This window comes from Phycicoccus sp. Soil803 (assembly GCF_001429685.1).
Lineage (GTDB): Bacteria > Actinomycetota > Actinomycetes > Actinomycetales > Dermatophilaceae > Pedococcus.
Genome location: NZ_LMST01000001.1, coordinates 2,184,811 through 2,242,311, shown reverse-complemented (window position 1 = coordinate 2,242,311; position 57,501 = coordinate 2,184,811). Strand labels below are relative to the sequence as shown.

Annotated in this window: 51 protein-coding genes and 1 pseudogene (1 of these 52 only partly in view); 29 read left to right on the top strand and 23 right to left on the bottom strand. The window is 69.5% G+C overall.

Annotated features, from left to right (window positions below; genetic code table 11):
• The 4 genes from ASG95_RS10220 to ASG95_RS10205 form a co-directional block, all read right to left on the bottom strand.
• Positions 1-1,793, bottom strand: partial view of a hypothetical protein gene (locus tag ASG95_RS10220; protein WP_057377391.1) — the 5' portion only. 334 nt of this gene lie to the left of the window's left edge; the window shows 1,793 of its 2,127 coding nt (coding positions 1-1,793); the start codon lies at positions 1,791-1,793; its stop codon lies off the left edge, out of view.
• Between the two features lie 352 nt (positions 1,794-2,145).
• Complete coding sequence (locus ASG95_RS10215) at positions 2,146-2,694, bottom strand: GerMN domain-containing protein (RefSeq protein WP_056921132.1); 549 nt, start codon at positions 2,692-2,694, stop codon at positions 2,146-2,148.
• Between the two features lie 13 nt (positions 2,695-2,707).
• Positions 2,708-4,030: a HAMP domain-containing sensor histidine kinase gene (locus ASG95_RS10210; protein ID WP_057377390.1), complete on the bottom strand. Its 1,323-nt coding sequence runs from the start codon at positions 4,028-4,030 to the stop codon at positions 2,708-2,710.
• A gap of 80 nt (positions 4,031-4,110) precedes the next feature.
• Positions 4,111-4,794 (bottom strand): response regulator transcription factor, encoded by a 684-nt coding sequence (locus ASG95_RS10205; RefSeq protein WP_057377389.1) that lies wholly within the window; start codon positions 4,792-4,794, stop codon positions 4,111-4,113.
• A gap of 239 nt (positions 4,795-5,033) precedes the next feature.
• Here ASG95_RS10205 and ASG95_RS10200 point away from each other — a divergent pair, with 239 nt between their 5' ends.
• Genes ASG95_RS10200 through ASG95_RS10180 form a run of 5 tightly spaced genes read left to right on the top strand, consistent with a single transcriptional unit; the run spans position 5,034 to position 10,922 of the window.
• A complete protein-coding gene (locus tag ASG95_RS10200; protein ID WP_162259394.1) occupies positions 5,034-6,833 on the top strand; it encodes an ABC transporter substrate-binding protein in 1,800 nt (599 codons plus the stop codon).
• A gap of 10 nt (positions 6,834-6,843) precedes the next feature.
• Positions 6,844-7,902 carry an ABC transporter ATP-binding protein gene (locus ASG95_RS10195; protein ID WP_057377387.1) on the top strand — a complete coding sequence of 353 codons (1,059 nt, stop codon included), beginning with the start codon at positions 6,844-6,846 and terminating at the stop codon, positions 7,900-7,902.
• Positions 7,899-8,978 (top strand): ABC transporter ATP-binding protein, encoded by a 1,080-nt coding sequence (locus tag ASG95_RS10190; RefSeq protein ID WP_057377386.1) that lies wholly within the window; start codon positions 7,899-7,901, stop codon positions 8,976-8,978. The genes ASG95_RS10195 and ASG95_RS10190 overlap by 4 nt, the downstream gene beginning before the upstream one ends.
• On the top strand, positions 8,975-9,955 hold the full coding sequence (locus ASG95_RS10185) for an ABC transporter permease (RefSeq protein WP_200961901.1): 981 nt from the start codon (positions 8,975-8,977) through the stop codon (positions 9,953-9,955). Before ASG95_RS10190 ends, ASG95_RS10185 begins: the two co-directional genes overlap by 4 nt.
• 7 nt (positions 9,956-9,962) lie before the next feature.
• Complete coding sequence (locus tag ASG95_RS10180) at positions 9,963-10,922, top strand: ABC transporter permease (protein ID WP_056921137.1); 960 nt, start codon at positions 9,963-9,965, stop codon at positions 10,920-10,922.
• A gap of 100 nt (positions 10,923-11,022) precedes the next feature.
• Here ASG95_RS10180 and rpsA read toward each other — a convergent pair whose 3' ends face one another.
• Positions 11,023-12,537 carry a 30S ribosomal protein S1 gene (gene rpsA, locus ASG95_RS10175; RefSeq protein WP_057377385.1) on the bottom strand — a complete coding sequence of 505 codons (1,515 nt, stop codon included), beginning with the start codon at positions 12,535-12,537 and terminating at the stop codon, positions 11,023-11,025.
• A 152-nt stretch (positions 12,538-12,689) separates the two neighbouring features.
• Between rpsA and ASG95_RS10170 the strand changes: the two genes are divergently transcribed.
• Entirely contained in the window at positions 12,690-13,505 is an 816-nt protein-coding gene (locus ASG95_RS10170) for a class I SAM-dependent methyltransferase (RefSeq protein WP_057377384.1), read from the top strand.
• A gap of 80 nt (positions 13,506-13,585) precedes the next feature.
• Here the strand turns inward: ASG95_RS10170 and ASG95_RS10165 are convergent, their stop codons facing one another.
• A complete protein-coding gene (locus ASG95_RS10165) occupies positions 13,586-14,545 on the bottom strand; it encodes a DUF3068 domain-containing protein (protein WP_056921140.1) in 960 nt (319 codons plus the stop codon).
• Between the two features lie 177 nt (positions 14,546-14,722).
• Here ASG95_RS10165 and ASG95_RS10160 point away from each other — a divergent pair, with 177 nt between their 5' ends.
• Positions 14,723-15,826 carry an acyltransferase gene (locus ASG95_RS10160; RefSeq protein WP_162259393.1) on the top strand — a complete coding sequence of 368 codons (1,104 nt, stop codon included), beginning with the start codon at positions 14,723-14,725 and terminating at the stop codon, positions 15,824-15,826.
• Here ASG95_RS10160 and ASG95_RS10155 read toward each other — a convergent pair.
• Both ASG95_RS10155 and ASG95_RS10150 read right to left on the bottom strand, forming a co-directional pair.
• Positions 15,768-19,970 carry an alpha-(1->3)-arabinofuranosyltransferase family protein gene (locus ASG95_RS10155; protein ID WP_162259392.1) on the bottom strand — a complete coding sequence of 1,401 codons (4,203 nt, stop codon included), beginning with the start codon at positions 19,968-19,970 and terminating at the stop codon, positions 15,768-15,770. The two genes, ASG95_RS10160 and ASG95_RS10155, sit on opposite strands and share 59 nt — an antisense overlap.
• Positions 19,967-20,698 (bottom strand): class I SAM-dependent methyltransferase, encoded by a 732-nt coding sequence (locus ASG95_RS10150; RefSeq protein WP_057377381.1) that lies wholly within the window; start codon positions 20,696-20,698, stop codon positions 19,967-19,969. The genes ASG95_RS10155 and ASG95_RS10150 overlap by 4 nt, the downstream gene beginning before the upstream one ends.
• Before the next feature lie 67 nt (positions 20,699-20,765).
• Between ASG95_RS10150 and ASG95_RS10145 the strand changes: the two genes are divergently transcribed.
• Positions 20,766-21,932: a glycosyltransferase family 4 protein gene (locus ASG95_RS10145; RefSeq protein WP_235543724.1), complete on the top strand. Its 1,167-nt coding sequence runs from the start codon at positions 20,766-20,768 to the stop codon at positions 21,930-21,932.
• Positions 21,933-21,967: 35 nt separating this feature from the next.
• On the opposite strand, the gene ASG95_RS21300 is transcribed toward ASG95_RS10145, so the two are convergent.
• Both ASG95_RS21300 and ASG95_RS10140 read right to left on the bottom strand, forming a co-directional pair.
• Positions 21,968-22,108: a hypothetical protein gene (locus tag ASG95_RS21300; RefSeq protein ID WP_157581938.1), complete on the bottom strand. Its 141-nt coding sequence runs from the start codon at positions 22,106-22,108 to the stop codon at positions 21,968-21,970.
• A 31-nt stretch (positions 22,109-22,139) separates the two neighbouring features.
• Entirely contained in the window at positions 22,140-23,918 is a 1,779-nt protein-coding gene (locus ASG95_RS10140) for a hypothetical protein (protein WP_157581935.1), read from the bottom strand.
• Positions 23,919-24,016: 98 nt separating this feature from the next.
• On the opposite strand from ASG95_RS10140, the gene ASG95_RS10135 reads away from it, so the two are divergent.
• A complete protein-coding gene (locus tag ASG95_RS10135; protein WP_057377379.1) occupies positions 24,017-25,189 on the top strand; it encodes an acyltransferase in 1,173 nt (390 codons plus the stop codon).
• A 91-nt stretch (positions 25,190-25,280) separates the two neighbouring features.
• A complete protein-coding gene (locus ASG95_RS10130; protein WP_162259391.1) occupies positions 25,281-26,411 on the top strand; it encodes an acyltransferase in 1,131 nt (376 codons plus the stop codon).
• Positions 26,412-26,454: 43 nt separating this feature from the next.
• Here ASG95_RS10130 and ASG95_RS10125 read toward each other — a convergent pair whose 3' ends face one another.
• On the bottom strand, positions 26,455-27,300 hold the full coding sequence (locus ASG95_RS10125; RefSeq protein WP_056921147.1) for a 2OG-Fe(II) oxygenase: 846 nt from the start codon (positions 27,298-27,300) through the stop codon (positions 26,455-26,457).
• 109 nt (positions 27,301-27,409) lie between these two features.
• Between ASG95_RS10125 and ASG95_RS10120 the strand changes: the two genes are divergently transcribed.
• Together ASG95_RS10120 and ASG95_RS10115 are read left to right on the top strand one after the other, a co-directional pair.
• Positions 27,410-28,882: a bifunctional glycosyltransferase/class I SAM-dependent methyltransferase gene (locus ASG95_RS10120; RefSeq protein ID WP_057377377.1), complete on the top strand. Its 1,473-nt coding sequence runs from the start codon at positions 27,410-27,412 to the stop codon at positions 28,880-28,882.
• 26 nt (positions 28,883-28,908) lie between these two features.
• Positions 28,909-30,948, top strand: coding sequence for a hypothetical protein (locus tag ASG95_RS10115; protein WP_057377376.1), 2,040 nt, complete (start codon positions 28,909-28,911; stop codon positions 30,946-30,948).
• Between the two features lie 34 nt (positions 30,949-30,982).
• Here the strand turns inward: ASG95_RS10115 and polA are convergent, their stop codons facing one another.
• Positions 30,983-33,655 (bottom strand): DNA polymerase I, encoded by a 2,673-nt coding sequence (polA, locus tag ASG95_RS10110; RefSeq protein ID WP_057377375.1) that lies wholly within the window; start codon positions 33,653-33,655, stop codon positions 30,983-30,985.
• Positions 33,656-33,752: 97 nt separating this feature from the next.
• Between polA and ASG95_RS10105 the strand changes: the two genes are divergently transcribed.
• Positions 33,753-34,145, top strand: a complete 393-nt coding sequence (locus tag ASG95_RS10105; protein WP_235544178.1) for a PaaI family thioesterase — start codon at positions 33,753-33,755, stop codon at positions 34,143-34,145.
• 3 nt (positions 34,146-34,148) lie between these two features.
• Here ASG95_RS10105 and ASG95_RS10100 read toward each other — a convergent pair whose 3' ends face one another.
• From ASG95_RS10100 to ASG95_RS10090, 3 genes are all read right to left on the bottom strand, one after another.
• Positions 34,149-34,733, bottom strand: a complete 585-nt coding sequence (locus ASG95_RS10100; protein ID WP_157581932.1) for a GNAT family N-acetyltransferase — start codon at positions 34,731-34,733, stop codon at positions 34,149-34,151.
• 273 nt (positions 34,734-35,006) lie between these two features.
• The gene (locus ASG95_RS10095) at positions 35,007-35,537 is read right to left on the bottom strand and encodes an N-acetyltransferase (protein ID WP_157581929.1); all 531 of its coding nucleotides are present in this window, start codon (positions 35,535-35,537) and stop codon (positions 35,007-35,009) included.
• 2 nt (positions 35,538-35,539) lie between these two features.
• Positions 35,540-36,166 (bottom strand): ANTAR domain-containing response regulator, encoded by a 627-nt coding sequence (locus ASG95_RS10090; protein ID WP_082592476.1) that lies wholly within the window; start codon positions 36,164-36,166, stop codon positions 35,540-35,542.
• Positions 36,167-36,449: 283 nt separating this feature from the next.
• Between ASG95_RS10090 and ASG95_RS10085 the strand changes: the two genes are divergently transcribed.
• Positions 36,450-37,331 (top strand): hypothetical protein, encoded by an 882-nt coding sequence (locus ASG95_RS10085; RefSeq protein WP_157581926.1) that lies wholly within the window; start codon positions 36,450-36,452, stop codon positions 37,329-37,331.
• 9 nt (positions 37,332-37,340) lie between these two features.
• Here the strand turns inward: ASG95_RS10085 and ASG95_RS10080 are convergent, their stop codons facing one another.
• Positions 37,341-37,709 carry a DNA polymerase ligase N-terminal domain-containing protein gene (locus ASG95_RS10080; RefSeq protein WP_057377371.1) on the bottom strand — a complete coding sequence of 123 codons (369 nt, stop codon included), beginning with the start codon at positions 37,707-37,709 and terminating at the stop codon, positions 37,341-37,343.
• A gap of 85 nt (positions 37,710-37,794) precedes the next feature.
• Here ASG95_RS10080 and ASG95_RS10075 point away from each other — a divergent pair.
• Positions 37,795-38,274: pseudogene (locus ASG95_RS10075) on the top strand (LuxR C-terminal-related transcriptional regulator); the annotation flags it as partial.
• A gap of 306 nt (positions 38,275-38,580) precedes the next feature.
• Here the strand turns inward: ASG95_RS10075 and ASG95_RS10070 are convergent.
• Positions 38,581-39,567 carry an aldo/keto reductase gene (locus tag ASG95_RS10070; protein WP_057377370.1) on the bottom strand — a complete coding sequence of 329 codons (987 nt, stop codon included), beginning with the start codon at positions 39,565-39,567 and terminating at the stop codon, positions 38,581-38,583.
• 156 nt (positions 39,568-39,723) lie between these two features.
• On the opposite strand from ASG95_RS10070, the gene ASG95_RS10065 reads away from it, so the two are divergent.
• From ASG95_RS10065 to ASG95_RS10050, 4 genes are all read left to right on the top strand, one after another.
• Positions 39,724-40,638 carry a helix-turn-helix transcriptional regulator gene (locus tag ASG95_RS10065; protein WP_057377369.1) on the top strand — a complete coding sequence of 305 codons (915 nt, stop codon included), beginning with the start codon at positions 39,724-39,726 and terminating at the stop codon, positions 40,636-40,638.
• Positions 40,639-41,014: 376 nt separating this feature from the next.
• The gene (locus ASG95_RS22410; RefSeq protein ID WP_082592475.1) at positions 41,015-41,095 is read left to right on the top strand and encodes a DUF2510 domain-containing protein; all 81 of its coding nucleotides are present in this window, start codon (positions 41,015-41,017) and stop codon (positions 41,093-41,095) included.
• A 150-nt stretch (positions 41,096-41,245) separates the two neighbouring features.
• Complete coding sequence (locus ASG95_RS10055; protein ID WP_057377367.1) at positions 41,246-42,022, top strand: carboxymuconolactone decarboxylase family protein; 777 nt, start codon at positions 41,246-41,248, stop codon at positions 42,020-42,022.
• Between the two features lie 143 nt (positions 42,023-42,165).
• Complete coding sequence (locus ASG95_RS10050; RefSeq protein ID WP_157581923.1) at positions 42,166-42,645, top strand: YfbM family protein; 480 nt, start codon at positions 42,166-42,168, stop codon at positions 42,643-42,645.
• 103 nt (positions 42,646-42,748) lie between these two features.
• Here ASG95_RS10050 and ASG95_RS10045 read toward each other — a convergent pair whose 3' ends face one another.
• Entirely contained in the window at positions 42,749-43,474 is a 726-nt protein-coding gene (locus ASG95_RS10045; RefSeq protein ID WP_057377365.1) for a hypothetical protein, read from the bottom strand.
• A 149-nt stretch (positions 43,475-43,623) separates the two neighbouring features.
• On the opposite strand from ASG95_RS10045, the gene ASG95_RS10040 reads away from it, so the two are divergent.
• Positions 43,624-44,799 carry a sensor histidine kinase gene (locus ASG95_RS10040; RefSeq protein WP_057377364.1) on the top strand — a complete coding sequence of 392 codons (1,176 nt, stop codon included), beginning with the start codon at positions 43,624-43,626 and terminating at the stop codon, positions 44,797-44,799.
• Positions 44,799-45,452 carry a response regulator transcription factor gene (locus ASG95_RS10035; RefSeq protein WP_235543722.1) on the top strand — a complete coding sequence of 218 codons (654 nt, stop codon included), beginning with the start codon at positions 44,799-44,801 and terminating at the stop codon, positions 45,450-45,452. The genes ASG95_RS10040 and ASG95_RS10035 overlap by 1 nt, the downstream gene beginning before the upstream one ends.
• Before the next feature lie 443 nt (positions 45,453-45,895).
• On the opposite strand, the gene ASG95_RS10030 is transcribed toward ASG95_RS10035, so the two are convergent.
• On the bottom strand, positions 45,896-46,234 hold the full coding sequence (locus ASG95_RS10030) for a hypothetical protein (protein ID WP_057377362.1): 339 nt from the start codon (positions 46,232-46,234) through the stop codon (positions 45,896-45,898).
• 269 nt (positions 46,235-46,503) lie between these two features.
• Complete coding sequence (locus tag ASG95_RS10025) at positions 46,504-47,415, bottom strand: DMT family transporter (protein ID WP_057377361.1); 912 nt, start codon at positions 47,413-47,415, stop codon at positions 46,504-46,506.
• Positions 47,416-47,544: 129 nt separating this feature from the next.
• Between ASG95_RS10025 and ASG95_RS10020 the strand changes: the two genes are divergently transcribed.
• Both ASG95_RS10020 and ASG95_RS22270 read left to right on the top strand, forming a co-directional pair.
• Entirely contained in the window at positions 47,545-47,991 is a 447-nt protein-coding gene (locus ASG95_RS10020) for an Lrp/AsnC family transcriptional regulator (protein ID WP_082592474.1), read from the top strand.
• Between the two features lie 154 nt (positions 47,992-48,145).
• Complete coding sequence (locus ASG95_RS22270) at positions 48,146-49,090, top strand: cold-shock protein (RefSeq protein ID WP_057377360.1); 945 nt, start codon at positions 48,146-48,148, stop codon at positions 49,088-49,090.
• 104 nt (positions 49,091-49,194) lie between these two features.
• Here ASG95_RS22270 and ASG95_RS10010 read toward each other — a convergent pair whose 3' ends face one another.
• A complete protein-coding gene (locus ASG95_RS10010) occupies positions 49,195-49,485 on the bottom strand; it encodes a hypothetical protein (protein WP_057377359.1) in 291 nt (96 codons plus the stop codon).
• Between the two features lie 297 nt (positions 49,486-49,782).
• Between ASG95_RS10010 and ASG95_RS10005 the strand changes: the two genes are divergently transcribed.
• The gene (locus ASG95_RS10005) at positions 49,783-51,027 is read left to right on the top strand and encodes a threonine/serine exporter ThrE family protein (protein WP_057377358.1); all 1,245 of its coding nucleotides are present in this window, start codon (positions 49,783-49,785) and stop codon (positions 51,025-51,027) included.
• 284 nt (positions 51,028-51,311) lie between these two features.
• Here the strand turns inward: ASG95_RS10005 and ASG95_RS22405 are convergent, their stop codons facing one another.
• Positions 51,312-52,103, bottom strand: coding sequence for a maleylpyruvate isomerase N-terminal domain-containing protein (locus ASG95_RS22405; RefSeq protein WP_369820406.1), 792 nt, complete (start codon positions 52,101-52,103; stop codon positions 51,312-51,314).
• Positions 52,104-52,219: 116 nt separating this feature from the next.
• Here ASG95_RS22405 and ASG95_RS10000 point away from each other — a divergent pair, with 116 nt between their 5' ends.
• The 3 genes from ASG95_RS10000 to ASG95_RS09990 all read left to right on the top strand — a co-directional run bounded on the left by ASG95_RS10000 (position 52,220) and on the right by ASG95_RS09990 (position 54,962).
• Positions 52,220-53,797: a Na+/H+ antiporter gene (locus tag ASG95_RS10000; protein WP_200961899.1), complete on the top strand. Its 1,578-nt coding sequence runs from the start codon at positions 52,220-52,222 to the stop codon at positions 53,795-53,797.
• 199 nt (positions 53,798-53,996) lie between these two features.
• The gene (locus ASG95_RS09995) at positions 53,997-54,452 is read left to right on the top strand and encodes a hypothetical protein (protein WP_057377357.1); all 456 of its coding nucleotides are present in this window, start codon (positions 53,997-53,999) and stop codon (positions 54,450-54,452) included.
• A 129-nt stretch (positions 54,453-54,581) separates the two neighbouring features.
• The gene (locus tag ASG95_RS09990; RefSeq protein WP_057377356.1) at positions 54,582-54,962 is read left to right on the top strand and encodes a nuclear transport factor 2 family protein; all 381 of its coding nucleotides are present in this window, start codon (positions 54,582-54,584) and stop codon (positions 54,960-54,962) included.
• 164 nt (positions 54,963-55,126) lie between these two features.
• Here the strand turns inward: ASG95_RS09990 and ASG95_RS09985 are convergent, their stop codons facing one another.
• Positions 55,127-55,516: a hypothetical protein gene (locus ASG95_RS09985; RefSeq protein ID WP_157581920.1), complete on the bottom strand. Its 390-nt coding sequence runs from the start codon at positions 55,514-55,516 to the stop codon at positions 55,127-55,129.
• Between the two features lie 328 nt (positions 55,517-55,844).
• Here ASG95_RS09985 and ASG95_RS09980 point away from each other — a divergent pair, with 328 nt between their 5' ends.
• Together ASG95_RS09980 and ASG95_RS09975 are read left to right on the top strand one after the other, a co-directional pair.
• Complete coding sequence (locus tag ASG95_RS09980) at positions 55,845-56,522, top strand: hypothetical protein (RefSeq protein WP_057377354.1); 678 nt, start codon at positions 55,845-55,847, stop codon at positions 56,520-56,522.
• A 216-nt stretch (positions 56,523-56,738) separates the two neighbouring features.
• Positions 56,739-57,104 (top strand): carboxypeptidase-like regulatory domain-containing protein, encoded by a 366-nt coding sequence (locus ASG95_RS09975; RefSeq protein ID WP_162259389.1) that lies wholly within the window; start codon positions 56,739-56,741, stop codon positions 57,102-57,104.
• Positions 57,105-57,501 lie beyond the last annotated feature (397 nt).

Here is a 57,501-nt window from a genome sequence, read left to right as displayed (position 1 = left end):
TCGTTGAGGTTCGGCAGGGTGAACGATGAGTAGGTGAAGCTCGGCGGGATGGTTCCCGTGCGCGGGATGCCGGTCACCTGGAACGCGTAGTTCATGACGCTCAGGTAGTTCGGCTCGAAGTTGGCGTGGTCGTCACCGCCGTGGCGGAGTCCGAGGTCGTGCCCGAACTCGTGGATGAACGTGCCCACCTTGGCGTCAGAGCTGCCGCCGCCACCCCAGAGCCCGAGCGTCACGACGAAGCTGTCGTTCGGGATGTTGAAGGCGTTGCCGCTGCTGCTGCCACCGTCGTAGCCGTGGGCCCAGATCATGTAGTAGTAGACCTTGGCGCGGGCGGCGTTGAAGTTGGCGGACTTGATCGCGTTGAACTGTGCGGCGACCGGGTTGAGGTCCGCGTCGAACGGCACCAGGTTGCCTCCACCGAGGTTGAACGCAGCACCACGCGCCGCACCGGCGTCGAGGTGCAACCGGATGCCTGTCAGCCCGTCAGGGTTGTTGGCATACGGGGCAGCTGCGTAGGCAGCCACGATGCGGTTCAGGTCTGCGGCGAGCGGCAGGTGGCACGGGCAGACAGCCTCGGCCCCCATGTAGTCCATCTCGACGTAGAGGTCCTTGTGGACCGGCGTCGCACCCGGGAGCGCGACGTCGAAGGTGCCGTTGCCGTCGGAGTCGAGGCCGTTGGCCTCCCACCCGTCGAGCAGCTTGTCGCCGTCGGTGTCGATCTGGCCGTAGTAGCGCGCCGACATGACCTGGGCCACCCAGGCAAGGCAGTCCGGACCACCGTCGACCGTGAACCTCGCGCTGGTGTCACCCGGGTGGACCAGGCGGCCGAACGAGATGGTGTCCGTGTCCCACAGGTTGCCCGCGCTGTAGCGCGGGACCGGCCGGTCGGTGCCGTCCCAGTCCGGCGGGAAGACGTCGACACCGTTGACCTTGCTGAACGGCTCGCTGGCGTTGGACTGTCCGTCCCCACCGATGAAGGTGGTGCGGAACTCACCGACCGGGTTCGATGCCGAGAAGCCGAAGGGCAGCGACGTGGTCATGGCGCCACCTGAGGTCATGCCGTAGCCGTTGGCCACGACGACCTGGGTCAGCGGGTAGCTGGGCTTGTCGTAGACGACGACGAGCGATGCGCCCTCGGCGAGCGGGGCCGCCGCAGGGGTCTTGAACGGGTCGGCGCCGTCGTGCCGGCTCGAGGCGAACCCCTTGAGGGAGTACCAGCCGTTGCCGGTCACGTAGCTGCCGACGTTGGCCCGGTACGCGTACCCGGTCGTCGTGCCGGCCCAACAGGGGCTGGCCCCCTGGCCGACCTTGATGCCCCGGATGGGCACACCCTTGAACGTCCCTGCCGAGAACGACGAGGACTCGCGGTTGCCGAGGATGCTCCAGTAGAGATAGGCCTCCACGACCTTGGCGCCGGACGGAACGCCGGACACGTAGATCGACCCGGCACCCCGGTTGCGCAGGCCGACGCCCGAGGCGGTGTAGCCGCCGTGCACCGTCAGCTGTGCATAGGTCGATGGCGCTGCTCCGGAGACGCCGCCCACGCCCGAGGTCTTCGAACCGGTGGCGACGCCCTTGCCGGGTGTCACCTTCGCAGCGATGGCCGTCGCGGCCGACGGTGCGGATGCATCGACCACGGCCGCCGCGACGGGCGCCTTCTGGATGGTGGTCGATGGTGCCGCCGAAGCGGCTGTCTGTGCCGTCGCGGCGGCAGCAGCAAAAGCTGCCCCGGCCGTGACGAGCACGGTGGCGAACCGCGCCGAACGGCGCAGCCCAGTGGTGGTTGATTTCATGCCGAGTCCTCCCCAAGACTCTTGTGTGCCGCCCGCCTGCGACCCGCATCTGTCCCCCGGTCGTCACCGCGCCCCCTGCGCTGGTGGACGGCCGCGGACCGCGACGTCACGAACACACATCCCCTGTGCTGCGCCAGGATCCGACGGTGTCGGCCCCCCCTGCTGTCGCAGCAGCATCAGGTATAGAGCCACTCGCATGCGTTCGCCATCAGTAGAATGACGTAGATCGTGGATAGATCCTTCAACTTCCACTCCTCGTGATTCACGACGTGAAGACAGCACTGCTCGTGATTCACGACGTGAAGACATCCCGCCGCGGGCCACCGCGCGGGCCACGAGCCCGCCCGGGCTGCTAGCCCGGCGGGTTGTATGCCGCGTAGTCCACTCGCGTGACCGGCCTCGTCACGAGCTGTCCGCTGGGGTCCGGCATCGGCAGTGAGCGGCTGCCCTGCACCAGCTGGACGCTCTGCGCCAGGCTGTTCGCCGTCACGGTGAACACCAGCTGGGCCATGGCGAGCGACTGCTCGTGCACGGAGATCCGCTCGAAGCCGGGCGGCAGGGTGATCCGGGCCACGCCGTCCTCGTCGACGACGCCACGCAGCGGGGTGCTGGCGATCGGTAGGGCGCTGCGGATGCCGGCTGCCGCCATCGCCGGAGTGACCGGCACGGCCAGCCCGACGAAGGACGGCTCGAGGCCGGCTCCGGGCGGCACGGTGCGGGTCAGCCGGGCCAGGTGGTCGCCCTGCACGAAGTAGACCGCCACCGTCAGCGGCACTCCCTGACGGCTCGGACCCGACGACGTCGCGGTCGTGGTCGGGGCCGAGGCGGGGACGGGACCGGCCTGGGTGCCGATCGAGCACGCCGACAGGCCCAGTGCCACGGCGACCACGATGCCGGCCACGCGGCATACCGGGCTAGGACGAGATGGTGGGCAGCTCCACGACAAACCGAGCACCTCCTCCCGGCCGCTCCTCGACGAGCACCTGGCCCTCGTGCAGGGCCACGTGCCGCTGCACGATGGACAGTCCCAGGCCGACGCCGGTGCGCTCACTCGACCCTCCCCGCGCGAAGCGCTCGAACACGCGCGCGCGGCGTTCGGGGACGATGCCGGGGCCGGCGTCCTCCACCACGATCCGCAGCCGGTGGGCGCCGGGCTCGACGCGGACGGCGGTGCACCCACCTCCGTGGGTCTCTGCGTTGCCGACGAGGTTGGCGACGACCCGCTCGAGGCGGCGCTTGTCGACCTCCATGGTCAGGGTGGCGACGGCGGGGTCCACCGCGGTGACGACCCGGCCGGCCGCGGCGTCAGCGGCGCGGCGCACCAGGTCTCCCACCCGGACCGTCTCCCGGACCACCTGGTCGCCCGCGTCGTGGCGGGAGATCTCGAGCAGGTCCACGACGAGGGCCCGGAACCGCTCCAGCTCGTCGGCCAGCAGGTCGACCGGCTCCCGCACCGACTCGGGCAGCTGCTCGCGGCGGTTCTGGATGACCTGCATGGAGTTGAGCATGGTCGTCATCGGCGTGCGCAGCTCGTGGCTCACGTCGACCGCGAACCGGGCATCGGCCACGACGTGGCGCTGGAGGTCCTCCACGGTGCGGTTGAAGGAGCCGGCCAGCTCCTCGAGGTCGGGGTCGCCGTCGGCGTCGAGGCGCGCCGAGAGCTGACCCGCCGCGACGTCGGCGGCCACGCGGTTGAGCTCGGTCAGCGGGCGCAGGGCCAACCGGCTCGCGAACCGTCCGACGCCCAGACCGATCAGCACGGTGACCACGGCGGCCGCGACCAGGCCCAGGGACAGGGCGCGGGCCGTCCGCTGCATCTCGTCGAGGGAGTAGATCTCGAAGTAGCTCCCCCGGCCCCCGTCCAACGGCAGGCCCACCGCGAGGTGCAATGTCCCGTCGACCCGGATCCGCTGGGTGGCCTCCTGCCCGCCGCCGACCAGCGTCACCAGCGAGGTCGGCAGGCTGCCCGGCCCGAGGCTCGGCGAGGTGGCGTACCACCGCCCGTCCACGTGGGCGAGCACCGCGGCCGAGTCGGTGCCGGGCACGCCCTCGAGCACGGTCGGCAGGTCGGCGACGCCGGTCAAGAGGGCGGTCTCCACCTCACCCCGGTCGAGCGAGGTCTCGACGAGCGCGGTCTGCTCCGTCTGCGACACCATCGTGCGCGTCACGAGGGTCCAGGCCAGCCCGGACAGCAACGCCGACAGCCCGAGCGCCAGCAGCCCGAACCCCAGGGTCACCCGCCCCCGGACCCCGAACCTGCGGGCGGGAAGAAACCGACGCAGGCCCCGCGCACCAGCGCCCGTTCCCCCGCCGGCCACTAGCCCGCCAGCCGATAGCCCAGCCCCCGGGCCGTGACCACGTAGCGAGGGCTGGCGGGGTCGCGCTCGACCTTGGTCCGCAGCCGGCGGATGTGCACGTCGACGATCCGCGAGTCGCCGAAGTAGCCGTAGCCCCAGACCTTGTCGAGCAGGTCCTCACGGCTCAGGATCCGCCCCTCGGCGACGGCGAGCTCGGCCAGGAGTCGAAACTCCGTGCGGGTCAAGGCAACTGGCTCCCCGTCACGGAGCACCACGCCGTCGTCGAGGCCGATCGACAGGTCGCCCACCGTGGGTCGTCGGGGGCGGTGGTCGACGGCGGGCTCGACCCGTCGCAGGAGCGCGCGGATCCGCGCCGAGAGCTCCTTGGCGACAAGCGGCTTGGTCACGTAGTCGTCCGCACCCGCCTCCAACCCGGCGACCACGTCGTGGCTGTCGGAGCGGGCGGTGACCATGATGACCGGGACGTTGCTGCGGTGCCTGATCTCGCGGCACACCGAGAAGCCGTCGGTGTCCGGGAGCATCACGTCGAGCAGCACGACATCGGGCTCCTCGCGGGGCAGGTCGGCCAGACCCTGCTCCCCCGTGGCCGCCTCGGACACGTGGTAGCCCTCGTCCTCCAGGGCGAGGCGGAGCACCCGCCTGACCCGGGGATCGTCCTCAACCAGCAGCACGCGCCGCGTCACGTCGTCAGTATCACACCGCCCGCGTGAGCCGTCCGGAAGTTCTGTCGCTCATGGCGTTCCGTCACGCAATCGTCATGAAGCCAGGGGCCGTGTGACAGCGCATTTGCGGTCCCATGACGCTTCCCGGCGCGCCCTCCCACGGCTGCGGTGCGGTGCCTAGGTTCGCAGTCGACCTGCCCTGCACGACCGGGCAGCTCCTCCTTCAACCCAGCTCCGTCCACCCACCCGAGGAGAACGAGATGACCCCCAGGAAACGTCGGCTCGCAGCGGTGGCCACCGCCTGCACTGCGAGTCTCGGACTGGCTGCCTGCGCCAGCAGCACCGGCACCACGACCGGCTCGTCGGCCACCAGCGGCACCGCCGTCAAGGGCGGCACCCTCAACATGCTGGGTGTCGGCGACGTCGACTACATGGACCCGAACATCAGCTACTACTCGGGTGGCTACGTCGCACTACGACTGTGGAGCCGCCAGCTCTTCACCTATCCCGCCATCAAGGACCAGACCACCACGGCCGCCCCTGACCTGGCGACCGCGATCCCGACCGAGGGCAACGGCATCAGTGCCGACGGCAAGACCTACACCATCGCCATCCGCCAGGGCGCGAAGTGGGACACCAGCCCGGCGCGGCAGGTGACGGCACAGGACATGGTGCGAGGCGTCAAGCGCACCTGCAACCCGGTCCAACCGTTCGGCGGCCTGCCGGACTACGCCGACCTCATCGTCGGCTTCCAGTCGTTCTGCGACGGCTTCGCCAAGGTGGCCAAGACGCCCGCCGCCCTGGCGGCATACGTGGACAAGACCCCGGTGGCCGGTCTCCAGGCGAAGGACGACCAGACCGTGGTCTTCCAGCTCACCCACCCGGCCAGCTACTTCGTCGACATGCTCACACTGCCGTCCTTCTCCCCAGCGCCCAAGGAGTACGACGCCTACCTGCCGGCCAGCCCCGAGCTGGCGGCGCACACCATCTCCGACGGCCCCTACAAGGTCGACTCCTACACCCCGACGAAGAACATCACCTTCAGCCGCAACCCAGCCTGGGACGCCGCCACGGACCCGATCCGCAAGGCGTACGTCGACAAGGTCGTCATCAACGAGACGGTCAGCCAGGACTCGGTCCAGCAGCAGCTCCAGACCGGCACCCCGAGCGCCGACATGGCCTTCGACACGTTCCCGCCGCCGTCGCAGCTGTCGGCCCTGATCGCGAAGAAGGACCCGCTGCTGAACCTCGGGGAGGGCTCGTCGAACAACCCGTACCTCGTCTACAACACCGTCTCGCCGAGCAACAACAAGGCGTTGCAGAAGAAGGAGGTGCGGCAGGCGCTGTCCTACGCGCTCAACCGCACCAACATCATCCAGGTGCTCGGTGGACCCAAGGTCAACCCGCCACTCACCCACGTCCTCCCGAGCAACGTCGTCGGTGGGGAGGAGAACTTCGACCCGTACCCGAACGACCCGGCCAAGGCCAAGTCGATGCTGGCAGCAGCCGGCTACCCCAACGGCCTGACGCTGAAGATGTTGTACCGCAACGCCTCCGAGGGTCAGAGCAAGTCCTTCCAGACCGTGCAGCAGGACCTGTCGAAGATCGGCATCAAGGTCGTCGGCGTCCCGTCGCCCAGCGCGGACTTCTACACGAAGTACCTGCAGGTGCCGACCGTTGCCCAGCGCGGCGTGTGGGACATCGCGATCGCCGGGTGGGGAGCCGACTGGTACGGCAACGCCGCGCTGTCGTTCTTCAAGCCGCTCTACTTCGGCAAGGCGGCCTTCCCGCCGGTCGGCAGCAACTTCGGCTTCTACGACAGCCCGACCACCAACGCGCTGATCGAGCAGGCCTCGACGGCCAAGACCGAGGACGAGGCCAGGGTCCTGTGGGCCAAGGCCGACCACCAGGTGATGGACGACGCGATCTTCTTCCCGATCACCAACCCGATCACCGCGAACTACCGGGCGGCCCAGGTGAACAACGCGGTGTTCATCCCCGCCTTCCAGCAGTTCGACCCCGCGAACGTGTGGCTCGCCGCGGGCAAGCAGGGCGGCTGAGGACACCGCCATGGCACTGCTGGAGGTTCGTGACCTCGAGGTCGCCTTCAACACCGCCGACGGTGTCGTCCAGGCCGTGCGCGGACTCTCCTTCGATGTCGAGCGTGGCAGCACGCTCGCCATCGTCGGGGAGTCCGGCTCGGGCAAGAGCGTGGCGACCCAGACCATCGCCGGCCTGACCCGTGGCGCCCGCGTGAGCGGCACCGCACGGTTCGACGGCATCGACCTCATCGGGGCCGACCCGGAGGTCCTGCGCCGGGTGCGGGGCGCGCAGATCGGCATGATCTTCCAGGACCCGCTGTCGAGCCTGCACCCCTACTACACCGTCGGCTGGCAGATCGTCGAGATGATCAGGGCGCACCGCAAGGTCACCAGAGCCGTTGCGCAGCAACGGGCCGCAGAGCTGCTGTCCATCGTCGGGATCCCCCGCGCCGAGCAACGGATCCACGACTACCCGCACCAGTTCTCGGGCGGGATGCGGCAGCGCGTCATGATCGCCATGGCGATGGCCCTCGACCCGGCGCTGCTCATCGCGGACGAGCCGACGACGGCCTTGGACGTGACCGTCCAGGCACAGGTGCTCGACGTGATGCGTAGCCTCCAGGAACGGTTCGGGACGGCCATCATCCTCATCACCCACGACCTCGGCGTGGTCGCCGAGATGGCGGACGAGGTGGTGGTCATGTATGCCGGGGCGGTCATGGAGCGGGCCCCGCGCCGGACGCTGTTCTACCGGAACCACCACCCGTACACCGAGGGACTGCTTGCGTCCCTGCCGTCCCAGGGCGGCACCGGCCAGCGGCTCACCCCGATCCCGGGGTCGCCGCCCTCGCTGATCAGCCTGCCGGCCGGGTGCCCGTTCGCACCGCGCTGCCGCTACGCGTTCGACCGGTGCTGGAGCGTCGCGCCGCCCCTGGACATGGTCCACGACGACCCCGCGCACCGCTCCGCCTGCTGGCTCGCGGACGACGCCCAGGGACGCAGGGACAACCAGGCCCGCACGGCGGCCGAGGCGGTCGCAGGCGGCTCCGGCGACCGCACGCCGACCGCGGCTGGAGTCGGGCCATGAGATCCGAGGTCCTGCTGCGCGCCGAGGAGGTCGTCAAGTCGTTCCCCGTGCGCTCGTCGGGGCTGCGCCGCACGCACGACGTGGTGCAGGCCGTGGCGGGGGTCAGCCTCGAGGTCCGGCGCGGTGAGACCCTCGGCCTCGTGGGCGAGACGGGGTGCGGGAAGTCCACCCTCGCGCGCTGCCTGGCGCGGCTCTACGACCTGACATCGGGCACGGTGACCTTCGAGGACCGCGACATCAGCACGCTTTCGGGTCGCGAGATGCGGCCCCTGCGCCAGGACATCCAGGTGATCTTCCAGGACCCGTACGGCTCGCTGAACCCCCGGCGGCGGGTGGGCTCGATCATCGGCGACCCCTTCGTCATCCACGGGATCGGCTCGGCCGCCGACCGCAAGCGCACCGTGCAGGAGCTGATGGAGCGGGTCGGGCTGAACCCCGAGCACTACAACCGGTTCCCGGCCGAGTTCTCCGGCGGCCAGCGACAACGGATCGGGGTCGCCCGTGCGCTCGCGCTGCGGCCCAAGCTCGTGATCTGCGACGAGCCGGTGTCGGCACTGGACGTGTCGATCCAGGCGCAGATCATCAACCTGCTGGTCGACCTCCAGGACGACTTCGGGCTGACCTACCTCTTCATCTCGCACGACCTCTCGGTGATCCGTCACGTGAGCGACCGCATCGCGGTGATGCACCTGGGCAAGATCGCCGAGCTCGCCCCCGCGGCTCAGCTGTTCGACCACACCCGCCACCCGTACACCCGGTCGCTGCTGTCCGCCCTGCCGCACGCCGACCCGGACGTGGCCGACAGCCGGGAGCGGATCGTGCTCGTGGGCGACCTGCCCACGCCGACCAACCCCCCGTCGGGCTGCCGGTTCCACACGCGGTGCCCCAAGGCGCGCGAGGACTGTGCCGTCACCGACCCGCCGCTGGTGCCGGTGCTCGGGGACGGGCCGGTACACCTGACGGCCTGCCTGCACCCGCTGGCCGTGGGCGAGGACCTCTCGCTGGCCAAGCCGCGGGTGAGTGACACCGAGATCGACCCCCGGCCGCGCCGGGCCGAGGAGGCTGAGTCCGCATGAGCGACACCGCAGACGTCGTGGCATTGATGAGCCCATCGGGCCCCGAGTCCGACCCGCATGCCACCACCCGACCCACCGCGGCCAAGGGCATCGAGGGCCGCACGCCGTGGCAGCTGGCGTGGCAACGGCTGCGCCGCGACCGCGTGGCGATGGTGTCGCTCGTCGTCATCGGCCTCATCGTCCTGATGGCCATCGCGGCGCCCTTGGCCGCGCTGGTCACCGGTCACCCGGTCAACGAGCAGTACCGCACCATCGGGCTCACCCCGGACGGCCTCCCCCGCGGCCCGTCGAGCGAGTTCTGGCTGGGGACCGACGACCTCGGCCGCGACATCCTCGTCCGCATCGCGTACGGCGCCCGCATCTCGCTGCTCGTCGGTGTGGCCTCGACGATCCTCACCGTCGTGATCGGCGTGGTGATCGGCCTGGCCGCCGGCTTCCTCGGCGGCGCCGTCGACACGGTGCTGGCCCGCCTCATCGACGTGGTCCTGTCGGTGCCGTTCCTGCTGGTCGCGATCGCCCTGGTCTCGATCACCGGGCCGAGCCTCATCGTCACGGTCCTGGTCATCGGGTTCTTCAGCTGGGCGTCGGTCGCCCGCATCGTGCGGGGGCAGGTGCTGTCGATGCGGGAGCGCGAGTTCGTGGAGGCCGCCCGGTCCCTGGGCGCCTCCAACTCGCGGATCATGTTCGTCGACATCCTGCCCAACGTGCTCGCGCCGGTGATCGTGTACGCGTCACTGCTGATCCCCGTGGTCATCGTGGTCGAGGCGACCCTGTCGTTCCTCGGGCTCGGGCTCGCCCCGCCCACGGCCGACTGGGGCGGGATGATCAGCGAGGCCCAGACCTACTACACGACCTCGTGGTGGTTCGTCGTCTTCCCCGGAGCCGCGCTGCTCATCACGACGCTGGCCTTCAACCTGCTCGGCGACGGCATCCGCGACGCCTTCGACCCGCGCTCCGAGCGCCTGATGGCGAAGTGAGGACCTCATGGTGCGCTTCCTGATCCGGCGCGTGGCGCTGGGCTTCCTCGTCCTGTGGCTGATCACCGTGGCGGTCTTCGGCCTGTTCTTCGTCGCCCCCAACAACGTCGCCCGCACGCTGGCCGGCCGACAGGCCACGCCCGAGACCGTCGCGGCGATCTCCCACCGGCTCGGGCTGGACCAGCCGTTGTGGAAGCAGTACCTCGACTTCGTCGGCAACGCGCTGCACGGGGACCTCGGCTACGACTACTACCACCAGGTGCCGGTCACGACGATCCTCGGCTCGGCGCTGCCGATCACCCTGTCGCTGGTGTTCGGGGCCGCCTTCCTGTGGCTCGGCCTGGGTGTCTTCAACGGCGTCATCTCGGCCACCCACCCACGCTCGTTCACCGACCGGTCACTGACCGCGCTCAGCCTGTTCTTCTACTCCACGCCGACGTTCCTGCTCGGCATCCTCCTGCTCTACGTCCTCTACTTCCGGCTCACCCTCGCCGGGCACACGGCCTTCCCTGCTGGGGGCTATGCGCCCTTCGGCGGTGGCCTCGGGCCCTGGGCGCAGCACCTGGTCCTGCCCTGGTTCACGCTGGCGCTGGTGTCGGCCGCGACCTACACGCGGCTGACCCGGGCGTCGATGCTGGACGTGCTCGGCGAGGACTACGTGCGCACCGCCCGGTCCAAGGGGATCGGCGAGCGACGCGTGGTCCTGCGCCACGGGCTGCGGGCCGCGCTCACCCCAATCGTCACGCAGTTCGGGATCGACGTCGGGTCGCTGCTCGGCGGGGTGGTCGTCACGGAGACGGTGTTCAGCCTCCCCGGGCTGGGCAAGACCGCGATCGACGCGATCAACCAGCAGGACCTCCCGGTGATCATCGGGATCGTCCTCTTCGCGGCCGCCGCGGTCGTGGTCGCCAACATCCTGGTCGACCTCGCGTATGCCGTGCTCGACCCGCGCGTCCGCCTGCACTGAGGCACGTAGAGAGGCCCGGCCCCCAGACGGGGACCGGGCCTCTCTACGTCACAGACTGAGCCGGCCACGCGGCATACGAGGTATGCCGCGTGGCGTGGGCTCAGTTGCCGGTGAGCTTCTCGCGCAGTGCGGCGAGGGCCTCGTCAGAGGCCAGGGTGCCCTCGGACGCCGGGACGGCCGGGCGGCTGCTGCTGCTGCTGCCCGAGTCGCTGTCGGAGTCGGCTGCGGAAGAACCCGAGTCGGACGAGTAGGACGTCGCGGCACCAGCGTTGGCGGCTGCCTCGGCGTCGGCCTTGGTGGCCTCCTCGACCTGGGTCTTGTGAGCCTCCCAGCGGGTGTGGGCCTCGGCGTACTGCTTCTCCCACTTCTCACGCTGGGTGTCGAAGCCCTCGAGCCACTCGTTGGTCTCCGGGTCGAAGCCCTCCGGGTACTTGTAGTTGCCGGCCTCGTCGTACTCCGCGGCCATGCCGTAGAGGGTCGGGTCGAACTCGGCGACGGGCGCGCTGTCGTCGTTGGCCTGCTTGAGGCTCAGCGAGATCCGGCGACGCTCGAGGTCGATGTCGATGACCTTGACGAAGATGTCGGAACCGACCGTGACGACCTGCTCCGGCAGCTCCACGTGGCGCTCGGCCAGCTCGGAGATGTGGACCAGACCCTCGATGCCGTCGTCCACGCGGACGAACGCACCGAACGGGACCAGCTTGGTGACCTTGCCCGGCACGACCTGACCGATCGCGTGGGTGCGGGCGAAGTGCTGCCACGGGTCTTCCTGGGTCGCCTTGAGCGACAGGGAGACACGCTCGCGGTCCATGTCGACGTCGAGGACCTCGACGGTGACCTCCTGGCCGACCTCGACAACCTCGGACGGGTGGTCGATGTGCTTCCAGGACAGCTCGGACACGTGGACGAGACCGTCGACGCCGCCGAGGTCCACGAACGCACCGAAGTTGACGATGGAGGACACGACGCCGGAGCGGACCTGCCCCTTCTGGAGCTCCTTGAGGAACGTGGTGCGCACCTCGGACTGGGTCTGCTCGAGCCACGCACGGCGCGACAGGACCACGTTGTTGCGGTTCTTGTCGAGCTCGATGATCTTGGCCTCGATCTCCTTGCCCACGTAGGGCTGGAGGTCGCGGACGCGACGCATCTCCACGAGCGAGGCGGGGAGGAAGCCGCGCAGGCCGATGTCGAGGATGAGTCCACCCTTGACGACCTCGATGACGGTGCCGGTGACGACGCCGTCCTCTTCCTTGATCTTCTCGATCGTGCCCCAGGCGCGCTCGTACTGCGCACGCTTCTTGGACAGGATCAGCCGACCTTCCTTGTCCTCCTTCTGGAGGACCAGGGCCTCGACCTCGTCGCCGACCTTGACGACCTCAGAGGGGTCGACGTCGTGCTTGATCGAGAGCTCGCGGGAGGGGATGACACCCTCGGTCTTGTAGCCGATGTCGAGCAGGACCTCGTCCCGGTCGACCTTGACGATGACACCCTCGACGATGTCTCCGTCATTGAAATCCTTGATCGTCGCGTCGATCGCGGCGAGCAGTTCTTCCTCGGTGCCGATGTCGTTGATGGCAACCTGAGGGGCGGTCTTTTCGACCGTGCTGGCAGTCATGTAGTAGGAACTCCGATGGTGGACAGTGAATAGAAGGTGTTGGTTGTGCTCACGCGAACCGGGCCGCCGAACGGCGGCACGACGAAGCGCGCACACGGAAGTGCCTCCCTACCCTACCGACGCCGTCCCTGCAGGGTCAAAACGCGAGAGGTATGCCGTTGAGTGAGTATGCGCAGGTCAGCCGTCGCGAGGCGGGTCCGGAGGAGACCGCCGCCGCGAACCGGTCGTGGTGGGACGCGGAGGCCGGCGACTACTATGCCGAGCACGGCACCTTCCTGGGTGACGCGGACTTCGTCTGGGGGCCCGAGGGCTGGCGGGAGGACGAGCTCCGGCTGCTGGGCGACCTGGCCGGTCGCCGCGTGCTCGAGATCGGGGCCGGCGCCGGGCAGTGCGCCCGCTGGGTGTCCGCCGCCGGAGCACAGGTCGTCGCCACCGACCTGTCGGCCGGGATGGTCCGGCAGGGTCTCGACCTGAACCGCACGGTCACACCCCCGGCCGAGCCCGTGCCGTTCGCCCAGTGCGACGCGGTCGAGCTGCCGTTCGCCGACGGCAGCTTCGACACGGTCTTCACCGCCTATGGCGCCGTCCCCTTCGTGGCGGACACCGCGCGCCTGATGCGCGAGGTCGCGCGGGTGCTGCGGCCCGGCGGCCGGTTCGTGTTCTCGACCACGCACCCCTTCCGGTGGGCCTTTCCCGACGACCCCGGTGCCGGCGGCCTGACCCTGACCCAGTCCTACTTCGACCGCACCCCGTACGTCGAGGCCGACTCCGACGGCGAGGCCACCTACGTCGAGCACCACCGCACCGTGGGCGACCGGGTGCGTGAGCTGGTGGCCGCCGGGCTGGTCCTCGTCGACCTCGTCGAGCCCGAGTGGCCAGAGCGCAACCAGGCGACCTGGGGCGGCTGGTCACCCCTGCGCGGCGGCTACTTCCCCGGCACCGCCATCTTCGTCTGCCTGCGGGCCTGAGGGGCGTTTCGACCTCGACAGGCCTCGAGGGCCGACCGGATCGCTCCGGTCGGCCCTCGACTGACGTGCTGGGTGGTGCCTCAGACTGCTTCGCGACGTCCTCGGGGGGCGCTGCCGCGCACGGCGAGGAAGCCCACGAGGATCAGGATGACGCCGAGGATGAGGAAGGTCAGCGGGAGCGTGCTGTGCACGAGCGCGAGCTTCGACCCCTTGTCGCCGGCGTCCTCCGCGTTGGCCTTCACGGTCGCGTCGTCGTACTTGATCGTGCCCTTCTGCAGGGTGACGATGTCCGCGCCGTCCTTCTGGAAGCGGGTGTTGAGCACTTCCTCACCCTTGACGACGATGCCGGTGTTGGGCTCGACCCAGATGGTGCGGGTGTTCTCGTAGACGCGGTCGACCGTGACGTTGCCGGTGGCCTTGGGGTCACCCGCCAGCGAGGCCGGGATGTCCTGCTGGGTGTATGGCGTGGCCGGGATGACCATGCGGTAGACGTAGACGTCGGTGCCGAAGAGGTTCTCGGTGCGGACGAACTTGGCGTCGACCGGCTTCAGCAGGGTGTTGTCCCACCACTGGTAGGTCTGCTTCTGCGCGTTGAAGGGCATCTTGAAGATGAGTCCCTTGTAGGCGGTCGCGGTCCGGTCGGCGGGGTCCTCGGTGGCGGAGTTGTACGTGTCGCAGCACTGGACGGCCTGACCGGTGGTGCGGTCCATGGCGACCCGCTGCAGACCAGCGGAGAGCACCACGCCGTTCTGGTCGGTCGAGCGCACGAAGCTGTCCCAGACGGCGACGTTGCCACCCTGCTTCGTCTGGGCGGCCTGGTCGGCCTTGACGAAGCGGGTCGAGGTGAGGGTCAGGCCGGTCTTGGTCTCCAGGTCGGCGACGTAGAACGCCTCCATGTTCTGACCCTGGGAGACGGACTTGGAGTACTGGTCCAGCGGCACCTTCGCCAGCGCCGGGTAGGCGTAGACCTTGAGCATCAGTGCCGAGACGAGGAGAAAAGCTCCAAGCCCCAACCCGATGAGACCAGCGACCTTGCGCATCCAGAAACCTTTCGTTGCGGTCCGACGGCGACCGCGCGGCAGCTGCTGGCGCGGCTGGACCCCGGCGGCCAGCTGACTGATGACTATCCTGCGGGCATGGCCGAAGCCGACCCGACTGGCGGGACTCTACCAGCGAGTAGGGCGGCGACGAGCGCACCTTGGACGAACCCGCCGAGCGTGTCCCCTGACCTGCAACGACTCGGCCCGCTGGACGGTCTGAGGGCCGTCGCAGCGGGTCTGGTGGTGCTCACCCACGTCGGTTTCCTGACTGGCGCAGTGTCCTTCGGGGTGGTGGGTCGCCTCCTCGGCCGCGGTGACCTGGGGGTCTCGATCTTCTTCGCCCTGTCGGGCTTCCTCCTGTATGCCGCGATGGGCCGCGAGTGGGCCAGGTCGGGCCGGGTGGACCTGCCGGGCTACTACGCCCGCCGGGCGGTCCGGGTGCTGCCGGCCTTCTGGGTGGGCCTGCTGGTCGTCGGCGTCGCGGTGCGCCCGCCCGTGCGGGTGTGGCTGGCCAACGCGTCCCTCACCCAGATCTACCTCCCCGACGCGCTGCTCGACGGCTACACGCAGACCTGGAGCCTGGCGACGGAGGTCTCGTTCTACCTCGTCCTCCCCTTCGTCTTCCTCGCCCTGCGACGTCGCACCGCACGCCCGTCGGTCGTCCTGCGCGTCCTCGCGGCCAGCTGGGTGCTCGGGCTCGCCGCAGCCGTCGTGTCCGGGCTGGTGCAGATCGGGGGCGACAGCCTCGCAGGGCGCTGGCTGCCCGCGCACTGGCCGGAGTTCGCGCTCGGGATGGCGTTGTCCGTGGTGCGCGACGCCCCTGCGCTGCGGGCGCACCGCGTGCTGCGCGACCTGGCCGCCTACCCGGGCACCTGCCTGGCGCTGGCCGGCGGCGCGTACCTGCTCGCCACCACCACCGTCGCCGGGCCACTCACCCTGGGCCCGGTCGCCGGCATCCAGCTCGCGGGCAAGGGGGTGCTGGGCTCGGTCGTGACGGCGGGTCTCATGGTTCCGCTGCTGTTCGGCGGCGGGAGCGACGCGTTCAGCCGCGCCCTGGGGTTGGCGCCGGCGCGCTACCTCGGGCGGATCTCCTACGGCGTGTTCCTGTGGCACCTGCCGGTGTTCGAGGCGATCTACGCCGTGACGGGGATCAACTACTTCACCGGTGGCGCGCTCGCCCTCCTGGCTGTGGGTGTGCCGGTCACCCTGGGGCTGGCCGCGCTCAGCGAGCGTCTGGTCGAGCGTCCGCTGATGGACCGGGTGCACGCCAGGACCCGCTGACGACCAGGGCCAGGGCCGCGACGCACAGCAGCCGGAGGGTGCCCTCGACGCCCGCCCCGCCCAGCCGCCCCGGGGCCCACCAGGCCTGGACGACCGCGGCGACCGTGACCAGCCCGACCACCAGACCGCCGACCAGCAGGGGCCGCAGCCGGCGCGGTCCGCGCGGAAGGGGTCCGATGGTCAGCAGCACGCAGGGCCCGGCGATGACAGCGCCCCACCAGCCGGCGAGCAGGAAGCCCACGAGCAGCGCGACGACCGGCCCGGCCCACGCCCGGACCAGCGTGGCCGCCGACCTTCGCGCCGACCCCCGCGGCGCAGACGGCCCCGCGGAAACCGCCGCTGGATCGGCACCGGCTCGACGCCTCGAGGGCGTGAGGGCGCTGGCGCCGACGAGCAGCACCAGCACGAGGCCCAGCAGCAGTCCCCAGCGGTAGGGGCCGTCCGGACCGAAGGTCACCGCCACCGTCCCGCCGGCGCTCTCCGGCACCACGAACCCCTGCTTCCAGCCGTCCACGGTGACGGGGTCGAGCCGTCGACCGTCGAGGGTCGCGCGCCAGCCCGGGTTGGCGTTCTGGGGCAGGGTGAGGAGCCCGGCCGCACCCGGACCCACCTCGGCCGCCACCTGACCCACCGCCGTGGCACCCACCCGGACCGACCGCGCCGGGGTCGCCGTCGGCGGGGCCTGGTCGGTGCGCGTCAGGACCAGCCGGTCGGGGACGAACCCACCCCACGGCGCCACCACGACCCGCCCCTCGGGTGCACTCATCCGCACCGGCGCGCAGGCCTCGTAGTCGAGCTCGCCGACCCCGAAGGCGGCCGCGCGTGGACCGCTGACCCGCGTCGGCACGGACACGCCCTCGACCAGCAGCTGGGGGCCGGTGCCGCACTCCGCCGCAACCTGCTTCGGGGCGGGCGTGGGCTGCACGCCGTCGATGACCAGCTCGCTGACCTGCATGCCCGCGGCGGGCTTGGCGTCGCGCTCGGCATCCTGTCGCGTGGCGGCGAGCAGGAGCCGTATCCGGAGGTTGCGGCCCGTGGCCGGGCGGATGGCGAAGCTGCCGTCCTGGCCCACCTCGGCCAGCTGCACGGTGCCGTCGACGGTGACCTGGGCGGTCACGTCGCGCCCGGTCAGCCACTCGCCGCGGGTCTGCAGCCGGAGGTGCGAGACCGTCGCGGTCCGGGCGAGCTCCACCGACAGGGTGGGCGTGGCGTCCGCCGGGTCGGGCGCCCAGGCGGTCGCCGGGTCGCCGTCGAGCACGGCACCGGGACGAGCCTGCGGAGCCCGTGACAGCCGGCTGCTCGCGGTCACGGTGCCGGGCGCACCGAGGTCGAGCACCGCGTCGAGTCCCGGACCGGGGACGGCACCCAGGCTCCCGCGCACGGCATACGCGACGCCGTCGGTGACCGGGACGGTGCGGTCGAGCCCCGCCGCGTCCTCGGGAGCACGCTGCTCGCCGCCGCAGACGAACTCGTCGCGGACCTCGACGCAGCCGTCGGTGCCGCGGAACTGCTCCGACAGCACGAAGGCCCCGGCGGGCGCCGGACCCGGGTGGGCCACGACGACGCTCTCCCTGGCCACGAGCCCCGGCACCCGCACCTCCGTGAGGCCGGTGACCAGCGCGTCGGCGCCCCGGTCGGTCCCGAGGATGTCGATCCGCAGTCGCGTCGTGCTGCCCGAGGGCAGCCCGGTCACCACCTGCGACCGACCGGTGGCGGCCAGTGTGACGTCGGTGTCACCTGAGTCGGTGGTCACCTTCAGTCGCGTGGGTATGCCGAGGAAGTCACCGAAGCGGGCCCTGTCGGCGAGCGCCGAGACCTCGAGACCGTCGACCGACCGCGGCCGGTCGAACGTCATCGTCAGCGAGGGCCGCCCGTCGGCGGCGACCACCCAGGCGGTGGTCGCGAGACCGTCGACGGCGGAGAACGGCCGGTCGGCCGGGTCGAGCCCACCGGGACCGGCGTCGGTGGCCAGCGACCCGGACGCCTCGAGGTCCCGAAGCCCCGTCCACGCCACGGTGGTGCGCAGTCGCGGGTCGCTCCACGGCAGGTAGTCGTGGGCCCCGGACCGGTGGTCGGCCGGCAGGGTCTGGCTGACGTCCCTGCCCCGGGTCGCGCCGAACGCGCGATCGCGAGCCCGCAGGCTGTCGGTGATCACCCGGCGTCCACCGACCGAGGCGTCGTGCGCGACCCGAGCCGCCACCGCGCTGGAGTCGGCGTCGCCGTCGAAGACCACCGGCCCGTCGATGCCCGCGTCGCGCAGGTCGGGCAGGCTCTCGCTCGCCCCGGAGACCGACAGCACCTCCGACAGCGGGGTGAGCTCCGCGGCAGGCGCGGACGAGCCCTCGATCGCGTAGATCTCCACGGGCCGGAGGCGCTGGCCGGTGCCGTCGACGTAGGTGTTGCCGAAGGCCGCCACCTGGGTCAGCGCGGGTGTCCGGGCGATGGCCGAGCGCGCCACCGACACCGGCACCCCGCCGGTCGAGGAGGTGTCGAGGTCGTTGCGGAGCACCACGTGGCGCACCCCGGCCGAGCGGAGCACGTCGACGACGCCACCGAGGTCACGTCCGGTCTGCAGCCGGGTCTCGACCGAGTCGAGCAGTCGCACCGTGTTGGCGGGCGTCAGCGGTACGGCATCGCGGACCGCGGTGTCGGTCGAGGTCTGGGTGCGCAGGACGAGGTCGAGCGGCCGGCCCCAGGTGTACTCGTCGAAGTTGGACGCCGGGACGACGAGCGCGGTCCCCCCACCGGGTTGGCGCTCGAGCCACCGGCCGGCCTGGCGCCACTCCTGCGGCACCGCGACGAAGGAGCCACGGGAGGCCAGCTGGCCCGCGAGGCCGGGCAGCACCGGGCTCAGCGCGGCGACGCAGGCGGTCAGCGCGGCGAGGACGACCACGGGCCGAGCGGCCCGAGCGGGCACGCGGGGCACCCGACGGTCGCGCTGGGCCAGCCGGCCGACGACGTGGGCCAAGGCGGTCGCCAGCGGCAACCGGAGCAACGGGTCGGCCTTGTGCACGTTGCGCAACGGCGCGAGTGGGCCGTCGAGCAGGTCCTGGACGAACGGTCGCAGCGGGCTGTCCAGGGGGCCACTGTGCGGCAGCGCCAGGACGAGCACCCCCACCAGTGCCAGACCGACCAGGAAGTCGCGGTGCGGCAACCCGTGCAAGGTCAGGCCGCCGAGACCGATCGCGGCGGCCAGAGCGGTCCCGATCACCAGCCCCGGCGAGGCGACGAGGTCGTACCCGGCGCTCCACCAGGGCCCGGCCTGCGTGACCAGGTGGCCGAGCCAGTGGGAGGTCCCGCGCAGGTCGTCGAGCAGGCTGATGGTGCGGGTCACCGCGTCGGAGGACTCGATCCAGTCGAGGAACGGCGGCGAGTAGCGCCCCAGGACCACGAGCGGCACGGCCCACCACGCCGACGCCGCGGCCACCGACCCGGCCCACCACCAGGTCAGCGGTGTGCGCCACCACGCTCGTCGCGTGACCAACCACAGGCCGGCCGGGACGACCGCGAACGCCGTCGCCGTCGCGTTGACCCCGCCGCAGCAGAGCACGGCGAGCGCCGACAGCGCGGCCGCCCGACGCTGGCCGAGTCGGCCCTGGCCGGCGAGCACCAGGGGCAGGAGGATCGCGGGCGCGAGCAGTGCAGGAGCCGACTCCGACGAGATCGGCCCCAGCGTGCTGACGACCCGGGGCGACAGGGCGAACGCGACGGCGGCGACCTGTCGGGTGACCGGGTCGGCGACCCGCCAGGCAGCCAGGAGGCCCCGCATCGCGAGGAAGCCCGCGGTCAGCAGGGCCGCCCACCAGAGCCGCTGCACCACCCACGGGGCCGCGACCAGCTGGCCCACGGCCGCGAACGGGCCCATGGGGAAGAGGTAGCCGTAGCCCTGGTTCTGCAGCACGCCGAAGGTCGTGCTCGGGTCCCACAGGTGCAGCGCGCGGGACATCAGTCCCCACGGGTCGAGGGCGAGGTCGATCTTGGTGTCGGCCACCACCTTGCCGGGCTGCTGGGCGAAGGCGACGGTCCAGAGCACCAACAGGCAGGTGAGGGTGCGGGCCCGGTCCACCAGCGAGGGCACCGTCCGGTCCGGGGCCGCCCGGACACCGGCGGGTCGGCGACCTGCGGACAGGGGGGAAGCGGTCACCGGCGCCGCAGCACCATCATGAGGTTCCAGGTCGCGACCTCGCGCAGCACCGGCACCTCGACGACCGCGCGCGCCCAGTCGGGGTGGTAGCGCGGCGAGAGCTCCTCGACGACGAGGTCGTCCTGCGACCGGGCCCACCGGACCCCGTCGCCGACCCTGGCCGCGAACATGGACGTCCCGAACCGGTTCTTGGGCGGGCGGCCGTTGACCCGCTCGTAGCGCCGCGCGGCATACTCCCCGCCGAAGACGTGCCACGGCGAGGTCTCGTGGCCTCCCCAGGGCGACGCCCACGCGGTGTAGGAGATGAACACCAGCCCACCCGGGCGCACGACGCGCACCATCTCGCGGGCCACCACCCCGGGCCTCGGGACGTGCTCCATGACGTTGCTCGACAGGACGACGTCGACGCTCGCGTCGGCGAACGGCAGCCGCTCCCCCACGCCCACCACGTCGGGGGCCGCGGCGCCGGCGAGGTCGCCGACTGCGACGTCCAGGCCCACGTAGCGCGCCCCGGCACCGGCGAAGGCGGCCGCGAACTGCCGGGGACCGGCGCCCACGTCGAGGACGGCCGCCCCCGCGAGGTCGGTGTGCCCGGACAGCAGCGCGACCGTGTCGTCGGCGAGGTCGCCGTAGAAACGATCGGGGTCGGTCTGCTCCACGAGGAAGGACCGGAAGAGGCGGAGCGACCGACCAACGGTGCGATACCGTCGCGTCGGTCGCTGATCCACCCGTGCATGCTAGCCAGCCGGACCGCATGGTCCGTTCGGGCGTGCCCACACCACCAAGGATTTCTGAGTGCGCAAGCCGTTGTCCGTCCTGCTGCTCAACTGGCGGGACATGAACCACCCTGAGGCCGGCGGCTCCGAGAAGTACCTGAGCGAGGTCGCGACCGGGCTGGCCGGGCTCGGTCACCGCGTCACCGTCCGCACCGCCGCCTACCCGGGAGCGCTGCCGCGCGAGACCGTCGACGGCGTGCGGTACCTGCGCCGGGGCGGGCGCTACGGCGTCTACCTGCGCTCCCTGGCCGCCCTCGCCCTGGGCCGGCACCGGGCCGACGTGGTCGTCGACGTGCAGAACGGCGTGCCCTTCCTCAGCCCCCTCGTCCGGTCCGGCAGCCCGGTCGTCAACCTCGTCCACCACGTGCACCGCGAGCAGTGGGGTGTGGTGTTCGGGCCGACCGTCGCGCGGGCCGGGTGGTTCCTCGAGTCGAAGGTGGCGCCCCGCGTCTACGGCCACAGCCGTTACGTCGCGGTGTCGGAGTCGACCCGCGACGAGCTGGGCGGGCTCGGCGTGGAGCCGTCGCGGGTGACGGTGATCCACAACGGCACCGACGCCGTCGCGGACGAGCACGTGAGCCGGGCCGACCACCCGGTCGTGGTGGTCCTCGGCCGGCTCGTCCCGCAGAAGCGCGTGGAGATCGCCATGCAGGCCGTGCGTGAGCTCGCCGTCGACCGACCGGACCTCGAGCTGTGGGTGGTCGGCTCCGGCTACTGGGACACCGAGCTGCACCGCGTCGCCGACGAGCTCGGCATCCGGGACCGCACCACCTTCACCGGCCACGTCTCGGAGGCGGAGAAGCACCGGCTCCTCGCCGAGGCCTGGGTGCTGGCCCTGCCCAGCCTCAAGGAGGGCTGGGGCCTGGTGGTCGTGGAGGCCGGGGTGCACGGGACGCCCACCGTGGCGTTCGCCGACGTCGGCGGCCTCAACGACTCGGTCCGCGACGGCGAGACCGGGGTGCTCGTCCACGGCGGACAGCGCGAGTTCACCGCCGCGCTGGGTGCGCTGCTCGACGACGCCGCGGCCAGGAGCGCGATGAGTGAGCGCGTCGTGCAGTGGGTGACGAGGTTCCGCTGGTCGGAGACCGTCAGCCGGTGGGAGTCACTGCTGTATGCCGCGGCGGCACGAGAGCTCGATGCCCCGAGCGAGCACGACCAGGTCGGGGACAGCGAAACGGACCACTGACCGAGGTCAGCAGCCCGCCAGCGAAGAAGGTGCGGTCAGTTGCCGTCGTAGTTGACGACCGGCGAGTTGTTCGCCGCGACGGACGGGGTCAGCGCCGCGGTGCCGCCGAAGATGGCCAGCAGGGCCAGCACGGCACCGGTCACGAGGGCGGCGATGCCGCTGACAGCATTGGTCATGGGCGGAACCCTACCAGCGAGTTCGGTTCGCTCAGCCATTTCTGCGCAGGACCCGCCGGGTCGCCAGGACCAGCCACGCGGCGAGTGTTGCGAGCGTCACACCCCAGCCCGTGGCCGAGCCGGCCCGACCACCCTGACCGGCCGCTCCCGTGGTCGCCCCGGTCGTCGCGCCGGACGACCCGGCCACCTCGACGACCTGCAGGTGCGCCGTGTCCGCGAGGACGCGGCCGGCACCGGCTGGCAGGTCCGGGGTCGGGAGCCCGGTGTCCTTCTCCACGACGACGTAGCGAACGCCCTGCGCCACCAGCGCATCCCACGCGTCGGCGCCGCCGTCGACCGCGGCGGTGACGGCCGCGGACCGTGGGCTCTCCCCCGCGATCCGGCCCGAGCTGAGCTGCAACGAGTCGTCGTAGAGCACCCGCTGGTCGATCATCCGCGGCACCAGGCTCAGGCTCACCCGGGCGTCGTTCCAGCCATAGCGGCGGTACTGCCGCCAGGGCAGGAGGCCGACGTCTCCCGCTGGGGCACTGGACAGCTCGGCCGCGACATCGCGCAGGTCCGCGGGCACCGTGACCGCCTCGACCCGGTTCCGCTCACCCCAGGCCAGGGTGGGCAGCACCAGTGGTGCCACGACGGCCAGGCCGATGGCCGGGACGAGCGCGGCGGCTCGGTGGCGGACCAGCCCGTCGACGAGGAGGCCCACGCCGGCCGCCCCGAGGACGACCCAGAGCGCGACGACCTTCTGGCTGTCCCGTAGCAGCGCGCCGCCCGGGACCTCGGCCAGCCGCGACCAGGCGTCGGCCGACCACGGGGTGCCGCTGGCGACGGCCAGCAGCAGGCCCAGCAACGCCACCACGACGAGGACGGGGACGCCGGTGCCCACGCACCGGCCGGCGTCGTCGGCCGGTCCGGGCCGCTCCCGGTCCCGGGCTCGCCGGGCCTGCCGGGCCACGGCCACGACACCCGCCGTGGTCAGCATGGCAGCAGCCACGGCGAGCGCGGCGACCCGGCGTTCGGCTGGGTAGGACGCGGGGTTCCAGAAGCCGCCGCCCCCGGCCAGCGAGACCACCAGTCCCATCGGGCCGTCGGAGCGGGCCGCGAAGACCGTGAAGCCGGCGGGGTCCGAGACCAGGCCACCCCACAGGGCGGGCACCGCCCAGGCTCCCGCGCCCCCGGCGACGACCGCGAGCCAGGCGAGGACCGCGCGCCACACCGGCTGCGGGAGGAGGAGCAGCACCAGGACCGGTGGACCGACCAGCACGAGGGAGTTCGCGCCGCCGACGGACGCGAGCACCGCCCACCCGCACAGAGCTGTCACCGTGCCGTGCCCGGCTCGGACGCGAAGTGCGGCGCGCACCGCCCAGGGCAGCACGGCATACCCGAGCAGGACGGTCCACTGACCGATCACCAGGCGTTCGGCCACGAACGGGTTCCACACGGCCGCCACCGCGGCGGTGCAGGCCGCGAGGCGGCCGGCGGTCGGACGCAGCACCCGGACCAGGCCGCTGGCACCGAGGCCGGCCAGCACGAGCACTCCCCCGAGGACGAGCTTCTGCGCCACGCCCGGCGTGACCAGCAGCCCGAGCAGCCAGGCCGCCGCGTCGCTCGGGACGGCGCGCGGAGCCGGGGTGTCGACGCCGGTGGCGAAGGGCGTGAGCCGCGCATCGGGAGACCAGGCGAGGTCGTACGTGAGGACGACGCCGGGACGCAGCGCCGGCCCGAGCACCACGGCAGCCGTGACGACGGTGACGACCACCGGCCCGAGAGCCGCGCGCCACCCTGGTCTCGCAGGCGCCTGGCCCGTCGTCATCCGCACCCCGTCCTCCGGTCGCGCAGAACCTACCAGCGGCACCGTGGGGCCGCCGTGGCGATTCGGGACAACTGCACCCAACGGATACCGTGCGTGCCATGGAAACGCAGTCGACCCGCCCGGGCTCACGGGTTGCTGCGCTCGACGGCCTGCGCGGCATCACGATCATCCTGGTGCTGCTGACGCACTCCTGGATCATCTATCCCAAGGAGACCATCGAGGCGATCCCCGTGGTGCGGGGGCTCTTCCACGGCGGCTCCGTCACCGTCTTCTTCGTGGTCGGTGGCTTCATCGTCACGCACAACCTGCTGCGCGAGCGCGAGCGCGGTGTGCTCGACCCGTTCCGGTTCTACCTGCGGCGCATCGTCCGCATCGGCGTGCAGCTCGTGCCGATGGCCGCCGCGGTCCTCCTCATGAACCGGCTCGACCCCACCGACGCGACCTCGGACGGGACCACCCAGCGCTCGCTGGTGAGCGTGCTGACGTACACGTGGAACACCTACCTCGTCGACCACGCGCTGGAGGCGCGCGCAGACCTCGGCCACCTCTGGTACCTCAGCGTCCAGCAGCAGGTCTACCTCGTCCTGCCCCTAGCGGTCATCCTGCTCGCCGGGTTCCGGCGGGTCTTCGCGGTCGGGCTGGGGGTGGCTGCCGTCCTGGTTGTCGTGAACCGCTACGTCGTGCTCCACGACGGGGGCACCTGGCCCGCGTCCTTGCTCGTCACGACCCGCGCCGACGGGCTGCTGCTCGGCGCGCTCATCGCGGTGCTGCTGCCGGGGCTCGGGCTCCTCGCGCGGCGCGACCGCTGGCTCGTCCCCGGGTGCCTGGCCGTCCTCGGCGGGCTCGTGCTGCTCTCCCCCGAGCTCCCACAGGACCAGTACCTGCGCGAGTGGGGCCTGGCTTTCACGCTCGTGTCGGCGCTGCTCGTCGCGACGCTGGTGCAGGGCATGGACGGCCACTCCTCCGTGCCACCGCGAACGACGGCTCGTGGCTTTCTCGAGCACCCGGCTCTGCAGTGGCTCGGCAACGCGTCGCTGGCCATCTACGTCTGGCACTACCCCCTCTTCTGGGCGGTGTCACGGCACACCCAGGACTGGTCACCGGGGTCGCGGACCGTCCTTGCCGTCGCCCTCCTCGCCGTCGTCGTGTATGCCACCCAGCGGTTCATCGAAGAGCCCACCCGCCGCTGGCTGAGCAGGTCGACGTTGTTCCGCAGCCCGCCCAGGCCAACCGGTTCCGAGGAGCCGCGAGGGGCACGGCACGCGTCGTGACCCGGCCGTGCGGGACCGGGATCCGGACAGCTCCCGTGTCGTCCTCGCAGGGTGGCTTCCAGCGCGTGGCCGGTGGGATACCGTGACCGGCGTGTCAGGATCACACCGCCAGGTCGAGGCGCGGAACGGGACCTTCGACGGGTTGCGTGGGCTCGCGATCCTGGTCGTCGTCCTCTCGCACGCGTGGGTGGTCTACCCCTTCACCAACCTGTCCGACATCGCACCGTTCGACGGATGGTTCAAGGCCGGGAGCATCGGGGTCTCGATGTTCCTCGTGCTGAGCGGCTTCCTCGTCACGCGCAGCATGCTCGGCGGGCTGGCCCGGGCCGGACAGCGCGGACCGTTCACGACACTGGTGCGCCGGTTCATCAGGATCAGCGCGCAGGTCTACCTGCTGGTCGCCGTCATCCTCATCGTGGCGCAGGTCGACGACACCGACACCGCCACCTCGTCGGCCACGACCAACTCCGCGCGGGCGATCATGACCTACACGTGGAACTGGTACGTGCGGGACAACGCACTCGACGCCAGAGGCGACCTCGGCCACCTCTGGTACCTCAGTGTGGAGATGCAGTTCTTCGTGGTGCTCGCCGTGGTGCTCGCCCTCTGGGGTCGGCACCGGCTGAAGATCGCTGCCGGCGTGGCCATCCTGCTGGTTGCCGCCACGTGGTGGCGGTGGCACGTCTACCAGACCGAGGGCTGGTACAGCGCGTCGCTGCGCACCTCGACCCGGGTCGACGCCGCGCTCTGGGGAGTGCTGGCGGCGCTGCTGTGGGATCGGCTCGACATGGTCAGGCGGGACGCAACGGCCATCATCGGCGCGTCGGCCCTGGTCATCATCGGCGTCATCTTCAGCGCCTCCCGGCTCGGGATCGATGCCTACTTCGGGTGGCAGGGCATCGCCATCGCCGCGGCCACCACGCTCTTCGTCGTGGCAGCCTCGGCCGACCAGGTCCGGGACAACCCGGCAGTGCGGCTCTTCAACCTCAAACCGTTGCGGGTCCTGGGCGGCTCGTCGCTCACCCTCTACGTGTGGCACCTGCCGCTGTTCTACGCCATCACCCGCCACACCCCGTCCTGGGACGCCTCGGCGCGGGCCATCCTGGCGGTGGTCCTGCTCGCGGCGATCACGGTGGTGCTGCACCGCGGGGTCGACGAGCCGCTGAAGCGGTGGACCGCCCGCATCGGGCGCCCCCGGCCCGCGGTCACGACCGACGCCTGACACCCGCCTCGTGGGTGGCTGCCGCTCGGGCGGCGCCGGCGACTCAGCCCTTGCGGCGCAGCTTGTTGACGCGCTCGAGCACGCCACTCACCCGCTCGTCCGAGATGCCGAGCTTGCGCTTGGCGCGGTCGTAGAGGTCGACGGCGCCGCGGTCCACGGCGATCGCGGCCCGCTTGATGCCGGCCTCGTCGGGGCGGGCCCGGTAGTTGGTGGACTTGCGGACCGCGTTCTCCTCCTCGGTGAAGTAGTAGAGCGCCATCGAGCGGCGGGCCACGTCCTCCGGGCAGGTGAGGGCGTCCGGGTGACCGTGGAAGCTGTCCTCGCTCGTGGTGAAGATGAGCATCCGGTTGCCGGCGGGCTGGACCTTCGCCTGGGCCGCGGTCATCTCCTTGTCCCAGAGCTCGAGCTCGCCGCCCCACTCCTCGCGCCACTCCTCGTTGAGGTAGAGCAGGATGTTGACCCGCCGGCTCCACTGCTCGTTGACGTGGTGGGTCGTGAAGTCGGCGTGGATGTTGAGGTGCCCGCCGCGGAGCGTCTGGTGCAGGCCGCCGCCGTCCATGCTCCAGTCGGGCAGCAGGTCGCTGATGCCGGTCAGCTCCTCGAGGAAACCGACGAACTCGGGCGACACGAACTCCTTGGCGACCTCGGTCAGCGTCGGCCCCCAGGTGTCGGGCTGGGTGTTGCCGTACTTCGTCTCGTTGACGTGCAGGTAGCCCTTCCAGAACGGGTCCCGCATGGCCGGGAACTCCTGCGCGGCACGGGTGAAGGCGTCCGCGAAGAGCACGTCGTCGAGCACGATGTGGGGGAACGGCTGGGCGGAGCGGTACTGCTCCGCGAGCTCGGGCAAGCGGGCCTGCAGCGTGCCGAGGTCGACGAGGGCGGCGGTCATGGCGCGGAGTATGCCAGAACGTCCTGCCGCCTCATTACCAACGGGTAAGATTCCCCGAGCCCATCGAAGTGCGAGGCGAGTCGGGACTCCACGGGGCAGCACGAGAGGGATGACAGTGACGTCAGAAGGCGTGGGCTCGGCCGAGCCGGCCGCAGTCCGGATCGGTGTCCTGGTGGTCGCCTACAACGCGGCCACCACCCTCCGCCAGACCCTGGACCGCATCCCGTCCGACTTCCGCGACCAGCTCGACCACGTGCTGGTCTGCGACGACGCGAGCGTCGACGAGACCTACGAGATCGGCCTCGAGTACAAGTCCGGCTCGACCCTCCCCCTGACCGTGATCAAGCACGTCGAGAACCTGCGCTACGGCGGCAACCAGAAGTTCGGGTACCGCTGGGCGATCGAGGAAGGGCTCGACATCGTCGTGCTGCTGCACGGTGACGGCCAGTACGCCCCGGAAGTCATGGAGCAGATCGTCTCGCCGCTGATGACCGGCGAGGCCGACGTCGTGATGGGCTCGCGGATGATGAAGCGTGGTTCGGCCCTCAAGGGCGGTATGCCGCTCTACAAGTACGTGGGCAACCGCATCCTCACGCGCTTCCAGAACGCCGTGACGGGCGCCTCCCTCACCGAGTGGCACAGCGGCTACCGCGCCTACCGCACCGACGCGCTGCGCGACGTGCCCTTCGCCGACTACTCCAACGACTTCGACTTCGACACCGAGATCATCCTGGGCATGCTCGCCGCCCGGAAGCGGATCGTCGAGGTGCCGATCCCCACCTACTACGGCGACGAGATCTGCTACGTCAACGGGATGTCCTACGCCCGCGACGTCGCCGTCGACGTGCTGCGCCACCGGGCCCACCAGATGGGGTTCGGGGGTTCCACCGGTGGCGGCGGGGTGGACACCGCGGCCTACGAGGTCAAGCACAGCCCGCACTCCTCGCACGGCCAGCTGCTCACCTGGCTGACCGGGATCCCGTCGGCCTCGGTGCTCGACGTGGGTTGCTCCGACGGCCTCTTCGCCGGGCTCGTCCGCTCGATGGGCCACCACGTGGTGGGCGTCGACCTGGTCAAGCACGAAGGCATCGGCCAGCGGATCGACGCGTTCGTCGAGGCCGACCTCAACCAGGGGCTCCCGACGGAGGCCGGCTCCGGCTACGACGTGATCGTGGCCGGTGACGTCCTCGAGCACGTCATCGACCCCGACTCGCTGATGGCCGACATGGTCTCGCGGCTCGGCGACGACGGCACGATCCTCGTGAGCATCCCCAACTTCGGGCACTGGTACCCGCGCCTGCGCACGGCCTCCGGCAACTTCGACTACGACCAACGTGGCCCGCTCGACCGGGGCCACGTGCGGTTCTTCACCCGCCGCAGCTTCGAGCGCCTCATCGCGGGCGCGGGCCTGCGGATCGTGGAGCGCCGGACCGTGGGCTCGCCGCTCGACGTGCTCGAGCGAGGGGGCAACCCCGTCATCGGCCGGGTCGCCCGGGCTGCCTCGGCCGTCGACCGGGCCGCCGTGCGGGTCTGGCCGACGCTTTTCGGCTACCAGTTCCTCTACAAGCTGGAGCGCGTTTGAGCTCCGCCCCTCGGTCACGACGAGTCGTGGTCGCCTCCACCGCAGGACTGGTCCTCGGTGGCATCCCGTTCTTCCTCGTGCTGCTCAACTTCCGCACGGACGCCCTGCGCACCGCCGTCGCCCAACGGTTCGCCTCCAACTTCTTCGACCTGCAGGCCACCGCCTTCCTCCATGGACGGCTGGCGGTCCCCAACGGGTCGTTGGGCATCGAGGGCTTCATCATCGACGGCAAGACCTACATGTACTTCCCGCCCTTCCCGGCCCTGCTGCGCATCCCCGTGCAGCTGCTCACCCACGACCTCGACGGCCGCCTCACCCTGCCGTCGATGGTGCTCGCCTGGGTGGTGCTCGCAGTCATGACGACGCGGATGGTCTGGCTCGTCAGGGACTGCCTGCGGCCGGCCGAGGCCGTCAGCCGCACCGACGGGGTCGTCGCGGCCATCCTGTTGGCCGCAGCCACCGGAGGGACCGTCCTCACGTTCGACGCCGCGCTGCCGTGGGTCTACCACGAGGTCTACCTCTGGGCATCGGCCCTCGCCGTGGGCTGCGCCTACTGGCTGTTGCGGGTCGCCCTCGACCCCTCGCGCTCGGCGATCCTGTGGCTCGGCGGCTTCACGCTGGCGACGGCCCTGACGCGCACGCCGGGTGGGTGGGCGATGAGCGGGGCGGCGATGGCCCTGGCCGGCTGGATGCTCCTCACGGCGCTGCGGCATCGGCGGCCGAACCGCGGTCGACTGGTGTTGCTCAGACCGCTGGCCGTCTTCAGTGCCGGGCTGGTCCCGTTGGGTGCCTCAATCACCTACAACTGGGTGAAGTTCGGCCACCCCTACCTCTTCCCCCTGGAGTCCCAGGTCTGGACGCAGGTGAACGCCCACCGGCGCCAGGCCCTGGCGGCCAACGGCGGCACCATCACCGGGCCACAGTTCTTCGAGACGTCGCTGGTCAACTACTTCCGGCCGGACGGCATCCGGTTCGTGGACTACTTCCCGTGGGTCACGCTGCCCGCGGAGCCGGCCCGCGCCTACGGCGGCGCCTTCCTCGACCAGTCCTACCGCACCGGCAGCGTCACGGCGTTCATGCCGTTGCTGCTCCTGCTCGCGCTGGCCGCGCTCCCCGTGCTGCTCGACCGTCGGGCCGAGGGCCCGGTGGCCGCGCTGCGGTGGCCGGCCCTCGGCACGATCCTCGTCGGTGGCGGCGTGATGGGCTACGGCTACCTCGCGAACCGCTACACCAGCGACTTCGTGCCGGCGCTGGTCGTCGTGGGGACCGTCGGCCTCTGGTCGACCTCCCGCCGGCGCCTCCCGCGCGCCGCGCTGCTCCGCCCGGTCCTCGTGGTCGCGATGGCCACGCTGTGTGCCTTCAGCGTGGTGGCGCAGGTGGCGACCGGGTCCCTCATCGCGGCGCAGACCCACCGCGGCGACGAGCTGACCTCCTACCTGTCGCTGCAGGAACGCGTGAGTGGCGGGCCGGGCTCCTCCTTCGCCAGGCTGGTGTCGCAGTCCGACGAGCTGCCCGGTGCCGGCACGGCAGACGACCTGCACGTGACCGGCGACTGCGAGTCGCTCTACGTCAACACCGGCGACCAGTACGAGCCATGGAACCTCGTCGAGCAGCGGGACATGGTCGTCGACGTCACGCCGGTCTTCGTCCACTACCGCCCCGGCACCCTGCGCCTGCTCGAGCAGGACGGGGTGGAGATGCGTTACGTCTCGCTGGAGTTCGACAAGGACATCCCCCAGGCTCGGCTCGTCGTGGAGGACAAGGACGGCAACTTCTACTCACCGTGGTTCGAGGTCGCGCGTGGCCACCGCATCCGGGTCACGGCCCACGCGGTCACCGAGGTCTTCCAGACCCGGATCCGGGTCGACGACAACCCTGACTACGACCTCTACGTCCCGGTCGGCGAATGGAACACGGACTGGTACAACGACCTGACCCGGCTGACGTTCATGACCGGGCACGATGGCGGCCGCTCCGACCACGTGCGCGTCAGCAACAGCTCGGGTCGCGAGCCCGCCCTGTGTCAACGGCTCCTGCAGGACGCCAAGAGCTCGGCCACCCGCTGAGCCGAGCGGGTGCCTCCCTCGCGGCCCCTGACGGTCAGTGCGCCGCGTCGAACCAGGAGCGTCCGACCCCGACGCTGACGTCGAGCGGCACGTCCATCTCGATGGCCCCGCCCATCTCCTTGCGGACCAGCGCCTCGACGTCGGCTGCCTCACCCGGGGCGATCTCGAGCACCAGCTCGTCGTGCACCTGGAGCAGCTGCCGGGAGCGGGCACCGGACTCGGCCAGCGCCTTCTCGACCCGCAGCATCGCGAGCTTGATGATGTCGGCCGCTGACCCCTGGATCGGCGCGTTGAGAGCCATCCGCTCGGCCATCTCGCGACGCTGTCGGTTGTCGGAGGTGAGGTCGGGCAGGTAGCGCCGCCGCCCCAGCATGGTCTCGGTGTAGCCGGTCCCCCGCGCCTCCGCGACGACCGAGTCGAGGTAGTCCTTGACCCCGCCGAACCGCGCGAAGTACTCGTCCATCAGGCCCTGGGCCTCACCGGTCGAGATGGTCAGCTGCTTCGACAGCCCGAACGCCGACAAGCCGTAGGCCAGGCCGTAGGACATCGCCTTGACCTTGGAGCGCATCGCGGCCGTGACGTCCTCGGGCTCGACCGAGAACACCCGCGACCCGACGAACCGGTGCAGATCCTCTCCCGACCGGAACGCCTCGATCAGGCCCTCGTCGCCGGACAGGTGCGCCATGATCCGCATCTCGATCTGGCTGTAGTCGGCGGACATCAGCGACTCGTAGCCCTCGCCCACGATGAACACCTCGCGGATCCGGCGTCCTTCGTCGGTGCGGATCGGGATGTTCTGGAGGTTGGGGTCGGTCGAGGAGAGCCGGCCGGTCGCCGCGATGGTCTGCTGGTAGGTGGTGTGGATGCGCCCGTCGTCGGCCACGGACTTGAGCAGGCCCTCGACGGTGACCCGCAGCCGGGACGAGTCACGGTGCCGCAGCAGCGCCTCGAGGAACGGGTGCTCGGTCTTGGCGAACAGGTCGTTGAGCGCGTCGGCGTCGGTGGTGTAGCCGGTCTTGGTGCGTCGGGTCTTGGGCAGCCCGAGCGTGTCGAAGAGCACGACCTGGAGCTGCTTGGGCGACCCGAGGTTGATCTGGTCGCCACCGAGCGCGTCGTAGGCGTCCTGCTGGGCCTCGCGCACCTTGGCCGCGAAGTCGGCCTCCAGCCCCGTCATCACGTCGACGTCGGCCGCGATGCCGGTGCGCTCCATGCCTGCCAGCACCTGCTCGAGCGGCAGCTCGAGGTCCTGTTGCAGGGAGGTGCCGCCGGTGGCCTCCAGCTGCTCGGCCAGCGAACCGGCCAGGTCGAGGACCGCACGGGCCCGGACCATCGCGTCCTGCGCGCCGGCGTCGCCCTCGTCGCCGAAGTCGAGCAGGCCCTGGCCCGAGCTGTCGGCTTCGGCCCGCAGCTCACGGCCGAGCTGGCGGAGCACGAGGTCAGCCAGGTCGTAGGACCGCTGGTCGGGGCGCACGAGGTAGGCCGCCAGGGCCGTGTCGGTCGCGATGCCGTGGACGTGCCAGCCACGGGCTGCCAGCGCGAGCAACGGCCCCTTGGCGTCGTGGAGCACCTTGGGACGCTCGGGGTCGGCCAGCCACGCACCGACGGCGGCCTCGCCGGCCGGGTCGAGCGCCGTGAGGTCGAGGTATGCCGCGGCGTCACCGTCGGTGGCCAGCGCCAGGGCGGTGGCGTCGCCGGTCCCCCGGCCCCACTGCCCCACGAGGTGGACGCCCACGGTGGTGCCGGGCGCGGCATACTCCTCCAGCCAGCCGGCCACCTCGTCAGGAGCGAGCACCGTGCCGTCGAGCTCGAAGCCGTGGTCGGCTTCTTCCTGGGGTGCCTCGAGGTACTCGAAGAGCCGGTCGCGCAGCACCCGGAACTCGAGGCTGTCGAACACGGTGTGGACCAGCTCGCGGTCCCAGTTCTGGCGCTCGAGCTCGGGGACCGTCACCGGCAGCGGCAGGTCACGCACGAGCTGGTTGAGCCGCCGGTTGCGCAGCACGTCGTTGAGGTGCTCGCGCAGCGACTCCCCCGCCTTGCCCTTGATCTCGTCGGCGTGGGCCACGACCCCGGTGAGGTCGCCGTACTGGCCGAGCCACTTCGCCGCGGTCTTCGGACCGACCCCCGGCACGCCGGGCAGGTTGTCGGACGTCTCCCCGACGAGGGCTGCGAGGTCGCTGTAGCGCTCCGGGGCGACGAGGTACTTCTCCTCCACCGCGGCCGGGGTCATCCGCCAGACCTCGGACACCCCACGCACGGGGTAGAGCAGCGTGACCCGGTCGGTGACGAGCTGGAAGGCGTCGCGGTCACCGGTGCAGATGACCACGTCCATGTCCTGCGCGGTCGCCTCCGTGACCAGCGTGGCGATCACGTCGTCGGCCTCGTAGCCGTCGACCTCCACCCACCGGATCTTGAGGGCGTCCAGCACCTCGCGCACCAACGGGATCTGGCCGGAGAACTCGCTGGGTGTCGCAGAGCGACCCGCCTTGTAGTCGGCGTACTCGGCCAGGCGGAAGGTCTGCCGGGACACGTCGAACGCGACCGCCACGTGGGTCGGCTGCTCGTCGCGCAGCACGTTGATGAGCATCGACGTGAAGCCGTAGACCGCATTGGTGTGCTGGCCCGTGCTGGTCGAGAAGTTCTCGGCCGGCAGGGCGAAGAAGGCGCGGTAGGCAAGGGAATGACCGTCGAGGAGCAGGAGGCGACTCACGCATGGCAGCCTATTGGTTATGAGTGACACCCCCGCGACCGCCAGCCCCACGAGCGCCGGCCCCACCGACCCCGAGCTCGCCGCCGCCCTCGAGGCGATGCTGGCGATGAACCCGAACTCCCTGCTCCAGCGCATGCAGATCGAGGTGCTCGAGGCCTCGCCCGAGCGTCTCGTCGCCCGGATGCCCGTCGAGGGCAACACCCAGCCCTACGGGTTGCTGCACGGTGGCGCCTCCGTGGTGCTGGCCGAGACCCTGGGGTCGGTCGGCTCCGCGCTGCACGCCGGCCCCGACCGGGTCGCCGTGGGTCTCGACATCAACGCGACCCACCACCGGGCTGCGCGCTCGGGCTTCGTGACCGGCACCGCCACTGCCCTGTCCCTGGGCAACACCCTCACGTGCTACGAGATCGTCATCACCGACGACCAGCACCGGCGCATCTGCACCTGCCGGATCACCTGCCTGCTGCGCGACGCAGCTCCCGGCGCCTAGCAGTCAGCCGGCCAGCCGGCTCTCGGCGCTCGCGGTCGCCCGCGCGCGCAGGGAGCGGCGGCGGTGGAGCAGTGCCTCGATCGAGTGGTGCCGCGGCTCGTCCTGGCCCAGGCGGCGACGCAGCGCGGACACGCTGGTCACCCGGCGCACCATCTGCGAGGAGAAGCCGAGGCGGGCGAAGAAGCGGTTCGCGTCTCGGTGCTGAGCCGGCACGTTGCAGCCGATCTGCTCGCACCCGCGGGAGTCTGCGTAGAGGGTGACGGCACTCATCAGCTGGCGGGCGACCCCGTGCTTGCGCGAGTCGGGCACGACGTAGAGCTGGTCGATGGTGACGCAGGGGGCGTCGGTCAGGGACGAGAACGGGCTGGTGGCGGCGACCGCGAAGCCGACCGGCTGGCCGTCCGCCATGGCGACATAGGCCCGGACGTCCTCGCGGTGCAGCGCGGTCGAGATGCGCCCCTCGGAGGCGGCGCGGGCGACCACCTCTGGGCTGACCCCGGCCTCGACCCGCGAGGTCATCCAGAGCTCGGTGAAGGACCGCTCCTCATCCGCGGAGACGCGCCTGACGCTGATCACGGGACGGCTCACCGGGGTTCCTCCATCATCGTCGGTCTGGACTGCTCACCATTGCAGACGGCTCCCCCGACGGCCGCGGCGCCTCGAAAGGCGACCGACTCAGGACTCTAGGCCCATTCGAGGGCGCTCGTGAAGAGTTCAACAACTTTCCCGTGTTAACTCTTGTCGCAGCCCTTGTTCCACGGCTGTTACATCACGGGTCGGCGCCGATTCGCTGCGTTGCCATCGTTGCACGGCGTCCGCGCGGACTCGCCATCCGGGTCCCCGGGACGGGTCCCCGACCGGTCAGGCGGGGCGCTCGAAGACGTAGTCGTCCTCGTAGCGGTCACCCACGAGGAACCGCTTGGTCCCCACCCTGGCGAAGCCGCTCTTGGCGTAGAACCGCTGGGCCCGCTCGTTCTCCTGGTTGACCCCCAGCCACACCCCGACCGCGCCACGAGCCCGGGCCGCGTCGATCGAGGCCGCCATGAGCAGCCGGCTGGTGCCTGCGCCGTGGTGGTCGGGCAGGACGTAGATCTTGCTCAGCTCGGCGGTCGGTCGCAGCGTCAGCGCGGCCCGCACGTCCGGGTCGGTGGGCTCCCCGTGGACGACCATCGCGTAGCCGGTCACCACGTCGTCCCCCACCGAGACGAACAGGTCCCGGGCCGGGTCGGCGAGATAGCGCTCGAAGCACTCCAGCGACAGGACCTCGGCGATGAAGGTGTCGATCGCCTGCGGGGTGATGTGCGGAGGGCAGGCCAGCGCGAACGTCGCCGCCGCCACCTGGGCCAGCACGGCGGCATCACCCTGACCAGCCGGGCGCACCACCGCGTCCACGCTCAGGCCTTGTCCATCCCGGCCACGACGGCCTCGGCCACCTCGCGCATGCCGAGGCGACGGTCCATCGCGGTCTTCTGGATCCAGCGGAACGCCTCCGCCTCGCTGATCTTGAGCTTCTTCATCAGCACGCCCTTGGCGCGGTCGACCGCCTTGCGGGTCTCGAGCCGCTCGCCCAGGTCGCTGATCTCCCGTTCGAGCGCCTTGACCTCGGTCCAGCGGTGCCGGGCGATGTCGATGGCCGGCGTGAGGTCGGAGGCCGTGAACGGCTTGACGATGTAGGCCATCACCCCCGCGTCACGGGCCCGCTCGACCAGCTCGGTCTGGCTGAAGGCGGTGAGCATGACGACGGGGCAGATCCGGGCGGCCCCGATCTGCTCGGCAGCGGTGATGCCGTCCATGACCGGCATCTTCACGTCCATGATCACCAGGTCGGGGGTCAGCTCGGTCGCCATCTCGACGGCCTGCTCGCCGTTGCTGGCCTGTCCGACCACGTCGTAGCCCGCCTCGACGAGCATCTCGGCGAGGTCGAGGCGGATCAGGGCTTCGTCCTCGGCCACCAGGATCCGGGTGGGCGCGGAAGCCGCAGGCGTCGGCAGGGGCGTGGTGGTGTCACGGGTGTCGCTCACGGAATGAGCCTAGGGGACGTGCGTTAACGGCAGGTTGCGGCGGTCGACGGACGGACCCGCCACCCTCGGCGCGGGCGCCGACGCGGACCCGCAACCACCCGCGCTCGAGGTATGCCGCGCAGGCACCGCACGCGGCATACCGGCTCTGGTTGTGGGCCCGCCGAAGGACCAGAATGGAGCCGGTCCCGGAGCCGACCGGGCGTCCTCGTCCGTCGCGGTCCGGCTGTCCGTGGTCTCGCCGCCCGTGGCATGGCAGTGGGAGCCGTGGCTAGTGGAGAACGTGGTGGGTGCAGCTGCCCGTCCGCGCCGCCGACCGACGTCCGCGTCGATGCGGGTGGTCTGGATGCTCGTGGCCTTCGTGGGCGGCGGCCTGCTCGGGCTGTTCCTCGTCCTCCCCCGCACCCGGATGCTGCGCCCACGCCGCGTGCTCGCCTGTGACCTGTGCCAGCGACGACACCGACGCCTGCTGGCGGCGATGGTGGTGCTCGCCCTGCTCTCCGTCGCCGGCCTCGGGCTGCGGGTCTCGCAGCGGGCCCGTGAGCTGCCGGCCTGTGCTGCGGACACCTCGATCGCGGAGGGCCGCCGCGTCATCGACCCGCGGGCCCCGAGCCGGCCGCCGCCGTGGTCGACGGTGCGCTCGGTGATGACGGCGCCGGTGAGCGGGTTGGCGCTCGGGTTCGCCGAGGCCCGGGGTCAGGGGCTGTGCAGTGTCGGCGACCCGCCCATCACCCTGGCCTTCGTGCCGCAGGCCGGCGAGCACATGGGCAGCATGGTCGGCGAGGTCTTCCTGGCCTCGCCCGTGCCCCGGATCAACCCGGTGCGGGCCCGCGACCTGGCCGAGCACGAGTCACGCCACGTCGACCAGTGGGCCGTGTGCACCATCGTCGGCGGGATCTCGCTGCTCCCGGTCCTCTACCTCGTCGACGACACGCTCTACCCCGGGTCGGAGAACCACTTCGAACAGGCCGCAGGTCTGTTCGACGGCGCCTACCCCGCGCCGCCCGACCCGCCTCGTGGGCCGCAGGGGTGGGCGATCGCCCTGTGGATCGGGGTCGTGCTGCTCCTGACCCGCCGCCGGATCCGGTGGGCGGTCCGGACCCTCGGGCGCCGCACGGCGGTCACCGACCCGGCGCGCTGCGGTGTCCACACGACCGGCTGGCGCTAGCGACCCCCTTCAGGTGTGCGGCTGGTCCTTCAGGAGGTGGAGCAGCGCGCCCTGCTCGGTGCTGACGAGGGCGTAGCGGCGCGCTCCCCGGCGGCCGTGCAGCACGAAGACGGTGCGTCGGTCGTTGCGGTCCTCGAGCTCCCACCAGCCGGCGTCCGCGATCGACTTCGTCTCGTCCTCGTAGGTCGCGTGGTCGAGCGCGTGGTCGTCGACGGGCACCGCGAGCCGGTCCTTCGCCGGGCTGGTCGGCAGTCCGCGCGGCACGGCCCACGAGCGCAGCACACCGTCTTCCTCGAGCCGCAGGTCGAAGTGGTGCTGCGGCTTGTCGTGCTCGTGCAGCACGAAGACCGGCCGACCACTCCCCTGCTCAACGGACACGAGCACCTCCGAGCTGCGCCGGCTGGGTGCCGAAGGCGGGACTCCAACCAGCAGGACTGCCGCTGATCCTGTCACGCCTGCTGTGATGGACGGCATCGAAGCCACCCGCCGACTCGCCGGCCCCGACGTCATCGACCCGTTGCCGATCGTGGTCATCACCACCTTCGACCTCGACGAGTACGTCCACGGCGCGCTCAAGGCCGGCGCCCGCGGATTCCTCCTCAAGGACGCCGGACCCGCCCTGTTGACCCAGGCCATCCACGCCGCCGCCGAGGGAGACGCCCTCATCGCACCCAGCGTCACCGTCCGACTCCTCGCCGCATTCGCACAGACCCAGACCTCACCGCCCCGCCAGCCGATGGAACCGCTCACGGCCCGCGAGGAGGAAGTCCTCCTGCCGGTAGCCAAGGGCCGGACCAACAGCGAGATCGCCTCTGAGCTCTACATCACCCCCAGCACCGTCAAGGCCCACCTCGCGAGCCTCATGAGGAAGCTCGGCGCCCGCAACCGCGTCGAGGTCGCCATCTGGGCCCACGAGACCGGCCGCGTGCAGGCGCGACACTGACCACCATCGGGGGTCGTTTCCTCAGGTCACCTGGGCGCCGTAGGCGGGAATTCGCCCTGTGGGAAGGCAGCTGAGGGGTCTGGCCAGCGACAACCAGTTTGGCTCGATGTGGGCCGTCATCAGCGGAGGCGTGGATGTGTCCACCGGCTCGCGCCCCGACGGCATCGCAGTGCGGCTGGAGCCTGTGCCGCGCTCGCTGCCGCCACGCGGCTTTCCGCCCACTTTGACGCAGGCACCGTTGTGCCGAACCTCCCGTCTTGCCGAGGAGCGTGGCGCGGGGACGCGGCGGTCCTGTCCGTCCGTTCGTCACTGGTCGATGGACGCCATGTTGGCTTCGTCGTGACGGTCTCCGGCGGCGGGGGTGAGGTGGTTGAGGCGGTCGAGTTGGTTGGCGCTGAGTTCGACGTTGTCGGCGGCGGTGTTCTCCTCGACCCGGGAGACTCGACGGGTGCCGGGGATTGGCGCGATGTCGTCGCCCCGCGTGAGCAGCCAGGCCAGGGCGGTCTGGGCCGGGGTGGCACCGATTTCGGCTCCGATGGCACGGACCTCGTCGACGATGGCGAGGTTCCGGACGAAGTTCTCGCCGGTGAACCGCGGGTTGGTCTTGCGCCAGTCGTCGTCCGCGAAGTCGTCCACCGAGCGGATCTGGCCGGTGAGCAGGCCGTGTCCGAGCGGCGAGTACGGGACGAGGCCGATGCCGAGCTCACGCAGCAGCGGCAGTATCTCCGCCTCCAGGTCGCGGGTCCACAGCGAGTACTCGGTCTGCAGCGCTGACACCGGCTGGACCGCGTGGGCCCTACGGATGGTCTCGGGGCTTGCTTCGGAGAGCCCGAAGTGGAGCACCTTGCCCTCCACGACGAGGTCCGCGACGGCACCGGCGGTCTCCTCGATCGGGGTGTTCGGGTCGACGCGGTGCTGGTAGTAGAGGTCGATGTAGTCGGTTCCAAGACGCTTCAACGATCCCTCGACGGCAGCGCGGACGTTGACTGCGCTGCTGTCCATGACGCCCGGGGTGGCCTCGCCATTCGTGTGGGACACCAGGCCGAACTTGGTGGCGACGACCACCTGGTCACGTCGGCCCCTAATGGCCTGGCCGACGACTTCCTCGCTGTGGAAGGGTCCGTAGATCTCAGCAGTGTCGATGTGGGTGACGCCGAGATCGAAGGCGCGGTGGATGGTGCGGATGGACTCGGAGTCGTCTAGAGCACCTTCGCTGGTGTACGTGCCAGCCATGGTCATTGCACCGAGGCCGATGCGGGAGACCTGCAGGTCGCCCAAGGAAACGAGCTTCATGATCGGGTACTTCCTTCACTGTCTGAATCGTCGGTTGTGACGACCCACCCACAGAACCAGCGCACCGAACGAGGGAGGAAGACACTGACAAGAGTGGTACTGACAGTGACCCCTCGACGACCCCGCAGACCCGTATCCGGTCCGTAGGGTGAACACATGACCAGCGAACGGGACCGGGATGTTCGCGGTGACGTGCGCACCCAGATCCGCGAGTTTCTGACGAGCCGACGCGCTCGAATCACCCCGCAGCAGGCCGGGCTCCCGACCTTCGACACGGCTCGACGCCGAGTGCCAGGACTTCGCCGCGAAGAGACCGCAATGCTTGCCGGCATCTCCAGCGAGTACTACGTCCGACTCGAGCGCGGCGATGCCACCGGCATCTCCGAAGGCGTGGTCGAGGGCATCGTGCGTGCCTTGCAGCTCGACGAGGCTGAGCGTAGCCACCTCCTGGATCTGCTCAGCGTCGCCAGCAGCACGCGCCGCCCACGTCGGCGGCCAGCCGTCGCGCCGGTTCGTCCGACGGTGCAGCGGATCATCGACTCGATGGTCGGCACGCCTGCGTTCGTGATCAACGGGCGGCTCGACGTGCTGGCCTCGAACGAACTCGGGCGAGCCCTCTACGCGCCGATCTACCAGGAGGCCACCGACCCTCCGAACAACGCGCGGTTCATCTTCCTCAACCCCCACGCGGCACGGTTCTGGCCGGACTGGGACAAGGCCGCCAACGACACCGTCGCCATGCTGCGAACCGAGGCCGGGCGGGACCCCTACGACCGCGACCTGTCCGACCTCGTCGGGGAGCTCTCGACCCGCAGCGACGAGTTCCGGATGCGATGGGCTGACCACAACGTCCGGCTCCATGTCACAGGCCGCAAAGCCATCCATCACCCCACCGTCGGTGACCTCGACCTACCCTTCGAATTCTTACCGCTCCCAAGTGACCCCGGTCAGAGCCTGCTGACCTACACAGCTGAACCTGGCTCCCCGACGCAGGAGGCCCTTGATCTGCTGGCGAGCTGGACAGCCAGCGTTCGCGGCCCGGGGCTGAAGAGGACCGTCGAGGACGGCTGACCCTGATGTCCGTGTTCGAGCCGTGGTCAACGTTGCGTCATAGCGCCGCCAGTCGCCCGCCTGCATAACGGCATCGGGAGCCAGCGACTCTGGATATCGTTTAAGGGTGTCGGCTTCCGCTGCGGTAACTCCTCGGCCTCCATTGCCGTGGAGTTGGCGGGCCGTGACGTGGGGGCTTCTTCTGCTTGCGGCGATGTTCCTATTCGGCTGGGCGGGCGCCTCCATCTGGAGTCTGCCGGAGGACGGAACCGACGGGAATGGGATGTTCGCGCTGTGGCTTTTCGGCCTCGCCATTGCGGCACTAGGGACGGCGTTGCTGTTGTTCAGCTACGCACTCTGGCGGCGCCTCCGCGCCCCCTGACCCGAGGCGACACCGATGTGGTGCCCCGACCCGTGGCGGCAAGGCCGCTTGCGTTATTGGGACGGAACGGCGTGGACCGAATTCATCGCCGACTGAACAAGTATCCGTTGGTTGACTAGGTCTTTCCGCCGCCAGTCTGCCCGGTGTCGTCACTGGTACTGGAGTCAGGCGCGGTGCCATCTCCAGGCCGCGATACCAGCCCGGCGCGCACTTGACGGCGATGAGAGCGGCAGGAACAGTGCCCACATGGCTGACCAAGTCCAAGGAACTGATGTCTCCGCACGTCAGGCGCATGCTGAGGCAACCTATGAACGCCTCCTCGGGCCGCGAGACGTGACTGAGCCCGACCACGACCCTGAACTGACGCGTATCGTGCGCGGGTTCATCTTCGGAGACGTCTTCGACACTGGCGGGTTGGACGACCAAACCCGTGAACTCATCACCATCACCGTGTTGGCCTGCCTTCAGAGCTTGCCGCAGCTCACGTCCCACACCAGGGCCGCGCTCAACGTCGGTGTCGAGCCCGTCGCCATCCGCGAAGCCATCTACCAACTGGCACCGTTCATCGGTTTCCCCCGCACCCTCAACGCAGTAACGACGATCAACGAGGTCTTCCAGGCCAGAGGAATCCCGCTACCGCTTCCGGAGCAGGGCACCGTCGCCGAGGCCGAGAGGTATAGCGAAGGCCTCGCCGTCCAGGCGCCCTTGTATGGCAACGAGATCAAGGACAACCTGGCCGATCTGCCGGAACCGTTCAACACGGCACTTCCTCAATTTCTGACCGAGTTCTGCTTCGGCGACTTCTACACCCGAGACGGACTCACCTTGGCCCAGCGTGAACTGCTGGTGCTCTGCGCGCTAGCCACCATCGGCGACACCGCCGCCCAGCTCGGCCCCCACGGCAAGGGCTGCCTTCAAACCGGCAAGACCAAGACCGAAGTGGTCGCCGCCCTGGTTCACTGCTTCCCCTACATCGGATTCCCACGCGCAGTCGCAGCGATCCGTGCGGTCAAGGACCTGTAGACACAAAACCTGCGCTGCCTTCGTTTCCCGTGAGATCAGGGTGTGTCACATCGCCGCCTATCGGGTGGTGACTAGCGTTTCTTCAATGCCGAGGACAGCGCGTTGGGGAGTAGGGCCACCGCCCGGGCAACTACCGTGTGCTCATGGGGATGATCTGGGTCGGGTATCGGCGCGATGACCTAACGGCTCGCCAGATATTGGAGGACCCGGAGCAGTTGGATGAATTGCTGGATTCGGACGACGATGAGAACTCCGTTGATATCGACAAGGCGTGGCATGCCTTGCACTGGCTCCTCAACGACAACGGCCACCCGACGGATGACTCGCTGTCTGAGACCATCTTTGGTGGCGAGTCCATTGGCGAGGATCTTGGGTACGGACCGGGGAGGCTCCTGCCCGCTGATCGAGTCCGAGCCGTCGCGCGTGCGCTGGGCCAGATCGAGCTGAACTCACTCCGAACCAGGATGGACGCTCGAGCTATGGAGTCGGCAGAGATTTATCCGATGATCTGGGACGAGGATGACGTCTTCGACTCCTACCTTGCTCCTGCCTACGACCGACTCCGCAGGTTCTACACAGCCGCGGCGGCCGCCAACCAAGCTGTCATTCAGACAATCTGCTGACGCCGTTCTGGAGGCGGGATCGACATCACCACCCGATCATGCCGCCGTGCCGACGTGCGTCTTTACGCTGCCAGGCGACCCCGTGCGTTCGGTGTGGAGGGCGTCAAACTGCGAGTTGCCGGCTTCTCCACCAGCGGACGGCCGACGCGCTGCCGATCATGGCGGGCCACAGCCACCAGCCGAACAGTGGAAGAACGAAGGCGTCGAACTGGATGGCGGGGATCATGAGGATGACGGCCGTGACGGCACCGACCGTCGCCATGGTGAAGCCGGCCCAGCAGATCCAGCGCGCAAGGAGGCGCCCCCTTAGCGCCAGCCATGAGTAGGTGGCGACCAGTGCCATGCAGGGGACCAAGACAGTGAGGGTGTACAGCCACTGCGCAACGGCCGTCACCTCGTAGAGGGTGACGGCCGCCTGGTCCGTGACAGCGGCCAGCTGGTCAGGCAGGGCGAAGATGGATGACGTTGCGGTGACGAAAAGGCCCTGCGTCGCAACGACGCCGACCAAGCACACCATCACCTGGGGCCCGATCGACCATGGCTGCACCTGCCGCACCTGTTGGGCCAGGACAACCACGAACATGACCAAGAGCGGGAGTGAAGCCAGGGCAGCCAGCGTGTTGACCTGGAGGGTTCCGGCGTTGTTAATGGCGAAGCGTCGGACGTCCGCGGCCGAGGCAGTACCGGGATCGGGCGCCGACTCCGGTGCGAAGGTGCCGATGCTCACCAGGAACAGGGCAAGGCCCAGAAGGGCTGTCCGTCCGACTGACCGGCGGTTGCGCGTGGGATCGTCCTGCACTGCGAGGACGGGGGGTGGGGTCGTGGTCATGGCCTGTTCCTTCTGCCGAGTGGTCAGCCCACGGTGCTCCCCGCCCGCACCAGGACGCGTCCACCAAGAGTCGCGCCGCGGTCAGCCTGAGGTCGCGGTGATCGTCAGACCTCTACACCCCGCAGTGGCGCCTGAGTACCGTCGTTGGAGTGAACAGTCGGCGCGATTTCCGTCCCACCCGCGGCGAGGCCGTGCTGGCGGCGGTGCTGCTCTGCGTGGCGCTGACAGAGGCCCTGTTCTCGGATGAGCAACCGGCTCCCACGCTCGTGCGCTTGCTCGCCGCGGGCGTGCCCCCGATCGCTGTGGCGTTCAGCCGGATCTGGCCTGAGGTTGCCGCGGGTGCTGTGGTGGCCGTGTTCCTTGTGGGGTCTTTTGAATCGTCCCCGGCGGGGACGCTGGGAGCCGGGTTGGCCTGGTTAGCCGTGGTGTTCGCCGTGGCCGCCTGGTCACGTCAGCCCTGGCCATGGCTGCTCACCCTTGTGCTTGTCGGCACCTTTCGGGACCTTCGCACCACCCCCTTCGAGGCCTCGAATGTTCTTGTCGACTGGGCCTTCTTCACCTTCGCGATCGGTGTGGGCAATCTCGTACGCCGCCGCACAACCAAGACGGAGATGCTGGCCGCTCAACTCGAGATCGCCGCCGCCGAGCACGAGGCCCGGACCACCCAGGCGGTCAGCCATGAGCGAGCCGCTATTGCCCGTGAGCTGCACGACGTCGTGGCGCATGCCGTGAGCCTCATGGTCGTGCAAGCGGGCACAGCACGGCCGATGGCGCAGCAGGTGAACCAAGAGCTCGCGGGCGTCTTGGAAACCATCGAGACCACCGGACGTGGCGCACTCACCGAGCTACGCGGACTCCTGCACGTCATACGAGCCACGGACCAGACAGACCTGGCGCCACCACGGGACCTGAACCGGCTTGACGAGCTCATCGGCGGCATTCGCCGTGCTGGCGTCGACGTGCGCAGTACCCTCGCCTTCTCCGCCGACGTACCCGTCGGGGTCGGGTTGTGCGCTTACCGCACGGTCCAGGAAGGCCTCACCAATGCGATGCGCCATGCCGACGGGTCTCCAGTTGACCTCGAAGTGACCAGCGACTCCTCGACCCTGAGAGTGCGAGTCCACACCAAGGGCGGCCCCGGTGCGCAACCGGAGCTTGGCACTGGCACCGGTCTTATCGGGCTGCGCGAACGAGTGCTGCTATGCGGCGGACACCTCACGGCCGGGCCTGACGGCACCGGGTACCTGCTCGATGTCGCCCTGCCGCTGACAACGGACCCAAATGCGACGGACGACCTGCAGGCTCCTCCCGTAGGTGCACCCTGATGATTCGGATACTGCTGGTCGACGACCAGCACTTGGTCCGAGAGGGCATCGCCCGCCTGCTGCGCGACGTCCCCGACATCGAGGTCGTCGGGCAAGCCGCCGACGGCGCCTCCGCGGTGGAACTGTCCCGGCGCACCCTTCCCGACCTGATCCTGATGGACGTGCGCATGCCGGGAATGGATGGAGTCGACGCCACCGCGCACATCGTCGGCGACCGACCCCACGCGCGCGTACTTATCCTCACCACGTTCGACCTCGATGAAGCCGTCAACCGCGCCCTCCACGCTGGCGCCAGCGGGTTTCTACTCAAGGACACCCCCTACGACCAACTAATCCACGCCATCCGAGTCGTGGCCGCAGGCGACTCTGTTCTTGCCCCGTCCGTCACCCGTCGCCTGATCGAGCACTTCGCCCCTCACCCCACGCCTACGTCGGCGGACCTTGCACTCCTTGATCGGCTCACCGAACGCGAGGGTGAAGTCCTGGGCCTCGTCGCGCAGGGTCTCTCGAACGCCGAAATCGGTCGAACCATCTTCCTCAGCGAGGCCACGGTCAAGACCCACGTCGGGCGAGTCCTGACCAAACTTGGTTGCCGAGACCGAGTCCAAGCCGCCATCTTCGCCCTTCGCACCGGCTTCACAGCACGAACCTAAAATCGCGCGTCTTTCCGCCGCGAGTCGGCGAGACCAAGACTGCTCACTTTGCCCAGGCCTGCGTGCTTACATGGAAATGCCCCCCGGTGCAACGGGATCAGTTCTAGCCGCCGCCCCCCAAATTGGGGCCTACGTTTGGTGGCTTGTCGCCCTTCCCACGGCGCTCCTCATACCAAGGGTCTGTGTCTTCACCCTTGGAAAGCGCACGCAGCCTTCGCAGCTTCCTCACGACCCATGCCGGACCCGCCATGAACCGTGCCATGCGGACCACCTCCAGCATTGAGTCTTCTCTGGCCAGCCCAGAGGCGGCAATGTTGGAGGGCATGCAGGCTGCTCGGGTGTCGGTCACGTCCACGGGTCCTGCTCGTGGATTCACATGGCGGCCCCCTCATCCAATGGGCCCCCCGTCCGACCACATCAATCCGTACTAGTGGGGGACGATCTCAACTGCCTTGCTTCGCCGCCAGCGCCTCGAAGTTCTCGTAAAGCGCAGGCACGCCGTGCTTGTCGCGCGCCTTGATAGCGGCGGGGCCCACGCGCGCCCAGACGCCAGATACCCACAACCAGTCGAGCACGAGGTCGGTGTCGATCAGCCCATTCTTTGTGAGCGTCCCGATGGTTTCTCCCCAGTTGAGAAGACGTGACACGAGGAGATCGTCAGAGGATGCGGTTTGGGGGTCGAAACCGTCCGCCCAGACCGCCTGCATGGCCTCTTCCAAGCCCATCGTCGAACCCCACTGCGCCAGTTGCACGAGCATCGCGCCGTCCTGCCGATCTGCCATGTCATTCACCTCGTTGGCTTCTGGTTTGTTCGGACAAAACGCTACGCCTGACCATCTGCCCACGCCTACGATCTTCGGACGACCCATAGACGCGCACGAGCGAGACTGACGTGTCGACCGCCCAGCTCGCCGCGGGCCGCGGGGTGCGTCCTTTCGCCGCTATCGGCTGCGCAAACGTCCCCTCATGCAGCCGATGAGTGGACGCATGACAACAGTGCGTGTGCGATTGGCCTGCTTCGGCAAAGGCTCGACCAAGGGGTCGCTGTCCCTCAATGCTCAACGGTGCGATGCTGTGCACGAGTCGCCTTCCCGCTCGCCGACGTGCCTGGCAGGGCAGGTTGCTGCCGTACGCAGAACCCCGCACCGAGCAGGATCAACACCGTCCCGATGACGGATTTCATCGACAGCGGCTCATCGCGAATGGCGAAGCCGGCCGCCAGCGCGACCACAGGGGCGGCATAGGTGTTCAGGCTGGCGCCGTGAGCTCCGGCGTTCTTGATGAGAGCGAAGAAGGCAGCAAACCCGCCTGCCGTGCAGGCCGCCCCAAGAAGGACAACCGCTGTGGCGCCAGCGGTGGTCCAGCGAGGGAATCCTTCCGTGGTCACCGCCGTCAACATGGTGAGCGGAGTGGCGACGATCAGCATCGCTGCGGAGACGGACAGACTTAGAAGGTCGGCGAACCACCGATCGATCAGGACTGCTCCGAGCGCGTAGCACCCGGCCGCCGCGATGAGCAACCACGCACCCATGCCCCCACCGGGTGTCCCCATGAGCAGCAGGACACCGCCGAAGCCGAGGACGGATCCAGGGATGATCCGTGCCCACGACTGACGCACCCCCGACGCGAGGACAACCGACCAGACCAGCACGAAGAATGGCTCCAAAGAGATCAAGACACCAGCCGTTCCGGAAGTGACGCTGCGTTCGGCAACAGCGATGAGGGTGAAGGGGATCAGGACCTCCACGACCGCCAGCAGCACTGTCTTCCCAGGTGCTCGCCGAAGAAGATCCAGAGCCTGGGTGCCGGCCACCGCGACGAGCACCACGGTGCCAACGAAGACGCGTCCCGCGACGACAGTCAGCGGCCCCAGCCCTGCGTCAAGTGCTTCTGCGATCACAAGGTACGGGACACCCCACAGGATCGATACGACGCAGAACAGCGCCAACGTACGCGCGTTCATCGATGGCTCTCTCGTGCTGGCATGCCGATAAAAATAGAGCGAGCAATCTACGCAGATCTACGCACTTCACATCAACCTAGAGAGCCCATCTCAACCAATTGAACGGCCACGACCGAATATGGTGAACGAATGCACAACCTCGATGATCTGGACTGGACGTTGCTGGCATTGCTTCAGAACGATGCGCGGCTCGGGTACCGCGAACTGGCCAGGCAGTCGGGACTCTCGGCGGCCACCGTCGCCAGTCGCGTTCGTCGGATGGAGAACACCGGCGTGATCGCCGGCTACCACGCCAGGGTCGATCCGCGGGCAGCCGGCTACGGCGTCACCGCGTTCATCGTCGTCGACACCAACGGTCGGCGCGAATCATTCCGGGTCGCAGAACTGGCTGCCGAGACCGCAGCGGTGCTGGAGGACCACAGGGTCACCGGCTCTGACGATCACGTTCTCAAAGTCGCCGTACCAGACCTCGGCGACCTCGAGCCGCTGATCGACAAACTCAACGAGCTCGGCAGGTCCGCGACGACCATCGTCCTCAGCTCACCCAAACCATGGGGCCAACTCGACAAGCCGTAGAACGCCCGCTCACGCCGCTGTCGGCCTGGCGCCGGGTGCCGTGGATGTCTGCGTCGGGCACTTACCACGACGGTGCGAGCACCGTGGGGCGCTGATCGCAGTCCCGTCGGGGACACTGGGGGGCACCGACCGTAGCTTCGACAAGGAGTCAGCCGTGACCGAGGGAACCGTCCGCTGGTTCGATGCCGATAGGGGCTTCGGCTTCATCGCCCTCGGGCAGGAGGCAGAGGACCTGTACGTGCATGCGTCCGAGATCGTCAGCGACGACGCGATGAAGCTGCTCCGGGAGGGGCAGGTGGTCGAGTTCGAGATCGGCGAAGGGGACCGCGGCCCGCAGGCACGTCGCGTCCGGGTCACGGCCGACCACGCTGCCGATACACCGCTGGGCGTGCTCGGCACCGTGTCTTGGTACGAGCCTGCCAAGGGGTACGGCTTCATCACCCCCGACGGCAGTGGTGCCGAAATCTTCGTGCACAGTTCGGCCATCGTGGGGGGCGGCGTGGTCTCGGAGGGGCAGCGGGTGGCGTTCCTCGTCGTCGACGGAGAGAAGGGACCGCAGGCTGACCATCTGCTCCCCTTGGAAGCCCAGGCCGCCCAGCAGGCCGTGGCATCCGATGGGGCGGACGGCACCGTGTCCTGGTACGACGGCGAAAAGGGCTTCGGGTTCATCACCCCCGAGTCGCGCGGCCCCGATGTCTTCGTCCACGTCCGGGAACTGGCCGACGGACTTCTCGGGCTGGGCGAGGGGGACCGAGTGACGTACGACATCGTCGTGAGCGAGAAGGGCCCGCAGGCTCGCGACGTGCGCCTCGCGCGCAGCTCGACACCGCAGGGTGCACCCGCGTCGTCGACGACCCGCGCTCGGTCGGGACACCGGGAGGCATCCGACGTCCCTGCCCGCGGCGGCGAGGGAGTGGTCGCGCGCTACGACCCGGCGCGGGGGTTCGGGTTCATCACCCCGGACGCGGGTGGCGCGGACCTGTTCGTGCACGTGTCGGTCCTCAGAGGCGCCGAGGCGCTGTACCAGGGCGATCGGGTCCGGTACCAGGTGCGACAGAGCGATCGAGGACCACAGGCCGACCGCGTCGAACGGGTTTGAGCGAAACATCGGTCCGGGCGGAGCCGGTACTCAGGCGTGTTCCGATCCCCCTGCGCACTCACGCCGCGATCCGCTCGTGCCATGAGCGCGATGACTCGGGTTGATCAGATCACGGCCTCGACCACCCCATGACCGATGTCGCCGCCGTACCAGATCTTGAAGCTTGCGCCGGGCTCGACCTCATCCGTCCATGGGTCGTCGGCCCAGAAATCGAGTCGGACATGGGATTGAGACGAGCCGGGCTCGAAGTCCTGGCCGACGGCTGAGTAGGCGCGAGCCCCGAGTGTGTGGTCGGGCCCGAAGACGTATACCAGGGACGGTGTCCCGTCCGCGGGCAACTTGTATTGGCGGCTCTCGTCTGCGACGAACGTAAGACTGGCGAGCCCGGACCTCATGGGCAGACGCTATGGCCTCGCATCGCCGGTGGGCCATCACGAAACGTCCGCACATGCCGCGATGCGGGAGTGCGTCTTTCGCCGCTTGAGCCGGGTTGATGCTGGGTGGCCGTCCCGCTTGACATGATGACGAGCATGACGGGACACCTGGCAGCGGATGGCTATGAAGACTCGGGTGGAAAGGCGTGGACGCAAGCACATGTAGCGACGTCCGACTCCGGGTGTGGAGGCGCGCGGGTATTCCGAGGACCGGCAGGCCTGTCCCAAGTCACGTTCGTCGGCGCACGCTGAGCCGTGATGCCCCCATCCAGTTGGGCTGACGACGCCCACGCAACCGAGACCCGCGCCCTGCTGGCCCACCTCGGCACCGCCATGATCGCGACCGGACAACCAGTGCAGGAGATAGAGGAGGAGCTCGCCGAGGTCGGCATCCAACTGGGCTACCCCGAAGTCCAGACAGCAGTCGGTCCCACGGGCCTGGTCGTCACCCTCACCGACGGGGGTCCCTCAACGTATCGGTCGGCTCCCCCCGGTATGCGCCTCCACCAGTCCGCGAGCGTGCGCCGAATCCGCTACCAACTGATCCGAGGCGTGCTCGCGCCCGGCGCCGCCCGCGAGCAGCTCGCGGCGGTTGCGCATCGCCCTGTCCGGCACCCCCAGTGGTTGGTCGCCCTGGCCTGGCCCGTGCTCGCCGTCGGTATTGCGCTGATCCTGCAACCCGGCTGGGCCAACGTCGCCGCGGCTGCGGTTGGGGCAGTCATCGTGTTCGTGCTCGTCCAGCTGGCGGAGCGGTACCAAGTGGTGAATTCGCTGCTGCCGACCCTTGCCGCGTTCGTGGTCTCCTTGGCCGTCTTCGGTGCCGCCGACGCAGGACTGCTGGAGGGCCCGTTGCGTACCGTATTGCCGCCACTGGCGGTCCTGCTCCCCGGAGCGTTGGTCGTCAATGGCATGTCAGAGCTCGCCGCCGGGCACATGCAGGCTGGGTCGGCCAGGCTCACCTACGGCCTGGTGCAGCTGGGGTTGTTCGCGCTGGGACTGCTCATGGCTACCGCCCTGCTGCGGGTGCCGCCCGCGACGCTGGCCAATGTCCGGGTCGATGAGATCGGGTGGAGGGGTGCGCCTGTCGGCCTGCTGCTCATCGGGCTGAGCATCTGCCTGATGGAGGGCGTGCCGCTGCGGATGCAGGGATGGGTGTTGCTCGTGCTGAGCCTGGCCTTCGCGGCCCAGGTCGCCGGGCAACAGCTCGGCTCGATCGGCCTTGGAGGCTTCCTCGGGGCGATCGCGGCCAGCCTTGGGGCGAGCGTGGTAGAGCTCCGACGACCGCAGCTGGCACGCCTTGTGCTCTTCCTGCCGGCGTTCTGGCTGCTCGTGCCCGGAAGTCTAGGCCTCGTGGGTGTGACGGAACTCGCGGCGGGTCGCGAGTCGGCCACCGACGTCGCCCTCGGCGTGCTTGGGGTCGTGATCGCCATCTCTCTCGGCCTGCTGGTGGGCTCTTCCCTTGGCAGTTCCCTGCGCGGGCGGCTGGCCGCGCCCCCCACGTAAGCCATCACGAACAACTCTGCCGATGCACGAGAGAGGGGCATCTGCGGAACGAACGACCACCGCTCGCAGCGTTGCTTCCAAAGGCGTACCCACTCCTCGAGAAGCGCGTCTATCCGCCGCGTGTCGGCGCGCGGCCCAGCGGCTTTAGAACAGGACCTTGGTCCTCAACAGGCCGTCTCCGGGAGAGCGCCCGGACAGGACTCGGCAGAACTCGACCGCGTCCATCTCCAGCACCGCGCCGCCCGCTCCGGATTGATACAACCCCCCGGCGGGTCCGGTGAGTGTCAGGTCGACCGGCTGGCCATGGCGCTGGACCCAAGTCCAACACCACGTCCTGCACGATGCGGCCGTTGACGGGCGAACCCAGCGACGGCGGACGACCGACCGCCTCGCTGATGTCGATGGTGTGCATCCACGCATCGCGGGTGTAGACCGCGTCCAGCAGCCGGCCGAGGTTGACCGAGCGCGGCATCCCCGCCGCGGCCGAACCACCGGTGGACAGCGGCACACTGACGGCGCCGAACCACGCCGACAAACGCAGGCGCCCACGGACGGCATGCGGGGCAACGGCGCGCTGTGCCTCGGCCCGCCGCGCATCGGGCAGGCCGGCAAGGTCGGCGATCTGAAGGCTGTTGACGGCGTCCAACGGATTGCCGGCGGACTCCCCTCGATGACGCAACCCCCCACAGCTGCTGCCGTACGAACTCACGTACGGACGCGTTACCCCGGGCCGCGCCGATCAGATGGCCAACCATGTCCGCGACCGACCAGCCAGGACAAGGAGTCGGCAACGCCCAGTCCTTCTCGCCTAACGTCCGCAGCAGTGTGTCGAGCTGCTCGTACACCGCGAGGCAGACCGGCCAGCATCGGTACGCCGAGTGATCTGGGCCGTTTGGGCAACGTCCTGGCCTTTCGACAAACGGTCCTCCAAACGTCAGCGACTCGCGCACCGCACAACACACGCAGACTACGGGCCATCGACACCCCCGCCTCTGCGCCGCTAGTCGGCTGCCCTTACGATCGTCCGTCCCTGCAGCGGGTCGCTCCACCCTTACTCCACGGGCGTGACAATCCATCGCCGCGGTCGGCGCCTTTTCGGTGTAGACGTGCATGGGTTCCCGACCGAGGAAGGGCCTGGGTGGGGTGTGTAATCGGGGTGGCCGACGGGTAGACGGCCCGACAAGATGAGTCCGTGTTCGGACTCGAGATAGTCGTCATGCTCGGACTCGCCTTGGTCGTGTGCGGTCTGTTTGCGCGGCGCTACCCCTTCGCCCCAGCCATCTTGCTCGTGCTGGTCGGCGTGCTGCTCGGGTTCTGGCCGCACGTGCGGCAGGCCCAGCTGCCGCCGGAGGTGGTGCTTCTCCTGTTCCTTCCCGCCTTGCTGTACTGGGAGAGCCTGACGACCTCATTGCGGGAGATCCGCAACAACCTGCGGGTCGTGGTCCTGACCAGCACCGCGTTGGTCTTCGCCACCGCTGCCGCGGTCGCTGGCGCCGCGCACTGGCTCGGCCTCGGGTGGGGGCCGGCGTGGGTTCTCGGCGCGGCTCTGGCACCTACCGACGCCACGGCTGTCGGCGTCCTGGCCCGCGACCTACCCCGCCGCACGGTGACCGTGCTCCGCGCCGAGAGCCTGATCAACGACGGCACCGCCCTTGTCCTCTATGGACTGGCGGTGGGCGTGACGGTCGGCCAAGAGCACCTCACCGGCTGGCACGTGACCTGGTTGTTGGTGCTGGCCTACTGCGGGGGTGTTCTGGCCGGCGCACTCATCGGATTGGTCAGCTGGCAGGTTCGGCGCCGGATGGACGATCCGATGCTGGAAGCCATCGCGATGCTGGTTACGCCCTTCGCTGCGTTCCTAGTGGCAGACGTCGTCCACGCGTCCGGCGTCCTGGCCGTCGTGGTGTGCGGGCTGTTCATGAGCCAGGTGGCGCCACGCATCACGGGCGCGGTGACGCGGCAGATCGCCATACCGTTCTGGGCGCTGTCCACGACGGTGCTCAGCAGTGCGCTCTTCGTACTTGTCGGGGTGTCGGCCCAGTCCGCTGTCCGGGGGTTGAGCAGCGCCTCCATGATGCGGGCGCTCGGTGACGTGCTGGTGGTCACGGCCGTCGTCATCGGGGTCCGATGGGCGTGGATCTACACGACGCCGTACCTCATCCGGCTCCTCGATCGCCGCCCTGCCCAGCGGTTGCGCCGCGTTCCGGCGCGGCAACGCATGGTCAGCGCGGTAGCGGGGTTCCGGGGAGCGGTGTCGCTGGCCGCGATCCTCGCCGTGCCGCACACCCTTGACTCCGGAGCACCCTTTCCCGGACGAGACCTGATGGTGCTGATCACGTGCGGGGTGATCCTCCTGACCCTTCTCCAGGCACTTCTCCTGCCTTCGGTGGTGCGCTTCGCGCGGCTGCCAGCTGATACCTCGGTCGACGAAGAGGTCCAGTACGCCGATGAGTACACCCTGGACGCGGCAATCGAGGCGCTCGAAACCACGGCCAGCGAGCTCGACAGCGATGAGGTGGTGATCGAGCGGGTGCGTCGCGAACTGGACAAGCAGCGCAGGCTGGTGGCTGCTGCAGGTGCGCGGGACAATCCTGCGGTCCAGCACGACGACCAGTACACGAGCCTCCTACTCGCTCTCATCGGCAGGCGACGTGAGGCACTCCTCGAACTGCGCGACGCACAACGCATCGACGACATCGCGCTGCGTCGGGTGCAAGCTGGCCTCGACGCCGACGAGGTGCGGTTGCTGAGAGCGCACCCTCTCGAGTGACGGGAGGGATGCGCGGGGCGCCGTTGCTGAGAGCGCACCATCGCGGGTGACGGAGAGCGATGCCCGGTGCGCCGTCGCGCAGGGGAACGGCGCAGCCTTGCGAGAGGGCGTAGGGCTTTCCGCCGCGAGCGTGGGCCCCAACCAACTGGCGTGCCGAAGGTTCCAGGCACCTTCCCGAGGTGCATGCGAACATCTTCCCGTGGCCGACGATATGGCAAACCCCACCAACCGAAACACCCTGGCGGCCCATCTCGAGTCTCTGGGCGTTCGCGACAACGCGTACCACTTGCATGTCGCGCACGTCGATGATGCCTTCGTCATGGATCAGCGACCCGAAGGGTGGGTCGTTTTCTACTCCGAGCGAGGTGGCGAGGCTTCCCTCACCACGCACAGCGACGAAGCGAGCGCCTGTGCAGAATTACTGGCCCGGGTGACCAGCGCAGAGCACGCCTTCTTCGAAATGGTCGCTGGGCCTGCGCCCGCCGCTGAAGCGGATGCAGCCTTCGATGCTTGGCTGGAGCATCGCGGAGCCGTCCGGGCGACGCTCCAGTCGGCGGAATGGAAGTTCGATGACGTTCCATGGGCGTCCGGCCCCTATTGGCGTCGGTACTTCGTGAGAGTCGCCGCGATCCGGCGGCTTGGCCCTACGTCTTGACATGCCGCCACCTCGGCGCGTCTTTCCGCCGCCTGTCGGCTCGCCTGGGTTTCGGCTCGTGCCAATGATGGTGATGCTGCGCGAGGAGGTCTCCCGCATCGGTGGCGGAGATCCTGTAGACACGTCGTCATGACCGACGACGTGACCGTAGTCCTGGAACTTGAACGATCGCGCCTTCGATCTCTCGTCGAGCGTGACATGGTCGTCGCTGAACGGATCCACGCTGCGGACTACGAGCTGGTGACGCCCGCCGGGGAGACGCGCACGAAGGTGACCTACCTGGGCGACGTGGCCACCAAGCGTCTCGAGTACCTCGCCTTCGAACCCACCTCACCGATAGCTGTGCGGGCGACGCGAGATCTCATCGTGCTTCGTTACGTCGCCCACATCCGGTTGAGGGTTGGAGTCGCTGACGAGGTCGATTTGAGCGCCTGGCACACCGACCACTACGAGAAGCGCGACGGCAGATGGACTGTCGTGTGGTCACAGGCGACAGAGATATCGGCCTGATTCGGGCACAAGCCAAACTGTGGTGTAGGAAGAGGCCAGCGGATCTGCACATCGTGTACGCGTCTTTCCGCCCCAAGCCGGTTGACCGGAAATTCCAGACATGACGATGCACGGATGGCTACGGACCGAGAAACGTCCGCTCATGCCACTGAACGATGGTGCTTTCAGCCGCGCCGGATGATGTGACCGCTGAACGAGCGCTTTACGGGCGCGCCGTCGTTCGGATCGAAGCTCGCGGCAAGTCCAAGGCCAACGGTCCAGCCGCCCACGCACGCGATCGCGATGACGACGTCGTCGGCACTGGCCCTGTCGCCCACGAACAAGGCGCCGAGGCAAACCAGGACGAACAAGAGCGCGAAGACGCGTCGGGTACCCGGCGTTGTTGGCCGACGAAACTGGTGAAACGCTCCGAAGCACAGCCCGTAGAGCCCGAACGCTGCCGCAGCCTGACTCGAGGACCAGTTCCCGCCGAACCACAAGACTGCGAGAAATCCCGCAGGCAAACTGACATTCGTCAGAAGCCTGACCCAAATTGGAACCCCCGCTGCGTTCACCCGCCGCAGCCTAGACCTGCGCGCCGGCACCGGGCGGATGCTTGTCATCATTCGTCGACGTCCCGACGTCCCGACGAGCCCGAGGCGGGTCTGCTCCGAAACCTGACTCCGCCGGACACGACCGCGATCCGCGGTCATCCTTTCGCCGCCCATCGGCGGGCGGCATCAAACGAAAGTGCTGAGGGTCGGGCGTCCAGCCGTCGCTGCGTCCGTGCCGGCCGCGGCTCGGTCATGAACGCATTCACCGAATGTCGAGACAACGACGTGATCCGTGTTCGACCTCCTGTTGCACCTTCCAATGAGCTGGTCACCGGTGCCACGCTGAACCATGGACTCGTGGCACGGGGTGGCCCGCAACAGTGGATGGGCCGGACTGCTTGGCGCGGTGTTGTTGTTTGCGGCGATCATTCCGCTGGGGTCCTTGGGAGAGCCTCCGCTCGAGGCGAGCACGAAGGACGCCGCGGACTTCATCCGCAAAGCGGCGGAGACCAGCTGGGTCCAGCCACTTCAGGCGGTCGGGGCAGTCGGGATGATCGGATTGCTGTGGTTCCTGATCGGGCTCTCTCTGCTCTTGCGACGCGCCGAGGGCGACCCGCCCTGGCGTTCGACCGTGGCCTTGGGGTCCGCGGTGCTGCTCCCGGCCTATTACTTGGTGAACGCGAGCTGGGCGTCCGCCGCCCATCGGGGCCTTGAACTGGACCCGGCCGTTGCAGCGTACGCGTATGACATCGGCAACATCGGCTTCGCCAACACTTGGCTCGCCCTCGGCAGTTTCGCCGGCGCTGCCGGCTGGGTGATGCTGACGACCGGCGCCTGGCCGCGATGGCTTGGCTGGTGGGGCGCTGTCGCCGGCGTCGGGATGCTGCTCGCCCGCTTCGTGTGGACGATCGAATCCGCATGGATCGCGCCTTACGGTCTCTTTTGGATCTGGCTGCTGACCGTCGCCGTACGGCTCGTGATGGGCCGGGACGTCCCAGCCGTCAGCGCGGCGGTGGCCCCCGCCTAGCGTGCCGCACGGCAGTCCAGGCGCATGGTGTGCTGGGATGACGCGCCAACTGGACGGTCGGTTGCAGCCGCGTCACATCGCCGCATTCGCTGGGCTGCGTTGTTGGCCGCGGGTTGTGCTATATCGCCGTCACGGACCTCGTTCGTGGAACCCTGGTGCGCGCTTGACTGTCTCATCGACATGCGCGTAGGTGGAGTACTCACCGTTGCCCTTGCCGTGTTGCTTTTCGCCGGTTGCGGCGACCAGGGCCCTGGCACGACTCGCGACCAGTCGGGCGTCACTGGCCAGGTCCACCTGGGGCCTCAGTGTCCAGTCGAGACCGAGAGTGAGCCATGCGAAGACAAACCGGCCGCAGGCTCGGAGGTCACCGTTGCAAAGCAGCTGCCCGGCGACTCGTATGCCGGTGGGGAGGTAGTCGCGCGCACCACGACCGACACAGACGGCAACTACCGCGTCGCCGTGGCACCGGGAAGGTACGTCGTCACAGCCGACGCCGGCACGTCGTGCGAACTGATGGACGCGCAAGTCGAGGCCGGCGCGTATTCGACGGTCGACATTCCATGCGACACAGGGATTCGCTGACCGTCGGGCGACTATCAGGAGAGTGCCGCACTCGAGCCGACGCACTTGCGTCGACGAGTCCGCAGTTCAAGTCCACACAGGACCCATTATCGGCTTGTCGAGCGGCGAGCTAGTGAGTGGGTCACACCGCCGCCTGCGGGTGTTGCTGGGCAGGCATCGTGTCGGCATGCGTAGCTAGGAGGGCTGCAGCGGTGGTCCCAATGCGCTGACGCCGTAGCGAGCACCGATCTCGGCGATCTTGTCGGGGTCGGGNCGCCCCTCGGAGGTTCGCGAAGTACGCGCTCTGTTCCTCGAACATGCCCTCAAGCCCCGCCGGCGTGGTCACTCCGAAGGCCCACACTGGGTCGTCACCGAGATTGGCGAACGTGTGGGGGACGTCTCGAGGCAGCCACACGAG

Bases quoted from the DNA above. Each gene is read 5' to 3' on its own strand.
- ASG95_RS10005 (WP_057377358.1), top strand. From the start codon at position 49,783: ATGCCCCCATCCAGTTGGGCTGACGACGCCCACGCAACCGAGACCCGC.
- ASG95_RS10065 (WP_057377369.1), top strand. From the start codon at position 39,724: ATGACCAGCGAACGGGACCGGGATGTTCGCGGTGACGTGCGCACCCAG.
- ASG95_RS10135 (WP_057377379.1), top strand. From the start codon at position 24,017: ATGGAAACGCAGTCGACCCGCCCGGGCTCACGGGTTGCTGCGCTCGAC.
- ASG95_RS10195 (WP_057377387.1), top strand. From the start codon at position 6,844: ATGGCACTGCTGGAGGTTCGTGACCTCGAGGTCGCCTTCAACACCGCC.
- ASG95_RS10050 (WP_157581923.1), top strand. From the start codon at position 42,166: ATGGGGATGATCTGGGTCGGGTATCGGCGCGATGACCTAACGGCTCGC.
- ASG95_RS10120 (WP_057377377.1), top strand. From the start codon at position 27,410: ATGACAGTGACGTCAGAAGGCGTGGGCTCGGCCGAGCCGGCCGCAGTC.
- ASG95_RS10010 (WP_057377359.1), bottom strand. From the start codon at position 49,485: ATGAGGTCCGGGCTCGCCAGTCTTACGTTCGTCGCAGACGAGAGCCGC.
- ASG95_RS10105 (WP_235544178.1), top strand. From the start codon at position 33,753: ATGCTGGCGATGAACCCGAACTCCCTGCTCCAGCGCATGCAGATCGAG.
- ASG95_RS09990 (WP_057377356.1), top strand. From the start codon at position 54,582: ATGACCGACGACGTGACCGTAGTCCTGGAACTTGAACGATCGCGCCTT.
- ASG95_RS10190 (WP_057377386.1), top strand. From the start codon at position 7,899: ATGAGATCCGAGGTCCTGCTGCGCGCCGAGGAGGTCGTCAAGTCGTTC.
- ASG95_RS10045 (WP_057377365.1), bottom strand. From the start codon at position 43,474: ATGACCACGACCCCACCCCCCGTCCTCGCAGTGCAGGACGATCCCACG.
- ASG95_RS09980 (WP_057377354.1), top strand. From the start codon at position 55,845: ATGGACTCGTGGCACGGGGTGGCCCGCAACAGTGGATGGGCCGGACTG.
- ASG95_RS10200 (WP_162259394.1), top strand. From the start codon at position 5,034: ATGACCCCCAGGAAACGTCGGCTCGCAGCGGTGGCCACCGCCTGCACT.
- ASG95_RS22410 (WP_082592475.1), top strand. From the start codon at position 41,015: ATGTGGTGCCCCGACCCGTGGCGGCAAGGCCGCTTGCGTTATTGGGAC.
- ASG95_RS10055 (WP_057377367.1), top strand. From the start codon at position 41,246: ATGGCTGACCAAGTCCAAGGAACTGATGTCTCCGCACGTCAGGCGCAT.
- ASG95_RS10025 (WP_057377361.1), bottom strand. From the start codon at position 47,415: ATGAACGCGCGTACGTTGGCGCTGTTCTGCGTCGTATCGATCCTGTGG.
- ASG95_RS10180 (WP_056921137.1), top strand. From the start codon at position 9,963: ATGGTGCGCTTCCTGATCCGGCGCGTGGCGCTGGGCTTCCTCGTCCTG.
- ASG95_RS10035 (WP_235543722.1), top strand. From the start codon at position 44,799: ATGATTCGGATACTGCTGGTCGACGACCAGCACTTGGTCCGAGAGGGC.
- ASG95_RS10125 (WP_056921147.1), bottom strand. From the start codon at position 27,300: ATGACCGCCGCCCTCGTCGACCTCGGCACGCTGCAGGCCCGCTTGCCC.
- ASG95_RS10140 (WP_157581935.1), bottom strand. From the start codon at position 23,918: ATGACGACGGGCCAGGCGCCTGCGAGACCAGGGTGGCGCGCGGCTCTC.
- ASG95_RS21300 (WP_157581938.1), bottom strand. From the start codon at position 22,108: ATGACCAATGCTGTCAGCGGCATCGCCGCCCTCGTGACCGGTGCCGTG.
- rpsA (WP_057377385.1), bottom strand. From the start codon at position 12,537: ATGACTGCCAGCACGGTCGAAAAGACCGCCCCTCAGGTTGCCATCAAC.
- ASG95_RS10070 (WP_057377370.1), bottom strand. From the start codon at position 39,567: ATGAAGCTCGTTTCCTTGGGCGACCTGCAGGTCTCCCGCATCGGCCTC.
- ASG95_RS10170 (WP_057377384.1), top strand. From the start codon at position 12,690: ATGCCGTTGAGTGAGTATGCGCAGGTCAGCCGTCGCGAGGCGGGTCCG.
- ASG95_RS22405 (WP_369820406.1), bottom strand. From the start codon at position 52,103: ATGGATTGTCACGCCCGTGGAGTAAGGGTGGAGCGACCCGCTGCAGGG.
- ASG95_RS10165 (WP_056921140.1), bottom strand. From the start codon at position 14,545: ATGCGCAAGGTCGCTGGTCTCATCGGGTTGGGGCTTGGAGCTTTTCTC.
- ASG95_RS10185 (WP_200961901.1), top strand. From the start codon at position 8,975: ATGAGCGACACCGCAGACGTCGTGGCATTGATGAGCCCATCGGGCCCC.
- ASG95_RS10020 (WP_082592474.1), top strand. From the start codon at position 47,545: ATGCACAACCTCGATGATCTGGACTGGACGTTGCTGGCATTGCTTCAG.
- ASG95_RS10030 (WP_057377362.1), bottom strand. From the start codon at position 46,234: ATGGCAGATCGGCAGGACGGCGCGATGCTCGTGCAACTGGCGCAGTGG.